Genomic DNA, 43,633 nt, shown 5'->3' on the forward strand with positions numbered 1-43,633 from the left:
CGGCACTTTTTGCGTTTCTCCAGCCAAATGCCATGCCTTTTGTTCAATAGCTCTCTGAAATTCCATTCCTGCCAAAGCTCCGTATTGGGCAAAAGGTTTGAAATCTTCCAATTTTAGCTCAACCACTATTCCCGAATTAGCCGTATTCTGATCCCGTTTTGAGGGCGACCAACCATTGGTAACCACTTCTCCCGGACTGGTAGCACAAGGGGCAATTACTCCGCCCGGACACATACAAAACGAATACATCCCGCGGCCATTAACCTGCTTCACAATAGAGTATGGGGCCGGAGGCAGATATTCTCCTCTGAAATCGCAACTGTACTGAATTTTATCTATCAGTTCCTGAGGATGCTCGGCACGAACTCCTAGCGCAAAAGGTTTGGCTTCGATAAAAATCTTTTTCCGATCTAACAATTCAAAAATATCACGAGCGGAATGACCGGTAGCCAGTATTACCTTGTTAGCAGATATTGTATCGCCATTTTGAGTAACAATCCCCTGTATCTCATTGTTTTTCACAATAAAATCGGTCACACGGGTCTCAAACAAAACCTGACCTCCGCAGGCAATGATTTTTTCGCGAATATCCTGAATGATTTTGGGCAACTTATTAGTACCAATGTGCGGATGAGCTTCTACCAAGATATCAGGAGTAGCTCCGAAACCTACTAATAATCGAAGAATACGGTCGACATCGCCTCGCTTTTTGGAACGGGTATATAATTTACCATCCGAGTAAGTCCCTGCTCCGCCTTCGCCGAAACAATAATTGGAATCTTCATTAACAACATGGTCTACATTAATGGCCTTCAAATCGCGTCGCCGTCCACGTACATCTTTTCCGCGTTCAATTACTATTGGTTTTAATCCTAATTCAATCAGCTGTAAAGCTGCAAAAAGTCCGGCCGGTCCGGCTCCTACGATAATGACTTCCTGAGCATTGGAGACATTTTTATATTCGGGCAGGGTTATTGCTTGTTCGGTAACATTTTCACCGTTAAAATAAACATTAGCTTTTATATTGATTTTGATGGCTTTTTGACGCGCATCTATAGAACGTTTGAGGACAACTACTTTTTGAATTTCCGTTGCGGTTACTTGAAAAAGCTTGGCTACCTGCTCTCGAAGCAATACTTCGTTGGCAGCAATTTCGGGTGAAACCTGTAGTAGTAATTCGCGTGGCATGTGATGGTTGTTTATTTGGTATTATTGAACCTGACAGTATCAAGGGGCAAAAGTAAGCATTTGACAATTTGAAAATAAGACAATTTAAAAATTGTTTGGCGAAGCATTTTAAAAACAAAATCTGTCCGTAACTTTGTTTCCTATTGAATTGTTGCTATGAGACAAATAAAAATGATATGGGACTTTCGCGGTCCTGATGCAGCCGTTACGGCCGAACACCACGAAAAACATTTGAAAGAATATATTGCATTAGAGAAATTACCGCTGAACATCACGGGATTTGAAACTAAAAATGAGATGCACGCCATTGTTTTTATGGTAGTAACCGATGAGTATATGATTCCGGTAAGAGACGCTTTGAAACCGCACAGGGGTGAAATTTATCAGTAATCGAAACGCAAAAGGCAGATTCCAATTTTACTGAAATCTGCCTTCTGAAATCTATTTTTCAACATTTTAATTAGCAACTTCGCTTATGAATTTAATTCGCATGAGTCGCAATTCTTCGATATCATAATCGCCGTCAAATTCCTTCAGCGCGTCTTCTATCTTATCGGTTTCCGACTCCATGAAATAGTCGTGAATTTCTTCCTGCTGGTCTTCGTCTAAAATTTCGTTAATCCAATAATCAATATTCAATTTGGTACCTGAATAGACAATTTGTTCCATTTCTTTGAGCAAATTATCCATCGTAAATCCTTTGGCTTTAGCTATATCTTCGAGGGATAATTTTCTGTCGATGTTTTGAATGATGTACAGTTTATTGGCTGAATTGGCACCTGTAGATCTTACCACTAAATCATCAGGACGAATAATGTCATTATCCTCTACATAGCGGGCAATCAATTCGACAAATTCCTTTCCGTATTTTTTTGCTTTCCCTTCTCCTACTCCGTGTACATTGCTGAGTTCATCAATGGTAATTGGGTATTTGAGTGCCATATCCTCTAATGATGGATCCTGAAAAACCACAAATGGAGGAACCCCAAGCTTTTTGGCCACCTTTTTACGCAAATCGCGCAACATACTCATTAAAGCTTCGTCAGCAGTACCGCTCGATTTTGCTGCGGTTACAATGGCTTCATCTTCACTTTCACTATATTCATGATCTTCTGACATCATGAATGACGTTGGATTTTTTATGAATTCATGACCGCGTTCAGATACTTTTAATATTCCGTATGTTTCGATATCTTTAGTCAGTAAACCTTCAACCAAAATCTGACGAATAAGTGCCATCCAATAGCGTTCATCAAAATTACTGCCACAACCGAAGAATTTTTGAGTATCAGTTTTGTGGGCTTTTATGGTAGCGTTTACTCTTCCTATAAGAGTAAATACAATTTCTTTGGATTTGTACAGATGTTTGGTATCGCGAACTACTTCGAGTAACATTTTAACCTGATCTTTGGCCTCAACCTTCACTTTAGGATTTCTGACATTGTCATCCATATCAGCACCTTCTCCGGTTTCGCTGTCAAATTCTTCTCCGAAATAATGCAATAGGAATTTTCGACGCGACATTGAGGTTTCGGCATAGGCAACAACTTCCTGCAACAGGGCAAAACCTATTTCCTGCTCAGCTACCGGTTTTCCCGACATGAATTTTTCAAGTTTCTCAACATCTTTATAGGAGTAGTAAGCCAAACAATGCCCTTCACCTCCGTCACGACCGGCACGACCGGTTTCCTGATAGTAGCTTTCCAATGATTTAGGAATGTCATGGTGAATTACAAATCGCACATCGGGTTTGTCAATCCCCATTCCGAAAGCGATAGTCGCAACCACCACATCAACATCTTCCATAAGAAACATGTCCTGATGTTTGGCTCTCGTTTTGGCATCCAACCCTGCGTGATACGGCACGGCACTGATACCGTTTACCTGTAACACTTCGGCTACTTCCTCTACTTTTTTTCGGCTCAGGCAATAAATAATCCCTGATTTTCCTTTGTGTTGTTTGATAAAGCGGATGATATCAGCCTCAATATTTTTGGTTTTGGTACGTACTTCGTAGTATAAATTCGGGCGATTGAAAGAAGCTTTAAAAGTCTTGGCATCGGGCATGTCAAGGTTTTTAAGGATGTCCTCCTGTACTTTAGGCGTAGCCGTTGCCGTTAACCCAATCACCGGCACATCTCCCAATTGTTTGATGATGCTTCTGAGGTTGCGGTATTCCGGGCGGAAATCGTGTCCCCATTCGGAAATGCAATGCGCTTCATCAATAGCTACAAATGAAATGGGAACCGTACGAAGAAACTCAACATACTCCTCTTTGGTTAAGGACTCGGGAGCCACATACAACAATTTGGTAATTCCCGAAGTAATATCTTTTTTTACCTGATTGATTTCGGTTTTGGTCAGCGAGGAATTCAACACGTGTGCAATGCCGTTTTCAGAAGACAGACTTCGAATGGCATCGACTTGATTTTTCATTAGGGCTATCAGGGGAGAAACAACAATGGCTGTTCCTTTTTGAATTAAAGCGGGCAACTGGTAACAGAGTGATTTTCCGCCTCCCGTTGGCATTATAACGAAGGTATTATTTTGGTTGATAATACTTTTTATGACTTGTTCTTGTAATCCTTTAAATTGGTTGAAACCAAAATACTTTTTTAATTCTTTGTGTATGTCAATTTCGTTTGAATTCATTCTGTGTTAATGGTATTTTTACATAAATTTGCAAACATAAAGATACGACTTTCTTTTATACACACAAATTTTATATTAGTACAATTTTGATCAATAAAGAAACCATTTTAGCCTCGGCAAAAAGTACGATTTTATCAGAAAGTGAGGCCATTGCAAAGCTCGTAGACTTTTTAGACGACAACTTTGTCAAAACAGTTGAAAGCATCTACCATGCTAAGGGGCGACTCGTAGTTACCGGAATCGGCAAAAGTGCCATCATTGCACAAAAGATTGTAGCCACCTTAAATTCAACCGGAACCCCTTCTCTGTTTCTTCACGCCTCCGAAGCTATTCACGGCGATTTAGGAATGGTACAACCTGACGATGTGGTGATTTGCATTTCCAAAAGCGGAAACAGTCCGGAAATCAAAGTTTTGGTACCGCTTTTAAAGCAATTCGGAAACCAACTGATTGCCATCACCGGAAACATTACCTCCTTTCTGGGCAAAGAAGCCGATTTCACGCTCAACACTTTTGTTGCCGCCGAAGCTTGCCCTAATAATTTGGCTCCAACCAACAGCACTACGGCTCAATTGGTTATAGGAGATGCGATTGCCGTTTGTTTGATGCAAATGCGTCATTTTACCGCCGAAGATTTTGCCAAATACCATCCCGGTGGTGCCTTGGGCAAAAAACTATTGCTACGCGTGACAGACATGCTCGACCGCACTCACAAACCAATGGTTGCCCCGGATACCAGTATCAAAACGGTCATTGTAGAAATATCCGAAAAACGATTGGGGGTTACAGCCGTTGTAGCCGATAACAAAATTGTGGGTATTATTACTGACGGTGACATCCGAAGAATGCTCAATAAAACCGAAACTATAACTGGGTTAACGGCACAAGATATTATGACAAAAAACCCAAAAACCATTAAGTCAACCGATTTAGTGAGTGACGCGTTCAACATCATGGAAGATTTCGCTATAACCCAATTGGTAGTAGAAGAAAATGGTGAGTACCAAGGCGTTATTCATTTGCATGACATTTTAAAAGAAGGAATCGTATAATGGCAAAAAAACCTAAGAAACCGGCAAATGAAATGTCGTTCCTTGACCATCTGGAAGAATTAAGATGGGTGCTCGTAAGAAGTTCAGCAGCCGTTGTCATCATGGCTACTATTACTTATTTTTTTAGTGATTATATTTTTGATACGCTGATTTTCGGACCAACCGACCCCAGTTTTGTCACGTATCGTTTTTTCTGTGAAGCCTCTCACTTTTTGGGCTTTGCCGACAGCATTTGTATTACCGAGCTACCTTTCATCATTCAAAACACCGAAATGGAAGGACAGGTAAATATTTTTGTATGGACCTGTATCACTGCCGGTTTCATACTGGCTTTCCCTTACATATTGTGGCAATTCTGGAAATTCATCAGTCCGGCACTGTATGAAAAAGAACGAAAAAATGCCAAAGTTTTCATCTCGGTTGCTTCCATCCTTTTCTTTTTGGGTGTGCTGTTTGGTTATTTTGTAATTGTTCCGATGTCGGTCAATTTCCTGGCAACTTTTTCGATAAGCAGCGTGGTGAAAAACCAATTCAACATCGACTCTTATATTGGTATGGTAAAAACAGCGGTAATTGCGAGCGGACTTTATTTTGAATTGCCCATCATACTGTACTTCCTGACCAAACTGGGTATGGTAACCCCAACATTTCTCAGAACCTATCGAAAATACGCCATAGTTATAGTATTAATCATTGCTGCAATAGTAACTCCGCCCGATGTGGTAAGCCAAATTACAGTGGCTGTACCCATGTTATTAATTTACGAAGTCAGTATCTGGATCTCAGCTATAGTAGTACGAAACAAAAAACGACATGAGCAAGCTAGTTGAAGAATTTAATGAATATCGTTCTAAAATGAACGAAAAATTGTTGGCCGACAACAACAAAATTGTCAAACGCATTTTCAATTTAGACACCAATGCTTATGCAGAAGGCGCTTTGGATGTAAAAACCAAAGAACTTTTAGGATTGGTAGCCTCAACGGTTTTGCGTTGTGATGACTGTATCAAATACCATTTGGAAACGAGTTACAAAGAAGGTGTTACCAAAGAACAAATGATGGAAGCTATGGGTATTGCCACCTTAGTTGGCGGAACTATCGTTATTCCTCATTTGCGAAGAGCCTACGAATTTTGGGAAGTGCTTGAAGACAATAAATAATTGTTAAAAGACAAATCAGACAGTTGATTATTCGTTAATTTGTCTAAAAATCTAATGATCTAAGAAGTCTAAAATGAAATTAAGAGCTGAAAATTTAGTCAAAACCTATAAAGGAAGAAGTGTGGTAAAAGGTATCTCCGTAGAAGTAAATCAGGGAGAAATCGTTGGGCTTTTGGGCCCCAATGGTGCCGGAAAAACCACCTCATTCTATATGATAGTAGGATTGGTAAAGCCCAATTCGGGGAAAATTTATCTTGACGATATGGACATCACCGAGTTCCCAATGTACAAAAGAGCACAAAACGGTATTGGCTATTTGGCACAGGAAGCTTCTGTTTTCCGAAAACTAAGCATTGAGGACAATATATTGAGCGTTCTGCAACTGACGAAACTGAGTAAAGAAGAACAGATTGCCAAAATGGAAAGTCTCATTGCCGAATTCAGTTTAGAACACATCCGAACCAACCGCGGCGATTTACTCTCGGGTGGTGAAAGAAGAAGAACCGAAATTGCCCGTGCTTTGGCCACTGATCCCAAATTCATTTTACTGGACGAACCCTTTGCCGGAGTTGACCCTGTAGCCGTAGAAGACATTCAGCGCATTGTGGCACAACTCAAAAATAAAAACATCGGCATCCTGATTACTGACCACAACGTTCAGGAAACACTGGCCATCACCGACAAAACCTACCTGATGTTTGAAGGAGGCATCTTAAAAGCCGGAGTTCCCGAAGAGTTGGCGGCAGATGAAATGGTGAGAAAAGTATATTTGGGACAAAATTTTGAGCTTCGCAAAAAGAAACTGCACTTTTAATTCTGCTAAAAACAATACCTCATGCAAAACCCGAACAAAGAAACCCTTGAGGATTGGCGTAAAAATCCAAAGTACTGGAAACTGAAAGGTCTTTTTTATTACAACAAAGAAGACGAAAGAATTTTGGTAGACAAACAAAATCCGAATTACGGAACGACCTTGAATTTTGCACACAAAAAATCATACTTATTCCTATTCCTGATTTTTATATTTTTCGGATTTATACTGTACATGATAAATAAAAAAACTGCTTAAATCATTTTTCTTCACAACCGGTAACAGCAGTAACCTGCCCTTATTTTTTTTAAACATAGTAGGTGACAGCAGTAACCTGCCCATATTTTTTTTAAACACAGTAGGTGGCGGCAGTAACCTACCCTTAATTTTTCAAAACACAGTAGGTAATAGCAGTAACCTGCCCTTAATTTTTCAAAACACAGTAGGTGACAGCAGTAACCTGTCTATATTTTTTTAAAACACAGCAGGTGGCGGCAGTAATTTATCTTTATTTTGAGGAAGTAATTTTAAACGTATTATCTACTACCGAAAGAAGCACGTATAGCATAATAATCAACGGAACCGCCGGTATCTGAAGGAACAGTAGCAGCAATACTGAAACGGCTAAAAAGAAAATTTGCAATTTATATTTAGCAAAACTGAAATTCTTTATCTTGAGTGAAAACAAAGGAATTTCGGCATTCATGACGTAAGCACTTAATACCGTTATGGCTAGTAAAACCCATGGATTTAATAAAAGGGCTATCAATGAATTATTGGGATAAGTCGCAATTACCAATGGTAAACTGGTTACAAACAATGCATTTGCAGGCGTTGGCAACCCGATAAAAGAATCGGATTGACGGGTATCGATATTAAATTTAGCCAAGCGATAACAAGCACCCAAAGTAATCAAAAAACCAAAATAAGGTAAATAATGAAACGCCGAATAGTTAGTATTTGATAACAAACACAACATTACAAAACCGGGAATCACGCCACTGGTCACCATATCAGCCAACGAATCCAACTGAACTCCCAATGGTCCGGCTACATTGAACTTTCGGGCAAAGAAACCATCAAAAAAGTCGAAGAAAATACCAAGGCAAACAAAATAGAAAGCTAAATCAAATTTTAAATCAATTGCCATCACCAGCGCCACACATCCACTAAACAAATTAAGCATGGTAAATAAATTGGGAATCTGGGCTTTAATCTTCATTCGGCTAAAATTAGTTTTTAAAAAAGTTTTACAAATTTAATACAATAAGTTGCAGACTTCTGCGTTTTATATTAGAGATTTTTATGTGATATTTGTAAAAAGAAAAATTGCCTTGAAAAAAACAATTGCTATTCTCCTGCTACTTACCGGCCTCTACACTCATGCCCAAGCGGTTAGAAAATACTCCAACGAATTCATGAATATTGGGGTTGATGCCGCTGCACTGGGGATGTCAAATGCAGTTACCGCTTTTTCGGGCAATGTAAATTCGGGATATTGGAACCCGGCCGGACTGATGCAGTTGGAAAACAGTGAAGCCGCCCTGATGCACGCCAGTTATTTCGCCAATATTGCCCAATACGATTATGCCGGCTATGCCAAAAAAATTGACGACAGAAGCGCCTGGGGTGTTTCGCTCATTCGGTTTGGGGTGGATGACATTTTGAATACGACGCAGTTAATAGACAGCGAAGGTAATATTGATTACAACCGAATCAGTCTGTTCTCAACTGCCGATTACGGCTTGACTTTTTCCTATGCCCGACGTCCTACTTTGATCGAAGGGCTGCGTTACGGGGTTAATGCCAAAGTCATTCGCAGAATCATTGGCGACTTTGCTAATTCATGGGGGTTTGGTTTTGATTTTGGTTTGCAGTATGAAAAAGACAACTGGTATTACGGTATCATGCTTCGGGATATTACCACTACTTACAACGTTTGGGCCATTGATGAAGATAAATACAATGCTATAAAAGACGCTGTAGCCGGACAAAATCAGGAACCGCCTGAAAGTACCGAGATTACGCTGCCTAAAGCACAATTGGGCATTGCTCGAAAATTTGAATTTCATTACGATTATACCTTGCTTGCTGCCGTAAACCTCAACATGCAGTTCGCCCGAACTAACGACCTCATTGCTTCAGACGCAGTAAGTATTGACCCGGCCTTGGGACTTGAATTCGGGTATACTGATTTGGTTTTTCTCCGTGCCGGTGTGGGTAATTTTCAAAACGTAGAACAGATTGACGGCAGTAAAAAAGTGAACTTTCAACCCAATATTGGTTTAGGATTCAAATACAAAGGCATTCAGGTAGACTATGCGCTGACCGATTTGGGTGACCAAAGTGCCGCACTTTACTCGAACATCTTTTCGGTAAAGGTAGATTTGAGTATTTTTCAATAAACCGTTAAATGAATTCGATGGTAAAATCTAAAATTTACGCTCTTTTTTTGCTGTTTTTTATCTTAAAAAGCGGTATAATATTCGGACAAATGGCATTGGCGGAAACTGCTAAAGTCAGTATTTTAACCTGTGAGGAAGGAAACGAGCTCTACTCGCTTTTCGGGCATACTGCCATCCGGATAAAAGACGATGCTAATGCATTGGACGTAGTGTACAACTACGGTACCTTCGATTTCAAAACCGATAATTTTTATCTGAAATTCATCAAAGGCGATTTACAATATTTTGTTTCGGCTTATTCATTTAATGAGTTTTATTACGAATACACTATGGAAAACCGCTCTATATATGAGCAAAATCTCAAACTCACTACGCTGCAAAAACAGCAACTTTTTGATGTATTGAATAAAAGCCTGGATTCTGATGAAAAGTATTACACGTATAAATTCATCGACCGAAACTGCACCAATATGGTTGTGGATAAAATCAATCAGGTATTGGGAGAAAACTGCATCGTAAAAACCACCGAAAAAAATAAAAGCTACCGGGAAATACTGTTCCCGTATCTAGAAAATCACTTTTACGAAAATCTGGGCATCAATATCATTTTCGGCAAAAAAACTGATGATGAAGGAACGAGATTATTCCTTCCTAACCAGTTCATGGAAAGTTTAAAAGTAGCTGAATACAAAGGAAAAGCACTGTCTGAACAACCCGTTTCGATATTAAAAGCCGAGCCGGTTGCCCCACAAAAATCGGTTTGGAATAACTTTAGCTCGTTTTGTTTAGTGTTGGGATTAATCGTATTTACCCGAAAAAGTTGGGTTTACCTCACCTACTTCACGTTTATTGGTTTATTGGGTGTCTTTTTATCGTTGGTTGGTTTTTATTCGCTGCACGAAGAAGTAGCTTGGAATTACAACGCCTTGCTTTTCAATCCGCTGTTGTTGGTCTTTGTCTATTTGTACTGGAAAAAGAACTTCATGTGGGCCAAAAATGTCGCACTGATTAATCTTTTGCTGTTAACGTTTTACAGCGTTTACCTGATCAACAAACCCAACTTCATCATGTTTCTGCCGATGATTATCAGCTCATTTTTGATGTTGTTTTATTTCATGAGAAAAACCAATTCGGGCTTATTGGCCACGGTAAAATAAAACCGTACTGAAAGTTTTGAAAATGATGTTAAAATCGAGGAAGAGACTTCGGTGTTTGATGTAATACAAATCATATTGCAGTTTTATCAAACTGTCTTCAATAGTGGCACCATAAGAATAATTCACTTGTGCCCATCCGGTTAAACCCGGTTTTATAACGTGACGGGTTTCGTAAAAAGGCATGACTTCAGCAATTTCATTTACAAATACCGGTCGTTCGGGTCTTGGTCCTATAACCGCCATATCGCCTTTGAGAATGTTGTAAAATTGGGGAAATTCATCGATTCTTGATTTTCTCAAAATCTTCCCGAAAGGAGTAACCCTTGAATCATTAGTTGTGGCAAAGACGGCTCCTCCTTTTTCAGCATTTTTTATCATGGTTCTGAATTTGAGAATCTTGAAAACTTTGCCGTTTTTACCCACTCTCTCCTGAGTATAAAATAACTTTCCTTTGTTTCCGATGGTATTGCCTATCAAAACCGGTGGAATCAACAGTAAACCGATGGCCAGACCAACAAGCGACAAAATGATTTCTAAAAAACGAACAATGATAAGGTACAAATGATTCTGATTGCTTCGGCTGAAAGGGAAATATCTGTAAAAATCACGGGAAACATACTGAACCGGAATGCGCTGCGTGATGTTTTCGTAAACTTGTGTATACTCTCTGATGATGAAACCGTTTTCCAACAAATGAATGAGTTGGTTGTATAATTTAACCGTGATTCCGTCTGTCTTTTGAGAAGCAATTACTATCTCGGAAATCGAAAATTCTTTCACAAATTTCTCCAAATCGTCTATAGCAATGCTTTTGATTTTTACAGAGGTTTGCATACTCACATCCGAACTGTCCGAATTAACATAACCCAATACCCGATAATGCGGATCTGCATTTTCTAATCCCTCTACAAGTTCTTTCATCTGTTCTTTATCGCAAATCAGTATTACTTTTTTCAAAAACCTATTGGAAGCAAAAAAGCGCACGTATATAATCCTCCAAGTAAATAACGCAGAAAAAATCGCAATAAAAAAGATGAGAATCTGAAGACGATTGGTAGGTAAAACCGGAGTATAAACCGGGGTTAACAAATACAGTAAAACCGTAGTTGATGTTGTTAAAATAATACTTTTTATGATTTGAAACTGGTTACTGGCCACTTGCAGGTTGTACATTTCAAAAACAGAACCGATAAAATTGAGGTATAATCCCAGGACTATGGTCCAATAGAAATTGGTACTTGAAATATTGAAGTAATTGAATTTGAAAACAATACCAACAAAGTACAGAAAAAACAATACGAAAACTACGTCAAAAATTCGCAGGAGAATCTTTCTCTCCGAAATTTCAAAATGTATATCCTTGTATTTGTTCATTCTTTTGGCAAAAAATCAATAGTAGAATCGCAAGTTAAAAAATATTAGCATTTATAATCCGATTGTAATCAATCATTTCAATTATTTAACATGCAAACCTTTCAGCTGTTTCATAAGTCGGTTTTATCGAAGGATACTTTTAGTAATGATAACGAATAAACAAAGGCCGGAGCCGCAATTCTCATGGCAGCATGGTTTATGGTTAGCAGCCAAAAAATTAAAAAACAAAAAATATAAACGTGCTGTTTGTTGTCTAAATATAAAAATACCGGGGTAAAAAAGACAATCATCAAAGCAATAATTCCCAACATGCCGTGCTCGGCTATAGTTCTTGATATTTCGTTGTGTGAGGTTACAATTTCTCCTGTTTTTTCATAACGAATTTCCAATCCTTTAGCCACTCCAATGCCTAGTATGGGACTGTCCATAAAAGCATCTATCTCACTGGCTAAAATTTCCTCTCTACCGGTAAATCTGCTTTCCTTAACTCTTCCCATAGCATCCTGATTAGCATATCGCTTATCAATCAAACCACTGGTTTGCATAGAAGTATACAGCCAGGTAAATATAAAAACAACCGACATGAACACAAAAAGCATGTTCAACTTATATTTCCCTGAACTCGCCGAATTGAAATACAGGAAAATCAACAAAATAACAATCATTACAAAACCCGTAATCATCCCGCCTCTTGAAAAAGTAACCAATCCTCTGTATGTAATATTGGTTGCAATGATTAGGTTCAGAATAAATATCAGTTTGTTTTTAGAATTGAATATCAATCTCGAAAAGAAAATAAACATTCCGATACCCAAGATGGTTGCTACCTGATTGGGACCAAAACCTCCCGAAGTTTCTCCGTTCGAGCCTGTACCCGTTAGCACTTCTTTTAAATCGGGAGTGTACAACACTAAGTACACCATGGTTGTAACTATAGGGAGTCCTAGGGTGAGGAGAATATTGTTGAGCTGTGAAAATGTAATTTTTCTGTTGTAGTTGTAAATGGAAGCTATGCCCAGACAAACCGGCCCAGAGATGTTAAAAGCAATTGAGGTTCTTAAATCCGTTTGCAGGTTCAGAGTCTCGGTTGCCACTATTACTCCGGGTAATAAGAGGAGTAAATAAATCCAAAACGGGACTGCATTTTTAGAAAAACCACTGTAGAACATTCCAAATAAAAGGAATATCATGACCCCATATTTTGAGAATTCATACAAAATGGAGCCTCCCGTCATTCTCAAAAAAACTTCGCTGCCCACTATATAGGCTGAGACAAATAAAACCTCATTGTTCTTGTTTCCGGATTTTAAAACATAATATATCCCCAACAGCAATATGGCTGCGCTGTAAAGTGAGGCAATCGGTCTGAATAAAAAGATTAATACACCTAATAAAACGTGAATAGCGATTAATATAATGTATTTTTTATCTTCTGTTTTCATTCTTATTTCTTTAACCAATTCAGATATTTAGCAATAACGGCTTTTTCTGAATTATTTTCACTTATTGACTTATACAGGGCTTTTCCCAGATTGTTTCTCAAGGTTTCATCTTCAATCAATTTAACCAAATGAAGGTAAAACTCATCTGCTTGTTTTCTGTTCACCATAAAACCGTTCACACCATGCGTTATCATGAAAGGAATTTCTCCAACATTAGTAGTAACTACCGCTTTACTCAACAATCCATACTCAATCAGGGCAACCGGTAATCCTTCGGAATCTGAAGTCAGTATGGCAATATCAGATTGAAGGATAATATTTGTAGTATCATTTTTTGACCCGTAAACAAATACTGTGTCTTCCAGTTCTTTAGATACAATCAATGCTTTTATTTGAGCCGAATATTCATCATTAAAATCTTTTCCTACCAGATGGAATGTCCATTCCGGATAATTTTCTTTTACTTTTTGAGCTACCTCCAACAACAAAAAATGATTTTTTTGCAACCTCAAATTTGCCAAACACAAAATTCTTTTGCCTGGCGTACCTTTTAAACTGGTTTGATTAAGGATGTTAGTCTCCACACTGGTAAAATTGGGAAAATAAATTACATTGCTACAATTTAACTCTTTCTGTGCCCATTTTTTTAGTTGATCGTTTACTACTATAATACCTTTGAAAAAGAAAGAAGCCAGTTTAAGGGCTATGGTTTCCTTCTTAGAAATGAATTCGCTCAATCCGTTGTGATCATGCCATACGATTTTAATTTTGGGATAACAGAATTTTGTCAAAACCGCAACAAAATAAGAGCTGCTATGGGCATGAACAATCTCAATCCGGTTTGTTTTGCAATAATTTCTCAAACGCCATGCGGCACCAAAATCAATGGTTTTCGTCTTTTTCAGAAAAAGATAAGTAACCTTTTCAGACAATTGAGCTTTTAAAGCACCTTCTGTTCGGGTGGTGATCAACCCTGAAAAATCAACCAATCCGACTATGGCATTGGCATAATTTACCGCCATCTTTTCAGCACCTCCTACTTCGAGTGAATCAATGATCTGAACTATTCTCATGATTGCAACAGCATTTTTATCTCGTTTTCAAACACATCCAGAGTATACTTTCTAGACCAGTTGGCCGCATTTTCAACCCTTTGATTGTAGTCATCCTGATGGTCCAACAGTTGGATTATTTGTTCTGCATCTTTTGGTAAACTCATTTGCAACAGTATACCTCTCTTTCCTTTATCGAGCATATTTGGCACACAGGAAACTGCCGTCGCTATCGGCAAACATCCCCAAAACATCCCTTCAGCAACTGCCTTGGGCCAGCCCTCACTTTCCGAGGGTAAAACTACAAAATGATTCTCGATATAAGCCTGCTTAATAGCTTCCTGATTTTGATTTCCTTTTAAGAAAACAAATGATTCCAATTGATGAGCAGCAATATATGCTTCGAGTACTTTTCGTTCCATTCCTTCCCCATAGAGCGTCAGCTGTACATTTCTTCCCAAACGGTACAATTCTTCTACAAGTTGAATAGCATACAGGGGTTGCTTTCCGTTAGACAAAGTACCGACAAAAACAAAAGAAATTGTACCTTCCAGTTTCCTTATTTTCAAGGGAATCTTATCCGTTTCGGTATACGTTGCCGTGAAAAACGACTTGACATTCTTAGTACTGTTTTCCCACTCCCCGTACACCAAAACCTGCATATTTTTGGTTAAAAAAGTATTACTGACAATCCATTTCTGTAATCGGTAGCTGAATGGTTGCTTGGATTTCGGATCCCAATTACCGGCATACTTGGTTGTTTTTATTTTTTTGGGAAAAAACACTTGAAGGAAGGCTCCCAATAAACTGATATTTCCGGGGCAACGAAGGTGAATATGATCGGCCGAACGCATGGCTTTCAACAACACCAAACAATTGTAGCACGAACTCCAGATGGCCTTGAACGCTGCTTTTAAAGTCAGCATATCCATCTCGCGAAGGACATGAACCTTGTGAATTGGAAACGTTACAGGTGCATTCAGAAAATTGCGATCCTCGTTCCATACCGAGCAGGCAAACTCAATTTCATCAGCGTATTTAGCCCAATACACCATCTCTTTGGCATACGGGCTGTAGGCAAAATAAATATCGTTTTTTACGATAAGCGGTGCTGTAGAAATGACTAGTAATCGCATTAAATATATCCTTTTGATCCTTTATCAGAAATCTTAACAGCCGGAACTCCTGAGTAAACTGAACCCTCTTCAATATCGGTTACCACCAGCGAGCATGCTCCTATCATCACATGATCTGCTATGGTAATTTTACCGGCTACAACGCTGTTGACTCCGATAAAAACATGATTTCCGATTTTGGGCACTCCCCTGTTTTCAGCCAAACCCGAAACGCCTATAGTTACACCTTGAGCAATATTACAATTATGTCCGATGACTGTGCGGGCATTCAGTACAATTCCGCCAAAATGACCAATATAAAAAGAATGACCAATAGTAGCTGCGTAGGGAATTGAAATTCCGGTGGTCAACTCAATTATTTTTTGCCAAAGATATAAAGGAATAAATAGAAGCATCTTCAGAGGTTTGAAAGTCACTTTTTTGCAACAATAATGAGCAATCCGGTATTGAAATGTTGCCCAAAAACCTTGAGTAAAAAAAACAATAACCCAAAAATTGGCACCGTATTTTTTATAACGCAGGTAATCGGAACGGATAAGTTGAAATAGCGTCATTTCAAGTGGTTTTAGGTTTATCAAAAAACAAACTCAGCCAACCCACGCATCTTCCTGAAAATTCGGTAAAAGCTTCGGTGCGTTTGCTTGTGGTAAAGATATTGCCAAATCGGACAAATGCCAACAACAACACTGTGACATTCCATTTAAACCTTGCCTTAATACCGGGATTAGGATACTTTACCCGCCACACATACCACCCATTGCGCACAACCATTTTGCCGTATAGGTATTTATTAGGCCGGCCGGCCTGATCGTGAAAATGCGACAATTGGGCTTTCGTATTAATCACATTTTTTCCGAAAGCTTGGGCTCTGATTGAAAAATCGGCATCTTCATACAAACCGTATCCTTCAAAATAATGTGAAAATGCTATTTGGTCCAAAACTCTTTTCCGAAAGGCAAAAGACATTCCGATTAACAAATCAACTTCATATGTTTTATCATTCAAAGGGAAGCCACAAGTTCGTCCATGTGAAAAATCGGGCATCCGACCCGGACCTAAATCTGAAGCCAATCCCAGTATATTTCTCAATATATTTCGGTCTCCTTCCGGATAAATGTATCCTTCAAATTCATAAAACCGGTTTTTGTTATAGTGCTTGTTGGGTTCTTTTTTAATCCAATTGTTTTCATTGATAGCTACACCTCCTACGCCTGTAATCGAATCTTCGGTCTTGAAAGTCTTTATAATTTCTTCGAAATAATCGGGTTCTAAAACCGTATCATCATCTAAAAAACAAACTACTGCTGATGTTTCAGCTACTTTTGAAATCCCGAAATTTCGCTGCTTAGTTAGCCCCCTGTTTTCTTGGGTAACCCTGAAATAATCCAGGTTGCGAAACGGGTTTTCTGCTAATGCAGTTTCAGTTTCAGTGTTCAAAGAACCATCAACAACCAGAATCTGATTGGGGTAAAGCGATTGCCTGGTTACTGAATGCAGTAAATTCAGCAATGCTTTAGGGCGCATATAAGTACAAACAATTAAAGTAAAGTTCATTTTATTTAGTTCTTTTTCCCAATTTCAGCAGATTCTTGGCATAAAAAATCGACTTGTTGAATTGTATTTGACGATAAGGCATTCTCAAAATCCGCAACGGAAGTGACCATTTCGAACCGGTGAATAAATACAGAAAAAAATATTTATGACGGTATTCATTAACCAGCTCTTTCCCAAAATGTTTATAAGAAAAGTACATAATCGTAGGGCTCGGCACCGGTCTAATCCATTTCACAGGATGGTCAAGTTCCCATGGCTGCTTTTTTCTTTTTTTCCCTAAAACAGCAGACTGGCTACCCCAAAAACGATAGCCTCCAACCGGTGGTTTGAGGTGCAAACTGTTGGAAAAAGGATTTTGCAACACAACGACTCCTATTTTGGTCAGCGACAATCCAAAATCATTATCTTCACCATAACCGCCGTCAAAATTAATATCATTGCCTACCAATTGTGTTACAAACGGTCTTTTGACACAATTATTGGCATTGTTGTAAAACTGGGCTGCTCCAGTCAAATAACGGTTTGGGCCATAGTTTTTTAGTTTATCCCGTAAATCACCCAAATCTTGTTGCTGGTGGTCGGCTCTGATGTCTAAACCATTGCAGGCATCAGCATGATAGGTTTGTAAAAAACGGATGTGATTTTCGATGTAATCCGGCAAAACCCTCAAATCGTCATCGCCAAATACAATGTAATCACCTGTACATAAATCGATGGCTTCGTTCCGGGCTCGGCAACTTCCTTTGGTTTCCTGCCATTTAACAATCAGTTCAAACGGATAAACAGACGGATTATAGAGGCTTTCGTTTCTTTCAGCTGCCGGAGTTGCATCTACCACTACAACCTGAGTGGGCAGATAAGTCTGATTTTTCAAATCCTCTAACAGATTCAGTGTAAAATCTTGCCGCATCATGGTAGGAATGATGTAACTGACTGTTGGTTTTCCCTGAATGGGTTTTAATTCTCTTGGTTTAACAATAGCCGTTTTGTCGGTTTTCTTAAAATTTCTTTTGGCATAAAACAGAGCATTCCACTCGGCAATGCGCCAAAACCCTTTGCGGTACAACATGTAAAACGCATGGGATATTTTAAAATTTTTGACATAAAAAACATAACGCTCCTTAGCGGTAAACACTACTTTACTCTTTTCAACAACATCAAATAATCCTTTGCAATACAAGGGAACTGCTCCTTGTAACCTCACCGCATTGTACCCGAAATCTAAGGCTTGTAACTGAATGTTTTCATAATCGGAATCAAAGCCGCCCAGAGTTTCCCAAACTGATTTTCTCACCGCAAACTGATACGGGTTAATACGCCAACTGATGCATTGATCAACATTATCAAAATCACGGATGAACCAAAAAAATGTAGCAGCCTGATAAGCCAATTCCATGAATGCGTTTTTATAGCCTTGTTCAAAAGAACTATGCCAAATATCGCCGGGCCCCAAAACCAACTCGTCCAGTTTTTTAAAATCAGGCGAGCCGTTGTAGAGAATCGTTTCTCCTGTTGGGGTTATGTATTCTTTTAGAGCAATACTCATTATTTATTTTCTGCAATTTTTTGGTAGTAAGCCACGCTTTGTGCTGCTACTACTTCGATACTGAATTTTTGAATCGCTTTTGTTCGGGCTGCCGCTCCTAACTCCTTTCGCAAGGATGAATTGTTGAGCAATGTACTGATTTTATCGGCATATTCCTTGTGATTTTTAGGGTTTACCAAATAACCATTGACTCCGTGATCAATGATTTCAGTAGCCCAACCAATGTCTGATGCCACTATAGCTTTGTTCATGGCCATTGCCTCTATCCAGGAAACCGGCAACGCTTCGGCAAAAGTTGGGAAAACGCAAACAGTAGCAGAATTGATGTATTCTTTAATACTGTCATAAGTGACGCTTCCCACATAGGTTACATTTTGCAAAGCATCTTTGTCAAACAGGAGTTGCATCATTTCCCAAACGGATCCGTTTCCGCTAATTACATCCTGCGCATCTCTGCCCACCAAGATGAGTTTGGCTTGGTTATTTTGCCGGTATACTTCGTTAAAAATATACGGCAGTTCAAGAGAACCCTTCTTTCTGACTAAAGTTCCAAAATATAAAATCGTATCGGGTTGCTCACTAGTATTCCTGTCGTCAGCGTCGAATTTAGTCAAATCAATACAATTGGGAATAACGGTAATATCGCGTTGTAACGCAAACAATTGTTTGGTTATTTCAGCTGTGTAACGGCTTACGGAAAGCAATCCGTCGGCCAATTGCAATGCCTTGCTTTCGTGATAACGATTCCTGATTTTAACCGGTCTGTTTTCTAAATGACAAAAATAGGTGTCACTCCCGTGTAATTTTACCACAATGGGACACTTTGGTTGTATACCGGAGGTAATTCCGTCCCAATCTGGGGCTTCCAAAATGTCTATTTTTTTTTCGTTGTACAATTTATTTATGAGTCGTTCTATCTTATGCTGAGTCAGCCATTTGGAAATTCCTTTAACCTTTACATTTTTGATTAAGTAAAATGAAACCCCGTTTTCTTCAAAAAAATCGTCTTTGTTTTGTCCGTAAACCAAAACCGAAACGGCATGACCACTTTCAACCAATCCTTTGGAAAGATTTGAAATACTGGTCCCGATACCCCCAAAGGCATTCATCTTAGGATGCGGAAACTCGGCGGTCAGAAAGGCTATTTTCATTCGATTAATTTATAATAATTGGCAACCATGGCATCCAAAGAAAACTGTGAAAGGCGATCGTTGACTGTTGAACGTTTTTGTATTCGTTTTTTTCCGGTTAGAATGTTAACTAAAATGGATTGGAGCGCGGCAATATCTTCTCTTTCAAACAAAAAACCATTTTCATTCTCCACAACCATTCCCAACACATTTCCTTGATTCTTGGTAGTGATGACCGGCAAATCGGAGAGCAAACTCTCGAGTACCGAATAGCAAAACGTTTCTCCGTGCGAAGGATGAATTAAATAATCGTATTGATGGTAAAGGACATGCAAATTGTCCACACTTCCTTTGAAAACAAAATAATTCTGCAGGGAAAAATCGACCACCATTTTCTGAAGTACTTCCTGATAATCGCCGCTGCCGTACAAATCAATAACAAACTCATAAGGAGCTTCTTTTACCAACTGATGCACGGCGGAAATTAAATCCTGAATTCCCTTTTGTTCCCTCAAATGTGACGCTACTATGAATTTTCCTTTGAATTCAAAATTACTCTTTTTCTTAAACTTGTCAATTTCCAATCCGTTGAATATTACTATGGTTTTGCGTTTGATGGAGCTGCCGTATTCCAATACCAACTGATTTTTACAGTAATCCGAAACCCCCACAAAAAGATCAATGTATTGGGAATACAACAAGCCTTTGATTTTTCTTTTGATGTTCTTCTTGGCCGCAAATCCGTTATTCGGTCTCGGGTTATGATCTACCTGAATGATTTGAGCTGAAGTTGTTTTTTTTATTTTCTTAAAAACAGGAACACACAGTTCAACAAAATGGGTAATTATATGAGTATACTGAGTTTGCTGCCTCTGGCAATGCGCATAGAAAAAAACCTCAACATTTTGATATTCACTACTAAAAATGGTCATATCATGGTACCCGCCGTGTTCCGAATAATTCGGAAAAAACCAGTGCACTGCGATGTTGTTTGCCTTGCATTTTTGATCAAATAGCCAAAAAAAGTAATCCATCCCACCTATTCTCTCGGGCAGCAGTTTGTAATTGCAAATGACGGCTATGGTTTTTACGGATTGGCCCATTTCTTTAGTGTTTCAGCTATGTGTTTACTGGTTCCTTGCAGCGGTCTTCCCACCTGCAGTTGGTTGAACTGCTTTCGGTTTTCGGCATCAATACCCGGATTAGCGAGATACAAACGGATACTTTCTATCAATTCCTGTTCATTTTTGACAATTCGGGTAGATTCGCTGGTGACCACGTTTTCTATATGGGCATAGGCTAAAAACCGCTGATCATCGTATAAATCATTCTCTTTATTACCAAAAACTGTGTTAATCACAGGTTTATCAAACTGCATAAAATCTAAACTCATGGTAGAAAGCATGTTGATATTCAAATCCGAAAATTCGATTAATGCTCTCAAATCGGACACATCTTCTATACTCGGAACTCTTTGGGACCAGGTTTCCTGATGTCCTTCGCGTGATAAATTCCATTTCGGGTAATTCCATTTTATGAACGGAAATTTATCCACAAATGCTGCAAAACGAATAGGATCTTCTGCCGGCGAAGTTCGCACAATAAAGTTAACGTTATCTATAATCTTTGCACTGATTGCCTTAGCAATAGTTTCGATGTACAATTCATCATTTCTGCTAGTAGAGATATCCCCGCAACTGAAACAAATTGTTTTAAGGGAAGGATTAATCCCGAATTTATGGCAAAAAGCTTCCTTGGAGGATTTGTATCGGTCTAAGACATACGGCTCAAATTGAGGCGTGCCGACAATTTCGACGCTTTCAGGAGTTATCCCCGAATAAAAGTGTAACAATTCCTTTTTCATTAATCCACTCCAAACCAAGTAGTAATCAAAATTTCCGGCCATCCTGTTTTTGGAAGCCAAATTATCCCAGCTGAAAATAAAGGCAGTTGTTTTGACTTTGGATTTTTCAGCAGCATAAATCAGCGGTGCTACAAAAGGCGGTCTTTGATGGGTTACAAACAACAAATCAAAGTTTTCCTTTTGCAGGATATCTAGGTATTCTTGAGTAATCGGATGATTTTTAAAAGACTGTTGTTGGAAACGATTATACCGCTGAATCCATTTCTCGGAATGAAAAAGTGTGGTCCACCAAAAAGCAAATCGAGTGGCAAAACCTCTCGGATTATTAGCCCTGGAATAGTTAGCCTTCAGGTTATCCTGAATTCCGAAATTATCTTTTTTGTGGAGTTGCAAATGAGCCAATTCCTTATTCTTTCTGAAAAACCAAGTAATGAATTTTTCCTGAAAAACCGTGAGCTCGATTACTTTTGCTTTGCCCGACAATCCGGCAAAGACAGCAGCCGGCAAACAGGAAAGTATAACCACCTCATCAAAGTTGCTTTCGGCTTCTGCTAAAAAATCACTCAACATGAAATTCCTGAAGCCAACACCGTCAGTTATTACTATTCCTATTTTTTTCATATGCGTAGTAAAGGCTATTTTTGCCTCAGTTTATTCAAGAGTAATTCTAGTTTCATTTTCACCCGAATCCTGTTTTTTCTCCAATATTTTTTGAAATAAAACAGTTTGTCATAAAAATAAATATACTCGGGATTTTTTGTATCGTCAAATTTAATCAAATCAAAAACCTTGTCAATCCTTTGGGTGTGCTTTTCATTTTCACCATAGGATCTGGCATACCAGGTATGGTATAACAACTCTTTGCCGCTGGTGTCAAAAACCATCGTTGTCAAACCATCGTCTTCAAAGGGTTCTGTCGCATTCAAAAAAAATATTTTCTCTCCTTTTCGTCTGAGCCAAAAATAAAAACAATAGTAGGGTTCATACAAACTCATCACATCATATTCTTCTTTCAGCGCGGCTAAATCTTCCTGAAACTCGTTGGGTAAAATATATTGATTTTTGTGAACAGCCGAACTGTCCCATAACTGCTCCAGTTTTTTGAAATTAACCACCGAAAAAAAAGTATTGATAGCAAAAGGACTTTGTTTCCGGGTCTTGATCTGACCACCGTCGCGTACTCCACATACTATAAAATCGTTGGTTTGCAAATAATCAATAATATCATATACTCCATCCGGATTCATAAAAAGCACATCTTCATCAGCCATGATAAGCCATTCAATTCCTTTGCCCTTGAGCTTTTTCATCATGTAACAAATGCTATCCAGGGCAAACATACCCTTACTTCCTTCAATCACATATTTTTGAATGCCTTTGGGAAACAATTGAGCGCTTTTTTGGTACAAATCCTTATTGATAAGGGTCGTAATAATGGCTATCCTACCGTTGTTGTCCATCTTTTTATTTTAATAACTGAGCGGCATTAATCCATTGCCAAACATGAAAACTACTCTGATTATCGCCGTTATAAAAATTATCGAGTTCCTTTTGCAAGCTCGATTTATCAAACCAACTATGATTTTGCAACAAGTCTACTTCTGCAGTAACCCATTCTTTCAAATCGTCCGAAAGCCATTCGCGCTGCGGGGTTTGTAACGGACGTTTGGGTGCCAACACTAAGTCTTTTTGCAAAAATCGTTCGGCAATTTTTCGCAACATCCACTTTTGGATGCCGTCTTTTATTTTAAACTCTTGGGGCCGGCTGAAAATATATTCCACCAATTCGTAATCTAAGAAAGGTTCACGCAATTCGGTTCCGTACAACATAGAAACCCTGTCATTAAAACGCAAAGCACGGGGAATCTTAGTGTAAAACAAGTCGCGGTATTGCAGATTCAGCAAAGCATCATCAAAAGGTTTCGGATAGTTGGTTTTAGTATAATTTTTAGCAAAATCAATCTCTAAAACATTTGTTCTGACTGGTGATTTGCTAATGCCCTGAATACTATTTTGGGACTGATTGACATAATAATCATAACCTGCCCAGGCTTCATCAGAGCCTTGCCCGTCCAGTAAAACCTTAACTCCTTTTTGCCGGGCTGCCTGAAAAATTTTTGAGTAAGCCAAGGTGGGAATTCCCCCGTAAGGTTCAGCCTGGTGTTTTGCCATCTGCAACGCCAAATCCGGAATTTCCTGAGCGGAAAGTGGACAAACAGTCAAATAATATGGTCGGTTTTCCAACATAGCTTTTACCCAAGTTAACTCATCATATCTTTCGTCATTGGTGATAAAAGTAAACGCTTCTACAGCCGATTTGTCTATGTCCTGCTGATCAATCAAAGCCAATAGGGTACTGGAATCAAGACCTCCGCTCAAATTAAAACCCACCGGCACATCAGCCCGAAAACGAAAAGTAATGGCTTTCAAAAGCAGGTTCGTAATGTATTCTTCCTCATTTTGCTCAAAATGCGATTGCAACTGGGCAATACGCTCTTCAAAATGATACCACTTTTTGATATTCAATTGCTTATTTTTGAATGTCAGTGAATGACCTCCCGGCAATTGTTGAATATGTTGCCAAAAGGTTTCGTCAGGATTGCCGTAACTGCCTTCGGAAAAATAGTGAAGCCATACACTATCTTTCGGTTTTTTAGCTATCCCGACACTCCAAAACGGATTGATTTCGGAAGCAAAAATAAAATCATTACCATCCCAAAAATAATAAAACGGCTTAACGCCAAAACGATCCCGGGCCGCAAACAAACACTGCTCTCTTTTGTCCCAAACCGCAAATGAAAACATACCGTTAAATCGGGATAAACAATCTTCTCCCCACTCCCGGTAAGCGTTCAGCAATACTTCGGTATCTGATGTTGTTTTGAATCTATAGCGCGACTGAAGTTCTTTTCTGAGCTCTACGTAATTGTAGATTTCGCCATTAAAAACTAAGACAAAATTTCCACAATCACTAAAAAAAGGCTGATTGGCATTTTCCGATAAATCGATAATACTCAAACGGTTGTGACCAAGACCAATGCGGTTTTCCTCTAACCAAAAGTCGGTATAATCAGGCCCTCGGTGCTTTTGAGCTTGGAGCAGGCTGGCCAAATTTTGTTGATTAGCCTTGTTTCCTATGATTCCGGTAATTCCACACATTTACCAACCCAATTTGATGATTAAGGATTCAGCTTGTTTCCAATCCTCCATGGTATCAATATTGACATAAAAATCGGGATTACTCTCAATATAAGCTACTGATTCTCCCAAAAAACTCCCGTTTTTAATCACCGAGGTTTTGGTAATATACACTGAGCCGTCACGGTGAAAAGCTTTGGGCAAGTCCTGCCTTCTCGGAATCATAACGGCATCTCCGGTGGCAATTTTGAGCAAACCTTCTTGGGTTTCCTCAAAAGTCCAATGCGGATTATACTCGTGAGGAACCGGTAAAACACTAACTAAAGAGTCTGACTGTTTCTCGATAAATTTTCGGATGGCGGCATCAATAAAACCCTTCTCACGAAACGGACTGGTAGGTTGCAGCAAACAAACCGCATCAAAAAAAATGTTTTGTTTCTCAAAAAAATCAATAGCATGCTGCACCACTTCGATAGAAGTGGAAGTGTCCTGAGCTAATTCGGATGGACGGATAAAAGGTGGTTTACACCCCGAAATTTCAGCAGCAATAGCAATTTCCTCGTCGTCCGTAGAGACAATAACATCAGTCAGTAATTCAGATTCTTTTGCTGCATGAATGGTATATTCTATCAAAGGCATTTTGCCCAAGAGTTTGATGTTTTTTCTCGGTACTCCTTTAGAGCCGCCTCGCGCAGGTATAATGCCCAATATTCTCATTAGTACGTAATGGTTTTATGAAACTGCAAGGGCAGTTCTTTTAACAATAAGGCTATTTTTTCTCCGGCATCACCTCCCCCGTAAACATCTGATTTCGATCGATTGTTGCGATTTAAAATGGTTGTGATAGCTGACACTATTTCGTTTTCATCATAAGAAACATCTACTACATTATTTCCGCGGTCACGGCGATTTTGGCGCGAACCAATGTTCACAACCGGTACGCCTAAATAAGCACATTCGCGAATGCCCACGCTTGAGTTCCCAACCAAACACAGGGAAGCATTCAATAAATTCAGGAAATCGTTACCTTCCATATTTTTGAAAAAATGCACATTTTTCATAGTATATTTTTCGCGGAAAGAACGAATTCCTGTTGAAGTTCCATCGGCCCCGGCATCTACATTGGGCCAGAACCACAGGGTTGGTTTGTTGATTTTTTGTATAGCTCTTAAAGTGGCTTCTATGTGTTTTCTGGAATCCTGATATTCGTTGGTTACCGGATGTTGCATCACTACTATGTAACCGTTACTCAAATCGGGTTGCGAGCCCACACCCCCATACTTTTCATACGGATTAAAAGTCAAATGAGTATGTTTGGAAATCTCCTGAGCAATGTCGATAGAAGGACAGCCGGTATTGAAAACCATAGCCTCATTTTCGCCCAGTTGTATCACTCTTTTTTTAGCATTTTCAGAAGCTACAAAATGATAATCGGCTAGTTTGGTAATCGAATGTCTTACCTTTTCATCAATGTTCCCAGTTACTTCACCTCCTTGTATATGTGCCAAAGGAATGTTCATATATGAAGCCGAAATAGCCGTTGCCATAGTTTCAAACCGATCGGCTACTGTTACTACTATGTCGGGTTTAAGATTATCAAAAACGGTAGACAATTCAAGAATTCCGATTCCGGTTGTTTTGGCTGCTGCAGTAAGGTTTTCACCTTCCAACACATTGAATACTTTGGCGGCAATTTCAAAACCATCCTTTTCGATATAATTCACGGCACTTCCGTATCGGTCAAGCAATGCCGAGGCTGCAATAATAAGCTGCAACTCCAGTTCCGGATGCTTTTGTATGGCTGTCAAAACGGTTTTAACCCGGCTGTAGGAAGGGCGTGCGGTGATGACTACTGCTATTTTTCTTTTTTCGCTCATGCTAAATCTTCTTCATTCAAAAAATCCCATTGGGACATATCTCTTTTTAATTTTCGACCTAAAACAGATTTAAAATCAGTGGCCGAAATACCATATCCTTTAGGCTTTTTACTTTCCAAATCATCAAAAGTCAGGGCATGTCCTTTGGGTAAATTTTTATTTAAGGCTAATGATTTTTCAAAGATGGTTTTCAACTCCTTGAAACTCTCATTATCGTTTTTATTGATTGGATGGCGGAGCGCCAAATGAATGGCATTAACCGCTTCAACCAGCTCTTTGGTTTCCTCTAAAGTCAACGATGCCGGAGCATCGGGACCAAAAAGCCCGCGATGGAAAACCACGTGAAACTCCAAAATTTCAGCACCCAAAGCAACGGCGGCTATACCGGTGGCAACTTTAGCCGAATGATCAGAAAAACCAACGGCAACCTGATAGCGTTCTTTTAGTTCGTTGATAACATTAAACCCGTATTGTTCCGGTTGCGTAGGGTAAGCGGTGGTGCATTGTAATAGTGAAAATCGGGCTTTTCTGCTTCGGAGAAATGCAACGGTTTGGTCTAATTCTGAATAACTGCTCATTCCCGAAGAGAGAATAATGGGTTTTCCGGTTGATGCAATTTTTTCTAACAACAGAAAATTAGTCACTTCGCCGGAACCAATTTTATAACTGTGAACTCCAACTTCTTCGAGCCAATCTACTGCCAAATTACTGAATGGAGAACAGATAAAATCTAGATGAACCTCCTCACAATGTTTTTTAATGTCTTTCCATTGACTGAGCGTAAATTCCATTCGTTTCCAATAGTCGAACCGCGTAACATCTGCTCTTGAAAATTGCACCCTAAAAGGTTCGTACGGACTGCTTTCGGCCTCAGCTATGTGCATTTGAAACTTGATAGCCTGGACACCGGTTTGAGCCACTGCATCAATATAAGCATGCAATGTCCCTAAACTTCCGTCGTGCGCCTGAGCAATTTCGGCAATTAAATAGGGTTTGGTTTTCATTAAAAATCCGTTGAAAGGAAGTAAAAGTAACTAATTTTCCGGTTTCCAATAAATTTTTGCTTCTTTTAATTTTGTGTATTTCTGATATTCTTCAAGGGTTAGCGCATTTCGATGCCTAACTATTTTACCGAAATGAGTAATCAAATCCCATTTGGCTAAAAACAAAGGTTTGATAACTCTAAAATCGCCTTTGAAGATTTTAGTTTTGTATTGCATCCAAATCGAATAAGACAAAATTCGGGGGATTTTACTAATCGGATAAAGCAACATCATATTAAACCAATCTGCCCGAATAGCCCTTCGATACCTGATTCCGAAATCATTGCTGGCGATGTAACGTTTTTTTAATTCTACGCGATGATTCACCAGTACAGTCGGCAAATAATGCACCTCCCATTGATTTTTAAATAAATTCATCGCCGCAAAAGTCTCTTCACCGTAAAAAATATACCAATCCGGATAATCAGGAATGGCTTCCCAGGCAGCTTTTCGAAAACAATGACCACATCCGATAAAGCTTTTTACTATTTCGGGTTGATCAGTAGTAAAATGAGATTCAGGTTCTTGTCTCGACCAAAAAACCCTGAATGAAACAACCCCGCAACGGCTGTTTTGCAGAAAATAATTTTCGATAATTTCTAACGGATTCTGTGTCAAAAAATGCAAATCATCATCTAAGGAAATCAGGTATTCTCCTTTGGCCAATTGGTTCAATCGGTTTCTGTTGTGAATGAGTCCTTTTGATTTTTCGTTTCTCAAAAGCACAATTTGCGGATAATTGTTACTGATGTAATCAAAAGTACCGTCATCGGATGCATCGTCGTATATCAGTACTTCGACCTCTTCTTGGTGAAGCAGATTTTCAATTTTCTGCAGGGTGATTTTTAATTCCTCAAGTCGGTTTTTGGTAGTAATTACTATAGAAAATTTGATCGGATTCATTTCAACAGAATGTTATTTAGAGTCTGTTTCAAATTAATCTCAGTAGAATAATCAATCAAATCCTGACGATTCAGACGCAGTTCCTCCGGATTGTTTTTCCAAATGGCATACAAATCCGAAATGTTCTTTTCAATCGCCTCTACATCGTTGGCTTCAGACCAATAAGGATACTGATTCCCCAACAAACGCTTGACTTCGCTGTAATAAGGTCCCAAAATCAAAATGGGTTTGTTGGCTACCACACAATTGGGAAACTTCCCGGGCAAAAACGGACTAATCTCTGAAACAGCTTCCAATATAATATTGACAGAGACCTCCTTTTCTAAGGACTGTACTGTTTTGTATTCTAAATAATCTTTGATGATAATATTCGGGTGGTTGAGATAAGGTTGTAAAACAGACTCGTGGCAGGAATGATTGCCTATCAAATACAATTTAGCCTCTGATCTTGCCGAGGAATGGTTATCCAAAAAACGGAGAAATCCTTCAATCAAAAATTTAGGATTGCGCTGTCTGAGCAGATTACCGGCATGCAGTAACGAAAATTCATTGCGGATAAAAAAGTCGGGCAACGGAGCCGCTTGCGTTTCTGTTTTGATTTGATGCGGAATTATGACGCTTTTATGGGCAACTTCAGGAAAATAACTCTCCATCCATTCTTTTAAAAGCAAACTCGGAAATGCCAAATGAGCTGATTTTTGAGTTATAGCCAAAACAAAAGCTTCTTTGACTTCATAACTTTTCTCAACCCAATTGTAAGGACGGGGATACATGTGAAACGGATAAGGATCGTGTATGTAAGCCATCCATTTAGTATGCAACTCAGGTAACTGTAACAATGCTCTGTGTGGCCTGAAACTGCTTCCTTTGCTAAGCGTCAACACTAAATCAGGATTGAAATCGAGGTGTTTTTTTATGCCTTTTTTGATCGAATGAGTATCGTTGGTATGTGTAAACGAAAAACCGAAAATCTTCTCTAAATGGGTATTGATGTAAATTTTGGTATGCCGTTGAAAAACCCTTACAGCCCTTGAAAGCAGATAGTTTATCGAAATTTTATTTTCCTTCAGCCACACACATTCAATGCCTTCAAGTTGAATTTCTTGGTGAGTGTAATGCAGGACTTTGAGCTGAAAACCGGCTTTTTGTAAATTGGAGATCAAGGCCACATTCACCTTAGAACCACTGCTGTCTTCAACATTTATCGATTCGGATATAACTAAAATTTTCATGCTTGCGAATGTACTAAATATTTTGCTATGGCTTTGAAGGTCAAAGGCGAAACCCAAACTCCTTTAGTTTCTCCAAAACGTTTTCAGAAAAAGCTGTCGGACTTCGTATTGAAACTGTTTTAGTTTCATAAAAAATCCCGGGTCCGGTTTTTCAAAATAGGCCACGACTCTCTTGCTCCAATCGTCATCAAGCCAACTTTGAAAGAAATCGGGTTCAGCACCATTCGCATACCAGATTTTAGCTTCACTGCACTGTTCCTTCAAAAAAATATGATACGCCGGATAATGGGTGTCTACGACAACATTATAGCCCAGAGCTTGTGCACGGGTACAGAAATGACGGTCTTCTCCCTGATAGCCTAAGCTCATCAAACGGTTAAAGTTCAGGTTTTTGGATAAAATTTCTTTGGTCAGCAAGGTGCAGGCACCGCCACCGCCAACGGTATACTTTCCTTTTTGGGTCAATTTTAAAATGGTTTCAGGCCCCACGTAAGACCAGGAATGATGGTCCCAGGCATTAGGTTTATGAAAAGTTTGTTTGAAGAAAAGGGTCCAGAAAACTTCAAAGATAAAATGTTCGTTTTGCTGTACCAAATGCGTCAATGTCATGGGGTGAAGTACCAAATCAGAATCAACTAAAAACAAATAATCATAATCGTGTTGCAAGGCATACTGAATGGCATTGTTCTTAATTGCTATGATGCGGTCGATTCGGGAAACATTCCAGTTGTGATCACTGTAATCACTTGATTTCAAGTTTATTTTAGAAAGCAAGTTACAGTTATTAGCTTTACAGAACTCATTCAGAAAAGCACTTTCCTCGGAAGTTTCGGAATCATCGTAAAAAAGATACTCCAACACAAATCCTTCCTGTTTCAGATTCAGGTAAGATTGCAGTGAAATTTCAAGTATTTCTTTTGGTTTGCGTATAGAAGAAAATAAAACTATCCTTTTCATTTAGCGTCTGATTATTTTAATTATGCTTCTTTTAATGGTTTTCAGCATGCGATTATAGTTAAAAGACAACACGTTGAGCAGATAGTAAAAATAAGCTTTTGTCGGAGAAAGAAACCCCAATGAAAAAAAGTATTTGCTTTTGAGTACTGTCATGGCTAAGCGAGGGCTGTCTAAACCTTCGGAAACCGAAGATTTTCCACCCAAATGCACCAAAGTAACTAATGGATGTAAAACAATTTTACATCCTTTTTTATGGTAACGGTAGCACAGTTCCATGTCTTCATAATACATGTGAAACCGGGGATCAAACAAACCAAACTGGTCAATACTCTTTTTTCTGATCATCATGGCAGCTCCCGAAACATAATCGACTTCTTTGGGCTTTTCAAAATCACATTTTTTGGAAATAGCATTTATTTCTTTCAGATAGTCGGGGTCCATGTTCTTTTTGAATCCTAAGTCGTACAGGAGTTTATCTTCGGTCAAATAGTTCCCGTGACAAAGGTTTGGCTGATGATTGCCATCGATAAGATTGGTTCCGCAGATGATTACCTCAGCATGGTTTTGATCCTCCATATACGAAAACAAGCGTTTGATTCCGTCGTCTATCAGATAAGCATCGGAATTCAGTAGAAAAACATATTTTCCGCTGCAAAATGGCAGTGCTTTGTTATTGGCCTTCCCAAAGCCCAGGTTTTTATCCAATCGAATAAATCGGACATTTTTTTTGGCTTGCAGGAGCGATTCTAAACGGGTTTCTCTCGAATTATTGTCGACCACAATCACTTCACATTCCAAACCGGAAGTAAATTCAAAAACAGAATTGACGGCTTGCAATGTCAAAGCATCAGTGTTAAAATTGACTATAATAAAAGAAATGTCCATCCTTATTTATTTGAATTTTCTGCTAATTCTTTTCAGAATATTTAATCCTATTTTCAGTCGAATGGCTAGATTTTGAATGGCTATTTGCACCAATGATATTGGTCCCAAATGGGGAGCAGTCTGATTCAAATCGGTCATGAGTTCACTTACAGTTGCCGCTTTTTTGAAGAGTAAAAAATCCCATGAAATCTCATCTAAAGGATGAAAATTGGCTACTGACCGGTAATTTTCTTCATTTATATTTTTCCAAAAGTCGACAAACTTCGCGGTATCAAAATCATCGCGATGTCCCCAATTGGTTATTTTGGTCGTAATCTCACTTTCTGATCTGGCCCATGATTGATGCACCACATCAATATTTAGCGATAATTTTGTTATTCTGTTGTTGTTTCTGGCCGCAGTATATTTGGGACAATTGGTAACAAAATTGAACTTGTCTTTTTTATTGATGATTAAAAATCCTTCGGGGGTTTCTTTGAACAAAATAATCATATTGCCCTGAAGGGTGACCGGAAACAGGCGGGAAAACCACAGCAAATGGGAATTATGTCTTAAGAAAGCGGCCAATTCTTTAAAATGTAACACGTATTCATCCGAGTCAAGCTGAACAATCCATCCTTTTCCCATTCGTTTAGCCAGTAAATTGCGTTGTCTGGTTTCGCACTGTATCGGAGTTAACTCGGGAACATAAAATACTTCCGAATGAAATTCTATTTTTTTTTCGACATCAAAAGCAGCGATTTCGTCATAAAAACTATCAGGAATAAAGACAGGGTTCCCACTCCAAGTCTTATTTTCGGCATCTACCGAAAGGTAAATTTTATCGGCATGATTATACACCTGTTGCAAGGCTACAGGCAACAATTCATAATCATACGAAACTAAAAATCCGACTTTAATCATTACTCTAATTTGAGGTCCATTGCGTATGTAGGTATACTCTCGAATGCTTCGGCAAATCTTTAGTTCGTTTGGTAAAACTGCTCTGCTCCAAATCAAAAGCAAAACAATTTTTGATTTCATAAAGGGTTTCCATATGCCCCACTCCTGCCCAGAAATTCATACTGTAATGGCCCGGCACAAAAAGCAACTCAGCCGTATTGATTTCAATTTTCAGAGAAGTGCCTCCGTCAATTTTATGAAAATACATGTTGTCATCTTCATTAGAAATGTGGGAAATCAACTCCCCGTTGCTGTTCACAACATCCATCGCTATAGAAAGATCATTAATCGTATCTAAAACATCCAAATCTACCGTAAAGGTGAGTTTTTGACCTAATAAAACCGTTGCTCCGTGATTGATTATTTTGCCACTCAGAAGAACCGAAAAATCAGTAACTTTGAGTCGGTTTGTGTAAGTTTTATGGACGGGTTTGGCATTTAAGGTTTCCACAATCTTAGTCGAATAAACATCGATAGCGCTGGAAGATTCACCATCATACACCAACATGCCGTTTTCGAGAACTATACCTCTCGTGCACAAACTTTTAACGGCTGCCATGTTATGACTTACAAATAAAACAGTTCTTCCTTCGCCTTTACTGATATCACCCATCTTGCCGAGGCATTTTTTTTGAAACTCGGCATCACCTACCGCCAACACTTCGTCAACAATAAGAATTTCACTTTCAAGATGCGCCGCTACAGCAAAAGCCAAACGCACATACATACCCGAAGAATAGCGTTTTACCGGAGTGTCGATATAGCGCTCCACTCCCGAAAAGTCAATGATTTCATCCAGCTTACGTGTGATTTCTTTTTTGCGCATCCCCAAAATGGCTCCATTGAGATAAATATTTTCTCTTCCGGTTAATTCGGGATGAAAACCGGTTCCTACTTCGAGCAGACTGGCAATACGTCCTTTAACTTTTATGGCTCCGGTAGTTGGCGCAGTGACTCTTGAGAGCAATTTCAACAAGGTACTTTTTCCGGCTCCGTTTTTACCGATAATACCAACAGCATCGCCTTGATTAATTTCAAAGTTGATGTCTTTTAATGACCAAACGATATCGCTCTCACCCTTTTTACTTCGGTCGTTGGTTTGTCCAATCTTCAGAAAAGGATCTTCCTTGCCCAGTATTTTGGTCAACCAAAAACGTTCAATATCGCGGGAAATAGTTCCTGTCCCGATTTGTCCGATTTGATAGGCTTTGGACAGGTTTTCGACTTGTATAACGGGCTTATGCATCAGATGGTATCAACGAAGTTTTTTTCGGTTTTATTAAAAATCAGAATTCCCATAAAGAGAATGACAATAGTGACCACTGTAGAATAGCCAAGACTCCAAAGCGAAAATTCTCCTTTACCCAAAAAAGCATAACGAAAAGCTTCAATTATACCGGTCATGGGATTGAGTTCGATGTATTTTTTATAGGCTGCCGGCGCTGCACTCAACGGATAAATTACGGTTGTTCCGTACATCAGTAATTGCACTCCGAACGTAACCAAAAAGGTCAAATCTTTGTATTTGGTCGTAATAGCGGTGATAATCAATCCTGCACCCAAACCTAAAAAGGCCATCAGGGCAATCAAATAGGGAAAAAAGAAAACGGCATACGTCAAGTGAAAATCTGCATTCTTGTACCAAAAGTACCCCATCATCAGCAAAAACAACAGCATCTGCACTCCAAAGCGAATCAGATTACTGAAAACAATACTCAACGGCATAATCAAACGCGGAAAATATACTTTGCCGAAAATGCCGGCATTATCCCTAAAAACAGTACTGGTTTTAGTCAGACAATCGGAAAAATAATTCCAAGCTGTAATCCCCGAGAGGAAAAACAAAAACTGAGGCAAGCCATCGGTGCTGATACCGGCCAGGTTTCCAAACACAAAAGTAAAAACGATGGTAGTCAGGAACGGCTGTATGAAAAACCAAAGCGGCCCCAAAACTGTTTGCTTGTAAAAACTGATGAAATCTCTCTTGACAAACAAAAAAAGCAAATCTCTGTAATTCCAAATATCTCTGAATTTTACATCAAAAAGTGAAGTATGTCCCTTAATAACTAAATCCCAATCCTGTGATTGACTTTTATTGTTCATTATTGTTTTGGAGATTAAAATTTGCCTTTCACGCTACGTGCAAATATATAAATTAGGCTTTCCTTTTAAAACAAAAGTGCTGATTTATTTAGTATTAGAACATAATTGACGAAATCGTTTTTTATTTGATTAATTTTGCAACCTAAATCGACCGTTTTGATACATTTTTTTAAACCAAAGCCTTTCCTGCGCGACTTCATACCGGATGATTATTTAGACATTCATTCGCATTTATTACCGGGTATTGATGATGGCGCCACAAGCATAGACGACACGGCTAAACTCATCAAAGGTTTGGAAAGTTTGGGTTTTTCAAAATTCATTACTACCCCACACGTGATGGGAGAAGTATGGAATAATACCAAAACGGGCATTGAAACTAAACTGCAGGACACTGTAAGCGAATTAACGATTCCTCATGTAAAGGATAAACTCAGAGCTGCAGCAGAATACATGATTGATGCCGAATTCAGGGAACTTTTTAAGAGAGAACCGTTGTTAACGTTGCGGGAAAATTATGTTCTGGTTGAGATTTCGTATCTGAATGCTCCCATTCAGTTGTACGATATATTGTTTGAACTCCAAACCGCCGGTTACAAACCGGTTTTAGCTCATCCTGAACGGTATAATTTTTACCACCACAATTTACAGGAATACCAAAAATTAAAAGACGCAGGTTGTCTTTTCCAATTGAACATGCTGTCAACTACCGGCTATTACGGACCTAACGTAAGTAAAATAGCTGACTATCTTTTGAGCAAGGATTTAATCGATTTTATAGGCTCTGATGTACACCACAACAGGCATTTGGATTACATCAGAAAAAAAGTTGTTTTAAAAAATCACAAGCAACTGCCCATCATTTTTCAAAACAACTCCTTTTTCGATTTTTGAATTTAAGCTTCTTTACTCTTCTTTTGGAATATCGACTTGAATTGTTTTACAATCGATTTTTTTCCGTGCATATCAGCACCATAGCCATATCCGTACCCATAAGCATAGTTGTATTTATACTTATAACTGTAGCCGTATTTGTAACCATAACCATAATTCAATCCAACATTATTGATTACATAAGTCATGTTTTTCAATTTCTCCCTATCGCTCAGATTTACCGTAAACGGAATTAGTTTTTTAGGAGTGAAGTCAGCTCTAACCACATACAAGGTCGCGTCAACGTATTGAGAAATCAACAAGGTATCGGTAACCAGCAAGGTCGGAGCACTGTCAATAATAATTAAATCGTATTCTTTTTTAGCTTCATTAATCAACTGCTCTTTACGCCCGTTAGAAAGTAATTCGGCAGGGTTTGGCGGTATTCTACCCGATAGAATAATATCGAGATTTGGATTATCCAATTGATTTTTCTTAATAATAGTATGCCAGTCAACGGTTGGATCATGCAGGTAGTCCTGTAATCCTAACTCATCTTTATTGGTGCTCAGATATTGATGTAACTGAGGATTTCTTAAATCAGCACCTATCAACAACACTTTTTTATTCATGATGGCAAACGATATGGACAAGTTGATGGCCGTAAACGTTTTTCCTTCTCCTTTTATGGTAGAAGCCACCAATATGGTCTGCCCTTGTTTCTCGACTTTCAAAGGCAAGACATAGGTAAGATTGGTACGAAGGATACGGAAAGACTCCCCGAGTATAGACCGGTCGTTAAAGGTGGTCAGTTTGTCTATATCATCAATATGCGGAATTTCGGAAAGAATGATTTTACCTCGGGCCATTTTTGAAATATCCTCAGCATTATGCACTTTGTCATCTAACAAAAAGCCAATGTAAATGACTAAGAACGGCAACAACAAACCAACAATTATGGAAGCCATAACATAAGTACCTCTTTTAGGCGAAGCCGGTACCGAGTTGGTTAAAGCATAATCAATTACTTTAATAGAGGAAGAAGTAATCGCCAAATTTACTGCAGCTTCTTCTCTTTTTTGCAATAACAATATATAAAGTGCTTCTTTGATATTCTTATTTCGTTCAATACCGTTTAGCACTTTTTCATCAAACGGAATTTCGCTAAATTTCCTCATTGTGGTATTCTTCACCACATTATTTTTTGCCAAAGAAACCTCAAGTTCTTCTTGGTAATCTTTAATAGTTTGTAAAATGTTGAGCTGCATATCGACCAACTTGCTTTTCATTATTTTGGCCTTTGGGTTATTCTCTCCAGCACTAACCAACAAACGGTCACGTTCTAAAACAACCGCGTTAAAATTATATATCTGAGTGTTGATATCTGCATTCAGCACTCCAATATTGGTGGGCAATAAACCTAAGTTTTTATCTGATTTGACAGATTGCTCTAACAGTTTAGATAATGCAATTTGGGTTTCGGTTTGAAAAACATCATTTTTAGCTGATTTTTTACTATCGGTTACCGATACAGCATCTGCTTCTAAAAACGTCAACTCATTACTGCGTTTATAATTGGCCTTACGGGTTTCAATTGAATCCAATTCTTTTTCCAAGGATTTGAATCGTTCATTAACAAACTCTATGGTTCTTTGCGATACCAAACGGCGATCATTCAACCCATCGATATCAAACTGCTTGATAATTTCATTTAAAATAGCTTCTGATTTGTCTTTGTTAGCTCCGGTAATAGAGATATTCAATACGTCAGAATTCTCATTTTTATTTAAAATTTTTAAATTAGAAGACAACCCTATAACTGTACCTTGTAAAGAATTCTTACGAATTAAGAATTGGTTTCCAAAAAATTTATGAGGATTGGCACCGACTTGTAATGATATTTTGAATGGCACACCCTTTATAGTACGAATAGTATTGTAAGGCAAAAATTCGTTGGCATCTCCTCCATTTATTTCCAGCACCTTGCATCCGTCTTTATGCAACTCTATTTCAAGACTCAAAGCCTTATTTTCATTATCAACCAAAGATCCCATCCATTCAACATTGAAAGGACGATTTTTCCACAATTCAATATTATTGAAATAACCAACTCTGTAATATTGTGTTGTGAGATTTAAACTTTTAGTCACTTGCTCAAGCAATCGATAAGATCTCAGCACTTCAACTTGATTATCCAAATTTACTTTGGTCCGATTAAACAACGCCAGTCCCGAGCTGGGTAAAGAAAAACTATTTTTAGAATCGTCAATAATTTTCACACTGGTTTGAGATTCATAAACCGGTATAGTATGATTTAAGTAATATTTTGTGGCAAAAAAACAAACCAACACCGAAATCAAAAAATAATACCAATACCTGAAGTATTTGAAAAACTCTTCTATGATATTGAAATTACTCGTTTTATCCTGTGAGTCGATATGACTGTTATCCATAATTATTTTTTGATTAATAGTACAACTGTAATGAAAAAGGATAATATGCCTACTATGCTTCCAATATTATTCAAGTAACCGGCTGTTAAAACCTTTGGTCCGTTTGGATTAACAATGATAACATCATTTTGTTTGACGTAGTAATAAGGTCCGTTGAACCACTCCGAAGAGGTCAAATCCAAACGCACATAGGTTCGGGTTCCGTTGATTTCACGGATCAGCAACACATCTTTTCTGACTCCGTTAATAGTCAAATCACCGGCATAGCCTATGGCTTGATTTAACGAGATGTTTTGCTCATCAAAACTGTAAGTCCCAGGCGATTTTACCTCTCCAAGAACAGTCACTTTACTGTTAATAATTCTAACACTTACTGTAGCATCTTTAATATAGCCGTTATCACTCAACATTTTTTCCAACATATCCTGAATCTCCTCTGTGCTTTTCCCGGCTACATTAATATCTCCCAAGAGAGGAAAAGTAATCGTACCCTTTTGAGAAACGAGATACCCTTGTATTTTATAGGATTCTATATTAATATTCCCCGATTGACTCATTTGAATATTAAAGGGTTCAGCCGATTCAGCGATTAATGCCGATACTTTGATAAATAAAATATCGTTCACCTGAACCTTATTGGTCAGGTAACTAATATTATCTTGAGAGTCACTCTTGATGTTTTGATAGTACAATATATCTTTTTTACTGGCGCAAGACTGTATAAAAAGGGAAGCTATTAATAGAACAAATAACTTTTTAATCATAGTTAAGAAAATTTATCGGTTATCCATTTTTAATTATTCACTAAAAATGGCAAAGCCGTGCAAATCTACAATTTGATTTCCTAAATCAGAAAGGAATCACTGCAATATTAGATGTTTTTATGAAAAAAAACACAGAACGGATTAAACGCTATCCAACTCCTGATAAATAGAATTTAAACTTTTGTATTCCGGAACAATTTTTTTCATTTTGGAAACAATGGAATGATTGGACTTACTGCGTGCTGCTTCAGCCAACTCAGCCAATGCTTTATCAATATCCTCAAATTTAACGATATTTTTCTCATGTGCAATGAGAATTTTTTCATTGTGTGTAGGCAAATTTTTTGAGGTGTCGTTCAACAATTCCTCATACAATTTTTCACCGGGACGTAAGCCTATAATTTTAATCTCAATGTCTTTATCAGGAATAAACCCTGCCAGTCGAATCATTTTTCGGGCCAAATCAATAATTTTAACCGGAGCTCCCATATCAAAAATGAAAATTTCACCTCCATTACCCATAGCTCCAGCCTCTAGCACCAGCTGACAGGCCTCGGGTATGGTCATAAAATAACGAATGATTTCCGGATGGGTAATGGTAATGGGACCACCCTCCTGAATCTGTTTGGTAAACAAAGGCACTACTGATCCGTTAGAACCCAAAACATTCCCAAAACGGGTAGTGATGTATTTAGTTCGCGGGCTGTTTTCTGAAGCCTCCTTGAGCTTATAATCCAAAGACTGAACATATTTTTCGGCTATCCGTTTACTGGCTCCCATTACATTGCTGGGATTAACCGCTTTGTCAGTAGAAACCATTACAAACCGTTCTACATCATATTCAAAAGACAAATCGGCTAAATTCTTAGTCCCTAATACATTGGTAAAAATGGCCTGGGCCGGATTTTCTTCCATCAACGGAACGTGTTTATAGGCAGCGGCATGGTAAACCACCTCAGGCTTATACTTGATAAAAATCTGTTCTATACTTTCTTTAACTCTTATATCGGAAATCACATTAATGATACGGACATTGGGATTGACGTTCATAATTTCAAGACTCAATTCGTGCAAGGGCGACTCAGCCTGATCCAGTACGATTATTTTTCTGGGTTCAAAACTCAATACCTGACGAACGATTTCACTTCCGATAGAACCGGCAGCTCCGGTAACCAAAACTTTTTTTCCTTTGAGTTGTTTTGAAATAGCCTTGTTATCCAAAACGATAGGTTTACGTTCTAATAAGTCCTGAATCTCAAAGGTCTTAATACTCTTTGTGATTTCTTTTTGTCCTTCTAAATCAGCCAACAACGGGATGGTATAAACTTTAAAAGACGCCTCAAGACAGTCTTCCACAATTCGAGAACGTTCTTTTTTAGAGAGATTCTTGTCTACTATAATTAAAGCTTCGCTATTGGTTTCTATCAGTAATGCTGCCGCACTGCCTTTCATATGCAGGATTGGGGCGTTTAAAATTCGTTTGGTAGTATTCTGACTTGATTTTTCAATGAAACCTGTTACCTTGAACCGTTTGGGAACCTCAGTTTGCAAGGCATTGGCCAAAGCAATGGCATTGGCATCGGTTCCGAAAATCAAGGCTCTGGTCAACTTAGTGGTATCTCCCAAATTAAAATAGCGCTCATAGGTTTGCTTGACTATTACCCGGTAAAGAAATAAAAAGGAGAACGACAAAAACCCATTAATGACCAAACCGGTATTGAGGAATAATTTTCGGTCGTGAAAAGTAAAAAAATAATAATTAATCGCTAATAATAATGCATAAGAAAAAAACTGAGCAAAGAATAGTTTTAAAGCATCTACATAAGAGGAGTGCCTGATAATTCCCGAATAAGTTCGGTAAGCCCAAAAGAAAAATACATTGACACAAAAATACAAGGATATACTAACAGCCATGACATCATTATTGATGTACTGCAACCGCAATCCTCTGAAAAACAACAGTGTTATGGAAGCCGCTACAAACAGCAGTAAAATATCAAGCAAAAGCACCAGCCATCTGGGCAAATAGCCCAAGTTTTCCAATCTGAAATTAAAATTAATTTTAGACCAGAACCCCTTTAAATCTTCGAAAAAACCGATGATAGTACTTTTTTTCAAATTATCTCTTTTTGCTTGAACCTATTGGTAAAAATAGTAAAAAAGTTAGCGGTTAAACAAAGTATGTATCACTTTCGCTATTCTTTCTCTTTCCTTGTCAGTTAAGTTGGAACCTGAAGGCAAACAAAGCCCGTTTGTAAACAAATTTTCTGATACGTTTGAACCAAAAAAAGCACAATCGCTAAAAACGGGTTGCAGGTGCATGGGTTTCCATAAGGGTCGCGATTCAATATTTTCTTTTTCTAAAGCCAACCTCAAATCTTCTCGTGTAATGCCTCCTGTTCTGGCGGGATCCAATAGTATGCAGGAAAGCCAGTGATTCGAATAAAAATCAGTATTAGGTTCCGAAAATACAGTCACTCCTTCTATTTCAGAAAACAATGCAACATAAAACTGATGCATAGCTCTTCTCAACGCCATATGCTCATCTAGTACCTCCATTTGGCCTCTTCCAATTCCGGCACAAATATTACTCATTCGGTAATTGTATCCTATTTCGCTATGTTGGTAATGAGGAGCGTGATCTCGGGCTTGAGTAGAAAGGAAAACAGCTTTATCTTTTTGTGCCGCCGATCGGGTAACCAAAGCCCCTCCACCCGAAGTGGTGATTATTTTATTGCCGTTAAAAGATAAAATACTGATATCTCCAAAAGTTCCGCATTTTCTACCTTTGTAACTGCTGCCCAAAGCTTCCGCACTGTCTTCTACAACCGGAATTTGATACTCGTTTGCCAGGGCTCTGATTGCATCAATTTTACAGGGCATACCGTATAAATGAACCAATACAATAGCTTTAGGCTTTTTGCCTCTCGAAATGCCATCAAGTATAGCATCCTTTAAAAAGACCGGATCTAAGTTCATGGTTTCCTGTTCACTGTCTATAAAGACCGGTCGGGCTCCCAAATATACTATTGGATTGGCCGAAGCCGAAAAAGTCATACTCTGGCAAATGACTTCATCTCCCGATGTTACCCCCAACAAAATAAGCGCCAAATGCAAAGCGGCAGTGCCCGAACTCAAGGCGGCAGCATAAACACCCTCTCCTAAATACAGTTCCAAATCTTTTTCAAATCCGGTAACGTTAGGTCCTAAAGGTGCTACCCAATTAGTATCGAAAGCTTCCTGAACAAACCGCTGCTCATTCCCCCCCATGTGTGGAGAGGACAACCATATTTTAGAATCACTCATGTTGATTAGTATATTTTATTATTCTGCCCGGATTGCCTACAACCGTGGAAAAATCGGGTACATCTTTTAAAATCACGGCACCGGCCCCAATGACAGCCCATTTGCCTATTTGCACTCCCTGAATCACCGAGGCTCCAATGCCCACATGGGTTCCTTCGCCCACCCGAACGCCTCCTGCTAATGCAACAGAGGGTGAAACATGAGCAAAGTCTTCTATGATGCAATCGTGCTCAATGACAGCTCCGGTATTGATGATGCAGTGATTACCAACAGTTGCTCCCGGATTAATGATAGCACCTGCCATCACAACATTTCCTTTTCCCATTGCTGAATGAGGTGAAACAATTGCCTTATGGTGTATAAGATTGACAAAATCTAAATTCATATCAGCTAACCGTTTTCTGACCTTATTATTTCCTATCGACAGTATCCATTGGGATGCTTTATCAAAGAGAAATCCATCACTTTTTTGTACTGCATATCCGAGGAGTTCCGTTGATTTAGGATTGTCATCCAGTATAGTTCCGACCACTTTATTAATAGAATGCAGTATATCCACTATAACTTTACAGTGGCCACTGGCTCCGTATAAGTTAACCTTATTTTCCATTGAACGGTTCTGTAGTAGCTGAATCAGCCGAATTAATGCCTTCTCTTTTCAAAACTTTCACTATTGTTTTGAGTAAAATTTTCATATCCAATGCAAAAGATATGTGATCTACATACCATACATCATACTCGAATTTTTGATTCCAACTGATACCGTTTCTGCCATTGACTTGAGTCCAGCCGGTGATTCCGGGTTTTACCTCATGTCTTCTGTTTTGAAAATCATTGTACAGATGCAGGTAATTGGTCAACAACGGTCTCGGCCCAATAAGGCTCATATCTCCTTTAATCACATTCAGCAATTGCGGTATTTCATCCAAGGATGTTTGGCGAATAAATTTTCCGATTTTAGTGAGTCTGACTTCATCAGGCAACAAATTACCGAATGCGTCTTTCTTGTCGTTCATCGTTTTAAATTTGAGAATTTTAAACACGACTCCATTTTTTCCGGGTCTCGACTGAACAAAAAAAGGCTTCCCGTCATTAGCAAAATAAAGAAATACGGTAACAGCGAGTAAAACAGGAAACAGGATGATAAATCCTATCAAAGCGACTGTAAAATCAATAAAACGCTTGACGTAGTTTTTATACATTATCTTTTCGAAACATTTTTCGTTGGGGTAAAATTAACAAAAAAAGAATGCCGATATCCATTAAAAGAAATTAATTCTGTTAGTTAACTTGAGGCTTTAAATTTTGCTCATAAAAAAAGCCTCTCCGTTTCCGAAGAGGCTTTCTGTTTAGTATTGAGATCTACAATTATCGTTTTACCACACGAAGTGTTTTAACTTCATTTCCTTGGGTTACCACTACATTGTATACTCCTGACGCGTAACGATCACCGATAGAAAGTTCTGAAGCCTCTGTAGCTCCTACTTCCAGTTTATCCAGTAATTTTCCGGTCATGTCATAAATAGATACTCCTACTCGCTCCTCGCTTGAGGTAGTCAGGTTCAAGTGGAAGTTATCACTGTATGGGTTCGGATAAGCCACAACCGCAAATGGTACTGCTGTTGAAACTTTA

Annotated in this window: 41 protein-coding genes (1 of these 41 only partly in view); 9 read left to right on the forward strand and 32 right to left on the reverse strand. The window is 38.6% G+C overall.

Features of this window, described 5'->3' with window-relative positions; all coding sequences use genetic code 11:
• Positions 1 to 1,188, reverse strand: partial view of an NAD(P)/FAD-dependent oxidoreductase gene (locus tag EZL74_RS07590; RefSeq protein WP_131476004.1) — the 5' portion only. Its footprint begins 375 nt before the window's first position; only the first 1,188 of its 1,563 coding nucleotides appear in the window; it begins with the start codon at positions 1,186 to 1,188; its stop codon lies off the left edge, out of view.
• A 156-nt stretch (positions 1,189 to 1,344) separates the two neighbouring features.
• Between EZL74_RS07590 and EZL74_RS07595 the strand changes: the two genes are divergently transcribed.
• A complete protein-coding gene (locus tag EZL74_RS07595; protein WP_131476005.1) occupies positions 1,345 to 1,578 on the forward strand; it encodes a hypothetical protein in 234 nt (77 codons plus the stop codon).
• Between the two features lie 66 nt (positions 1,579 to 1,644).
• On the opposite strand, the gene recQ is transcribed toward EZL74_RS07595, so the two are convergent.
• Positions 1,645 to 3,840, reverse strand: coding sequence for a DNA helicase RecQ (gene recQ, locus EZL74_RS07600; protein ID WP_131476006.1), 2,196 nt, complete (start codon positions 3,838 to 3,840; stop codon positions 1,645 to 1,647).
• Between the two features lie 86 nt (positions 3,841 to 3,926).
• Here recQ and EZL74_RS07605 point away from each other — a divergent pair, with 86 nt between their 5' ends.
• The 5 genes from EZL74_RS07605 (at position 3,927) to EZL74_RS07625 (ending at position 7,122) form a co-directional block, all read left to right on the forward strand.
• Complete coding sequence (locus EZL74_RS07605) at positions 3,927 to 4,892, forward strand: KpsF/GutQ family sugar-phosphate isomerase (RefSeq protein WP_161971712.1); 966 nt, start codon at positions 3,927 to 3,929, stop codon at positions 4,890 to 4,892.
• Entirely contained in the window at positions 4,892 to 5,722 is an 831-nt protein-coding gene (gene tatC / locus EZL74_RS07610; protein WP_161971713.1) for a twin-arginine translocase subunit TatC, read from the forward strand. The genes EZL74_RS07605 and tatC overlap by 1 nt, the downstream gene beginning before the upstream one ends.
• Entirely contained in the window at positions 5,706 to 6,053 is a 348-nt protein-coding gene (locus tag EZL74_RS07615; protein ID WP_131476007.1) for a carboxymuconolactone decarboxylase family protein, read from the forward strand. The genes tatC and EZL74_RS07615 overlap by 17 nt, the downstream gene beginning before the upstream one ends.
• Before the next feature lie 73 nt (positions 6,054 to 6,126).
• The gene (gene lptB, locus EZL74_RS07620; RefSeq protein WP_131476008.1) at positions 6,127 to 6,867 is read left to right on the forward strand and encodes an LPS export ABC transporter ATP-binding protein; all 741 of its coding nucleotides are present in this window, start codon (positions 6,127 to 6,129) and stop codon (positions 6,865 to 6,867) included.
• A gap of 21 nt (positions 6,868 to 6,888) precedes the next feature.
• Positions 6,889 to 7,122: a DUF5808 domain-containing protein gene (locus tag EZL74_RS07625; RefSeq protein ID WP_131476009.1), complete on the forward strand. Its 234-nt coding sequence runs from the start codon at positions 6,889 to 6,891 to the stop codon at positions 7,120 to 7,122.
• Between the two features lie 250 nt (positions 7,123 to 7,372).
• Here the strand turns inward: EZL74_RS07625 and EZL74_RS07630 are convergent, their stop codons facing one another.
• On the reverse strand, positions 7,373 to 8,086 hold the full coding sequence (locus EZL74_RS07630) for a CDP-alcohol phosphatidyltransferase family protein (RefSeq protein ID WP_131476010.1): 714 nt from the start codon (positions 8,084 to 8,086) through the stop codon (positions 7,373 to 7,375).
• A 112-nt stretch (positions 8,087 to 8,198) separates the two neighbouring features.
• Here EZL74_RS07630 and EZL74_RS07635 point away from each other — a divergent pair, with 112 nt between their 5' ends.
• Together EZL74_RS07635 and EZL74_RS07640 are read left to right on the forward strand one after the other, a co-directional pair.
• Positions 8,199 to 9,269, forward strand: a complete 1,071-nt coding sequence (locus tag EZL74_RS07635; RefSeq protein WP_449404228.1) for a putative type IX sorting system protein PorV2 — start codon at positions 8,199 to 8,201, stop codon at positions 9,267 to 9,269.
• A gap of 17 nt (positions 9,270 to 9,286) precedes the next feature.
• Complete coding sequence (locus EZL74_RS07640) at positions 9,287 to 10,426, forward strand: lipoprotein N-acyltransferase Lnb domain-containing protein (RefSeq protein WP_131476011.1); 1,140 nt, start codon at positions 9,287 to 9,289, stop codon at positions 10,424 to 10,426.
• Here EZL74_RS07640 and EZL74_RS07645 read toward each other — a convergent pair.
• The 22 genes from EZL74_RS07645 to EZL74_RS07750 all read right to left on the reverse strand — a co-directional run bounded on the left by EZL74_RS07645 (position 10,406) and on the right by EZL74_RS07750 (position 34,604).
• Complete coding sequence (locus EZL74_RS07645) at positions 10,406 to 11,800, reverse strand: sugar transferase (protein WP_131476012.1); 1,395 nt, start codon at positions 11,798 to 11,800, stop codon at positions 10,406 to 10,408. The two genes, EZL74_RS07640 and EZL74_RS07645, sit on opposite strands and share 21 nt — an antisense overlap.
• Positions 11,801 to 11,910: 110 nt before the next feature.
• Entirely contained in the window at positions 11,911 to 13,242 is a 1,332-nt protein-coding gene (locus tag EZL74_RS07650) for an O-antigen ligase family protein (RefSeq protein ID WP_131476013.1), read from the reverse strand.
• 2 nt (positions 13,243 to 13,244) lie between these two features.
• Positions 13,245 to 14,315, reverse strand: coding sequence for a glycosyltransferase (locus EZL74_RS07655; protein ID WP_131476014.1), 1,071 nt, complete (start codon positions 14,313 to 14,315; stop codon positions 13,245 to 13,247).
• Positions 14,312 to 15,430, reverse strand: coding sequence for a glycosyltransferase family 4 protein (locus EZL74_RS07660; protein WP_131476015.1), 1,119 nt, complete (start codon positions 15,428 to 15,430; stop codon positions 14,312 to 14,314). Before EZL74_RS07660 ends, EZL74_RS07655 begins: the two co-directional genes overlap by 4 nt.
• A complete protein-coding gene (locus EZL74_RS07665) occupies positions 15,430 to 15,984 on the reverse strand; it encodes a serine O-acetyltransferase (RefSeq protein ID WP_131476016.1) in 555 nt (184 codons plus the stop codon). Before EZL74_RS07665 ends, EZL74_RS07660 begins: the two co-directional genes overlap by 1 nt.
• 1 nt (position 15,985) lies before the next feature.
• Complete coding sequence (locus EZL74_RS07670) at positions 15,986 to 16,984, reverse strand: glycosyltransferase family 2 protein (protein WP_131476017.1); 999 nt, start codon at positions 16,982 to 16,984, stop codon at positions 15,986 to 15,988.
• Position 16,985: 1 nt separating this feature from the next.
• Positions 16,986 to 18,530, reverse strand: coding sequence for a glycosyltransferase family 2 protein (locus EZL74_RS07675; protein ID WP_193553755.1), 1,545 nt, complete (start codon positions 18,528 to 18,530; stop codon positions 16,986 to 16,988).
• Positions 18,530 to 19,681 (reverse strand): glycosyltransferase family 4 protein, encoded by a 1,152-nt coding sequence (locus tag EZL74_RS07680; protein WP_131476018.1) that lies wholly within the window; start codon positions 19,679 to 19,681, stop codon positions 18,530 to 18,532. Before EZL74_RS07680 ends, EZL74_RS07675 begins: the two co-directional genes overlap by 1 nt.
• Entirely contained in the window at positions 19,678 to 20,763 is a 1,086-nt protein-coding gene (locus EZL74_RS07685) for a glycosyltransferase family 4 protein (RefSeq protein ID WP_131476019.1), read from the reverse strand. The genes EZL74_RS07680 and EZL74_RS07685 overlap by 4 nt, the downstream gene beginning before the upstream one ends.
• Positions 20,748 to 22,145, reverse strand: coding sequence for a hypothetical protein (locus EZL74_RS07690; RefSeq protein ID WP_131476020.1), 1,398 nt, complete (start codon positions 22,143 to 22,145; stop codon positions 20,748 to 20,750). The genes EZL74_RS07685 and EZL74_RS07690 overlap by 16 nt, the downstream gene beginning before the upstream one ends.
• A 14-nt stretch (positions 22,146 to 22,159) precedes the next feature.
• Entirely contained in the window at positions 22,160 to 22,984 is an 825-nt protein-coding gene (locus EZL74_RS07695) for a hypothetical protein (RefSeq protein ID WP_131476021.1), read from the reverse strand.
• A 4-nt stretch (positions 22,985 to 22,988) separates the two neighbouring features.
• Complete coding sequence (asnB, locus tag EZL74_RS07700) at positions 22,989 to 24,683, reverse strand: asparagine synthase (glutamine-hydrolyzing) (protein WP_131476022.1); 1,695 nt, start codon at positions 24,681 to 24,683, stop codon at positions 22,989 to 22,991.
• Positions 24,684 to 25,379 carry an acylneuraminate cytidylyltransferase family protein gene (locus EZL74_RS07705; RefSeq protein WP_131476023.1) on the reverse strand — a complete coding sequence of 232 codons (696 nt, stop codon included), beginning with the start codon at positions 25,377 to 25,379 and terminating at the stop codon, positions 24,684 to 24,686. It lies immediately after the preceding gene.
• Complete coding sequence (gene neuC / locus EZL74_RS07710; protein ID WP_131476024.1) at positions 25,379 to 26,539, reverse strand: UDP-N-acetylglucosamine 2-epimerase; 1,161 nt, start codon at positions 26,537 to 26,539, stop codon at positions 25,379 to 25,381. Before neuC ends, EZL74_RS07705 begins: the two co-directional genes overlap by 1 nt.
• Positions 26,536 to 27,543, reverse strand: a complete 1,008-nt coding sequence (locus EZL74_RS07715; RefSeq protein ID WP_131476025.1) for an N-acetylneuraminate synthase family protein — start codon at positions 27,541 to 27,543, stop codon at positions 26,536 to 26,538. Before EZL74_RS07715 ends, neuC begins: the two co-directional genes overlap by 4 nt.
• A gap of 30 nt (positions 27,544 to 27,573) precedes the next feature.
• Complete coding sequence (locus tag EZL74_RS07720) at positions 27,574 to 28,485, reverse strand: glycosyltransferase family 2 protein (RefSeq protein ID WP_131476026.1); 912 nt, start codon at positions 28,483 to 28,485, stop codon at positions 27,574 to 27,576.
• Positions 28,482 to 29,717: a glycosyltransferase family protein gene (locus EZL74_RS07725; protein WP_131476027.1), complete on the reverse strand. Its 1,236-nt coding sequence runs from the start codon at positions 29,715 to 29,717 to the stop codon at positions 28,482 to 28,484. Before EZL74_RS07725 ends, EZL74_RS07720 begins: the two co-directional genes overlap by 4 nt.
• A 63-nt stretch (positions 29,718 to 29,780) precedes the next feature.
• On the reverse strand, positions 29,781 to 30,674 hold the full coding sequence (locus tag EZL74_RS07730) for a glycosyltransferase family 2 protein (protein WP_131476028.1): 894 nt from the start codon (positions 30,672 to 30,674) through the stop codon (positions 29,781 to 29,783).
• Positions 30,675 to 31,559: a glycosyltransferase family 2 protein gene (locus EZL74_RS07735; RefSeq protein ID WP_131476029.1), complete on the reverse strand. Its 885-nt coding sequence runs from the start codon at positions 31,557 to 31,559 to the stop codon at positions 30,675 to 30,677.
• A gap of 6 nt (positions 31,560 to 31,565) precedes the next feature.
• Entirely contained in the window at positions 31,566 to 32,462 is an 897-nt protein-coding gene (locus tag EZL74_RS07740; protein ID WP_131476030.1) for a hypothetical protein, read from the reverse strand.
• 4 nt (positions 32,463 to 32,466) lie between these two features.
• The gene (locus EZL74_RS13235; RefSeq protein ID WP_131476031.1) at positions 32,467 to 33,747 is read right to left on the reverse strand and encodes an ABC transporter ATP-binding protein; all 1,281 of its coding nucleotides are present in this window, start codon (positions 33,745 to 33,747) and stop codon (positions 32,467 to 32,469) included.
• Positions 33,747 to 34,604, reverse strand: coding sequence for an ABC transporter permease (locus EZL74_RS07750; RefSeq protein WP_131476032.1), 858 nt, complete (start codon positions 34,602 to 34,604; stop codon positions 33,747 to 33,749). Before EZL74_RS07750 ends, EZL74_RS13235 begins: the two co-directional genes overlap by 1 nt.
• 156 nt (positions 34,605 to 34,760) lie before the next feature.
• Here EZL74_RS07750 and EZL74_RS07755 point away from each other — a divergent pair, with 156 nt between their 5' ends.
• Complete coding sequence (locus EZL74_RS07755) at positions 34,761 to 35,498, forward strand: tyrosine-protein phosphatase (RefSeq protein ID WP_131476033.1); 738 nt, start codon at positions 34,761 to 34,763, stop codon at positions 35,496 to 35,498.
• Between the two features lie 2 nt (positions 35,499 to 35,500).
• Here EZL74_RS07755 and EZL74_RS07760 read toward each other — a convergent pair whose 3' ends face one another.
• The 7 genes from EZL74_RS07760 to EZL74_RS07790 form a co-directional block, all read right to left on the reverse strand.
• Positions 35,501 to 37,930, reverse strand: coding sequence for a GumC family protein (locus EZL74_RS07760; RefSeq protein WP_131476034.1), 2,430 nt, complete (start codon positions 37,928 to 37,930; stop codon positions 35,501 to 35,503).
• Between the two features lie 2 nt (positions 37,931 to 37,932).
• Positions 37,933 to 38,694 (reverse strand): polysaccharide biosynthesis/export family protein, encoded by a 762-nt coding sequence (locus tag EZL74_RS07765; RefSeq protein ID WP_131476035.1) that lies wholly within the window; start codon positions 38,692 to 38,694, stop codon positions 37,933 to 37,935.
• 141 nt (positions 38,695 to 38,835) lie between these two features.
• A complete protein-coding gene (locus tag EZL74_RS07770) occupies positions 38,836 to 40,812 on the reverse strand; it encodes a polysaccharide biosynthesis protein (RefSeq protein ID WP_161971714.1) in 1,977 nt (658 codons plus the stop codon).
• Between the two features lie 45 nt (positions 40,813 to 40,857).
• Complete coding sequence (locus tag EZL74_RS07775; protein ID WP_131476036.1) at positions 40,858 to 42,000, reverse strand: DegT/DnrJ/EryC1/StrS family aminotransferase; 1,143 nt, start codon at positions 41,998 to 42,000, stop codon at positions 40,858 to 40,860.
• Positions 41,993 to 42,610 (reverse strand): acetyltransferase, encoded by a 618-nt coding sequence (locus EZL74_RS07780; RefSeq protein ID WP_131476037.1) that lies wholly within the window; start codon positions 42,608 to 42,610, stop codon positions 41,993 to 41,995. The genes EZL74_RS07775 and EZL74_RS07780 overlap by 8 nt, the downstream gene beginning before the upstream one ends.
• Complete coding sequence (locus EZL74_RS07785) at positions 42,600 to 43,202, reverse strand: sugar transferase (protein ID WP_131476038.1); 603 nt, start codon at positions 43,200 to 43,202, stop codon at positions 42,600 to 42,602. The genes EZL74_RS07780 and EZL74_RS07785 overlap by 11 nt, the downstream gene beginning before the upstream one ends.
• A 166-nt stretch (positions 43,203 to 43,368) precedes the next feature.
• The coding region (locus EZL74_RS07790; protein WP_131475420.1) for a T9SS type A sorting domain-containing protein at positions 43,369 to 43,633 on the reverse strand (265 nt) is incomplete at its 5' end.

This window comes from Flavobacterium silvisoli, assembly GCF_004329815.1.
GTDB lineage: Bacteria > Bacteroidota > Bacteroidia > Flavobacteriales > Flavobacteriaceae > Flavobacterium > Flavobacterium silvisoli.

Excerpts from the sequence above, each read along its gene's own strand:
- EZL74_RS07660 (WP_131476015.1), bottom strand. The coding sequence starts at position 15,430 with ATGCGATTACTAGTCATTTCTACAGCACCGCTTATCGTAAAAAACGAT.
- EZL74_RS07655 (WP_131476014.1), bottom strand. The coding sequence starts at position 14,315 with ATGAGAATAGTTCAGATCATTGATTCACTCGAAGTAGGAGGTGCTGAA.
- tatC (WP_161971713.1), top strand. The coding sequence starts at position 4,892 with ATGGCAAAAAAACCTAAGAAACCGGCAAATGAAATGTCGTTCCTTGAC.
- EZL74_RS07675 (WP_193553755.1), bottom strand. The coding sequence starts at position 18,530 with ATGAGTATTGCTCTAAAAGAATACATAACCCCAACAGGAGAAACGATT.
- EZL74_RS07650 (WP_131476013.1), bottom strand. The coding sequence starts at position 13,242 with ATGAAAACAGAAGATAAAAAATACATTATATTAATCGCTATTCACGTT.
- EZL74_RS07760 (WP_131476034.1), bottom strand. The coding sequence starts at position 37,930 with ATGGATAACAGTCATATCGACTCACAGGATAAAACGAGTAATTTCAAT.
- EZL74_RS07750 (WP_131476032.1), bottom strand. The coding sequence starts at position 34,604 with ATGAACAATAAAAGTCAATCACAGGATTGGGATTTAGTTATTAAGGGA.
- EZL74_RS07715 (WP_131476025.1), bottom strand. The coding sequence starts at position 27,543 with ATGAAAACCAAACCCTATTTAATTGCCGAAATTGCTCAGGCGCACGAC.
- EZL74_RS07740 (WP_131476030.1), bottom strand. The coding sequence starts at position 32,462 with ATGATTAAAGTCGGATTTTTAGTTTCGTATGATTATGAATTGTTGCCT.
- EZL74_RS07670 (WP_131476017.1), bottom strand. The coding sequence starts at position 16,984 with ATGAACTTTACTTTAATTGTTTGTACTTATATGCGCCCTAAAGCATTG.
- EZL74_RS07730 (WP_131476028.1), bottom strand. The coding sequence starts at position 30,674 with ATGAAAAGGATAGTTTTATTTTCTTCTATACGCAAACCAAAAGAAATA.
- neuC (WP_131476024.1), bottom strand. The coding sequence starts at position 26,539 with ATGAGCGAAAAAAGAAAAATAGCAGTAGTCATCACCGCACGCCCTTCC.
- EZL74_RS07630 (WP_131476010.1), bottom strand. The coding sequence starts at position 8,086 with ATGAAGATTAAAGCCCAGATTCCCAATTTATTTACCATGCTTAATTTG.
- EZL74_RS07665 (WP_131476016.1), bottom strand. The coding sequence starts at position 15,984 with ATGACGCTATTTCAACTTATCCGTTCCGATTACCTGCGTTATAAAAAA.
- EZL74_RS07765 (WP_131476035.1), bottom strand. The coding sequence starts at position 38,694 with ATGATTAAAAAGTTATTTGTTCTATTAATAGCTTCCCTTTTTATACAG.
- lptB (WP_131476008.1), top strand. The coding sequence starts at position 6,127 with ATGAAATTAAGAGCTGAAAATTTAGTCAAAACCTATAAAGGAAGAAGT.
- EZL74_RS07775 (WP_131476036.1), bottom strand. The coding sequence starts at position 42,000 with ATGAGTGATTCTAAAATATGGTTGTCCTCTCCACACATGGGGGGGAAT.
- EZL74_RS07735 (WP_131476029.1), bottom strand. The coding sequence starts at position 31,559 with ATGGACATTTCTTTTATTATAGTCAATTTTAACACTGATGCTTTGACA.
- asnB (WP_131476022.1), bottom strand. The coding sequence starts at position 24,683 with ATGTGTGGAATTACCGGAATCATAGGAAACAAGGCTAATCAACAAAAT.
- EZL74_RS07680 (WP_131476018.1), bottom strand. The coding sequence starts at position 19,681 with ATGAAAATAGCCTTTCTGACCGCCGAGTTTCCGCATCCTAAGATGAAT.
- EZL74_RS13235 (WP_131476031.1), bottom strand. The coding sequence starts at position 33,747 with ATGCATAAGCCCGTTATACAAGTCGAAAACCTGTCCAAAGCCTATCAA.
- EZL74_RS07615 (WP_131476007.1), top strand. The coding sequence starts at position 5,706 with ATGAGCAAGCTAGTTGAAGAATTTAATGAATATCGTTCTAAAATGAAC.
- EZL74_RS07595 (WP_131476005.1), top strand. The coding sequence starts at position 1,345 with ATGAGACAAATAAAAATGATATGGGACTTTCGCGGTCCTGATGCAGCC.
- EZL74_RS07785 (WP_131476038.1), bottom strand. The coding sequence starts at position 43,202 with ATGTATAAAAACTACGTCAAGCGTTTTATTGATTTTACAGTCGCTTTG.
- EZL74_RS07705 (WP_131476023.1), bottom strand. The coding sequence starts at position 25,379 with ATGAGAATATTGGGCATTATACCTGCGCGAGGCGGCTCTAAAGGAGTA.
- EZL74_RS07685 (WP_131476019.1), bottom strand. The coding sequence starts at position 20,763 with ATGGGCCAATCCGTAAAAACCATAGCCGTCATTTGCAATTACAAACTG.
- EZL74_RS07625 (WP_131476009.1), top strand. The coding sequence starts at position 6,889 with ATGCAAAACCCGAACAAAGAAACCCTTGAGGATTGGCGTAAAAATCCA.
- EZL74_RS07645 (WP_131476012.1), bottom strand. The coding sequence starts at position 11,800 with ATGAACAAATACAAGGATATACATTTTGAAATTTCGGAGAGAAAGATT.
- EZL74_RS07695 (WP_131476021.1), bottom strand. The coding sequence starts at position 22,984 with ATGGACAACAACGGTAGGATAGCCATTATTACGACCCTTATCAATAAG.
- EZL74_RS07690 (WP_131476020.1), bottom strand. The coding sequence starts at position 22,145 with ATGAAAAAAATAGGAATAGTAATAACTGACGGTGTTGGCTTCAGGAAT.
- EZL74_RS07780 (WP_131476037.1), bottom strand. The coding sequence starts at position 42,610 with ATGGAAAATAAGGTTAACTTATACGGAGCCAGTGGCCACTGTAAAGTT.
- EZL74_RS07720 (WP_131476026.1), bottom strand. The coding sequence starts at position 28,485 with ATGAATCCGATCAAATTTTCTATAGTAATTACTACCAAAAACCGACTT.
- recQ (WP_131476006.1), bottom strand. The coding sequence starts at position 3,840 with ATGAATTCAAACGAAATTGACATACACAAAGAATTAAAAAAGTATTTT.
- EZL74_RS07725 (WP_131476027.1), bottom strand. The coding sequence starts at position 29,717 with ATGAAAATTTTAGTTATATCCGAATCGATAAATGTTGAAGACAGCAGT.
- EZL74_RS07640 (WP_131476011.1), top strand. The coding sequence starts at position 9,287 with ATGGTAAAATCTAAAATTTACGCTCTTTTTTTGCTGTTTTTTATCTTA.